49 protein-coding genes and 2 pseudogenes (1 of these 51 cut by a window edge) are annotated in these 57,328 nt (G+C 60.1%); 16 read left to right on the forward strand and 35 right to left on the reverse strand.

The window, feature by feature from the left end; translation table 11 throughout:
* The first annotated feature begins 664 nt into the window (after positions 1-664).
* Positions 665-1,612: an IS481 family transposase gene (locus NKJ13_RS22870; RefSeq protein ID WP_352778368.1), complete on the forward strand. Its 948-nt coding sequence runs from the start codon at positions 665-667 to the stop codon at positions 1,610-1,612.
* An 82-nt stretch (positions 1,613-1,694) separates the two neighbouring features.
* On the opposite strand, the gene NKJ13_RS22875 is transcribed toward NKJ13_RS22870, so the two are convergent.
* From NKJ13_RS22875 to NKJ13_RS22885, 3 genes are all read right to left on the reverse strand, one after another.
* Positions 1,695-3,458 (reverse strand): adenylate/guanylate cyclase domain-containing protein, encoded by a 1,764-nt coding sequence (locus NKJ13_RS22875; RefSeq protein WP_352778370.1) that lies wholly within the window; start codon positions 3,456-3,458, stop codon positions 1,695-1,697.
* A 635-nt stretch (positions 3,459-4,093) separates the two neighbouring features.
* Positions 4,094-4,873 (reverse strand): alpha/beta fold hydrolase, encoded by a 780-nt coding sequence (locus tag NKJ13_RS22880; protein WP_113173661.1) that lies wholly within the window; start codon positions 4,871-4,873, stop codon positions 4,094-4,096.
* A 60-nt stretch (positions 4,874-4,933) separates the two neighbouring features.
* Positions 4,934-5,701: an SDR family NAD(P)-dependent oxidoreductase gene (locus NKJ13_RS22885; protein ID WP_352778372.1), complete on the reverse strand. Its 768-nt coding sequence runs from the start codon at positions 5,699-5,701 to the stop codon at positions 4,934-4,936.
* A gap of 132 nt (positions 5,702-5,833) precedes the next feature.
* Here NKJ13_RS22885 and NKJ13_RS22890 point away from each other — a divergent pair, with 132 nt between their 5' ends.
* A complete protein-coding gene (locus tag NKJ13_RS22890) occupies positions 5,834-6,721 on the forward strand; it encodes an AraC family transcriptional regulator (RefSeq protein WP_352778374.1) in 888 nt (295 codons plus the stop codon).
* A gap of 587 nt (positions 6,722-7,308) precedes the next feature.
* Positions 7,309-7,776 (forward strand): recombinase family protein, encoded by a 468-nt coding sequence (locus NKJ13_RS22895; protein WP_502901936.1) that lies wholly within the window; start codon positions 7,309-7,311, stop codon positions 7,774-7,776.
* Positions 7,777-8,070: 294 nt separating this feature from the next.
* On the opposite strand, the gene NKJ13_RS22900 is transcribed toward NKJ13_RS22895, so the two are convergent.
* The 10 genes from NKJ13_RS22900 to NKJ13_RS22945 all read right to left on the reverse strand — a co-directional run bounded on the left by NKJ13_RS22900 (position 8,071) and on the right by NKJ13_RS22945 (position 20,293).
* Positions 8,071-10,305, reverse strand: coding sequence for an adenylate/guanylate cyclase domain-containing protein (locus NKJ13_RS22900; RefSeq protein ID WP_352778376.1), 2,235 nt, complete (start codon positions 10,303-10,305; stop codon positions 8,071-8,073).
* Positions 10,306-11,105: 800 nt separating this feature from the next.
* Positions 11,106-11,333 (reverse strand): hypothetical protein, encoded by a 228-nt coding sequence (locus NKJ13_RS22905; RefSeq protein ID WP_352778378.1) that lies wholly within the window; start codon positions 11,331-11,333, stop codon positions 11,106-11,108.
* Positions 11,334-11,497: 164 nt separating this feature from the next.
* The gene (locus NKJ13_RS22910) at positions 11,498-12,577 is read right to left on the reverse strand and encodes an ABC transporter ATP-binding protein (RefSeq protein ID WP_352778380.1); all 1,080 of its coding nucleotides are present in this window, start codon (positions 12,575-12,577) and stop codon (positions 11,498-11,500) included.
* Positions 12,574-13,374: an ABC transporter permease gene (locus tag NKJ13_RS22915; protein ID WP_352778382.1), complete on the reverse strand. Its 801-nt coding sequence runs from the start codon at positions 13,372-13,374 to the stop codon at positions 12,574-12,576. The genes NKJ13_RS22910 and NKJ13_RS22915 overlap by 4 nt, the downstream gene beginning before the upstream one ends.
* A 1-nt stretch (position 13,375) precedes the next feature.
* Positions 13,376-14,236 (reverse strand): ABC transporter permease, encoded by an 861-nt coding sequence (locus tag NKJ13_RS22920; protein WP_502901934.1) that lies wholly within the window; start codon positions 14,234-14,236, stop codon positions 13,376-13,378.
* A 68-nt stretch (positions 14,237-14,304) separates the two neighbouring features.
* Positions 14,305-15,309, reverse strand: coding sequence for an ABC transporter substrate-binding protein (locus NKJ13_RS22925; protein ID WP_352778384.1), 1,005 nt, complete (start codon positions 15,307-15,309; stop codon positions 14,305-14,307).
* Between the two features lie 65 nt (positions 15,310-15,374).
* Positions 15,375-16,850 (reverse strand): aldehyde dehydrogenase, encoded by a 1,476-nt coding sequence (locus tag NKJ13_RS22930; RefSeq protein WP_352778386.1) that lies wholly within the window; start codon positions 16,848-16,850, stop codon positions 15,375-15,377.
* A complete protein-coding gene (locus tag NKJ13_RS22935; protein ID WP_352778388.1) occupies positions 16,847-17,899 on the reverse strand; it encodes an LLM class flavin-dependent oxidoreductase in 1,053 nt (350 codons plus the stop codon). The genes NKJ13_RS22930 and NKJ13_RS22935 overlap by 4 nt, the downstream gene beginning before the upstream one ends.
* A gap of 5 nt (positions 17,900-17,904) precedes the next feature.
* A complete protein-coding gene (locus tag NKJ13_RS22940) occupies positions 17,905-19,713 on the reverse strand; it encodes an alpha/beta fold hydrolase (RefSeq protein WP_352778390.1) in 1,809 nt (602 codons plus the stop codon).
* Positions 19,706-20,293, reverse strand: coding sequence for an amino acid synthesis family protein (locus tag NKJ13_RS22945; protein WP_352778392.1), 588 nt, complete (start codon positions 20,291-20,293; stop codon positions 19,706-19,708). The genes NKJ13_RS22940 and NKJ13_RS22945 overlap by 8 nt, the downstream gene beginning before the upstream one ends.
* A 139-nt stretch (positions 20,294-20,432) precedes the next feature.
* Between NKJ13_RS22945 and NKJ13_RS22950 the strand changes: the two genes are divergently transcribed.
* Positions 20,433-21,095, forward strand: coding sequence for a GntR family transcriptional regulator (locus NKJ13_RS22950; RefSeq protein WP_352778394.1), 663 nt, complete (start codon positions 20,433-20,435; stop codon positions 21,093-21,095).
* Between the two features lie 288 nt (positions 21,096-21,383).
* Entirely contained in the window at positions 21,384-21,764 is a 381-nt protein-coding gene (locus NKJ13_RS22955; protein WP_352778396.1) for a RidA family protein, read from the forward strand.
* A 966-nt stretch (positions 21,765-22,730) separates the two neighbouring features.
* On the opposite strand, the gene NKJ13_RS22960 is transcribed toward NKJ13_RS22955, so the two are convergent.
* The 8 genes and pseudogenes from NKJ13_RS22960 to NKJ13_RS22995 all read right to left on the reverse strand — a co-directional run bounded on the left by NKJ13_RS22960 (position 22,731) and on the right by NKJ13_RS22995 (position 30,105).
* On the reverse strand, positions 22,731-23,324 hold the full coding sequence (locus NKJ13_RS22960) for a recombinase family protein (protein ID WP_352778398.1): 594 nt from the start codon (positions 23,322-23,324) through the stop codon (positions 22,731-22,733).
* 75 nt (positions 23,325-23,399) lie between these two features.
* The gene (locus NKJ13_RS22965; RefSeq protein WP_352778400.1) at positions 23,400-24,116 is read right to left on the reverse strand and encodes a pentapeptide repeat-containing protein; all 717 of its coding nucleotides are present in this window, start codon (positions 24,114-24,116) and stop codon (positions 23,400-23,402) included.
* A gap of 84 nt (positions 24,117-24,200) precedes the next feature.
* A pseudogene (locus tag NKJ13_RS22970) lies at positions 24,201-24,646 on the reverse strand (alpha/beta fold hydrolase); the annotation flags it as partial.
* 27 nt (positions 24,647-24,673) lie between these two features.
* Positions 24,674-25,522, reverse strand: coding sequence for a sugar phosphate isomerase/epimerase family protein (locus NKJ13_RS22975; RefSeq protein WP_352778403.1), 849 nt, complete (start codon positions 25,520-25,522; stop codon positions 24,674-24,676).
* Between the two features lie 5 nt (positions 25,523-25,527).
* Positions 25,528-26,523, reverse strand: coding sequence for an ABC transporter permease (locus tag NKJ13_RS22980; protein WP_352778405.1), 996 nt, complete (start codon positions 26,521-26,523; stop codon positions 25,528-25,530).
* On the reverse strand, positions 26,520-27,521 hold the full coding sequence (locus NKJ13_RS22985; protein WP_352778407.1) for an ABC transporter permease: 1,002 nt from the start codon (positions 27,519-27,521) through the stop codon (positions 26,520-26,522). Before NKJ13_RS22985 ends, NKJ13_RS22980 begins: the two co-directional genes overlap by 4 nt.
* A complete protein-coding gene (locus NKJ13_RS22990; RefSeq protein ID WP_352778409.1) occupies positions 27,514-29,028 on the reverse strand; it encodes a sugar ABC transporter ATP-binding protein in 1,515 nt (504 codons plus the stop codon). Before NKJ13_RS22990 ends, NKJ13_RS22985 begins: the two co-directional genes overlap by 8 nt.
* 87 nt (positions 29,029-29,115) lie before the next feature.
* The gene (locus NKJ13_RS22995) at positions 29,116-30,105 is read right to left on the reverse strand and encodes an autoinducer 2 ABC transporter substrate-binding protein (protein WP_352479380.1); all 990 of its coding nucleotides are present in this window, start codon (positions 30,103-30,105) and stop codon (positions 29,116-29,118) included.
* Between the two features lie 159 nt (positions 30,106-30,264).
* Between NKJ13_RS22995 and NKJ13_RS23000 the strand changes: the two genes are divergently transcribed.
* A complete protein-coding gene (locus NKJ13_RS23000) occupies positions 30,265-31,323 on the forward strand; it encodes a LacI family DNA-binding transcriptional regulator (protein ID WP_352479381.1) in 1,059 nt (352 codons plus the stop codon).
* Between the two features lie 581 nt (positions 31,324-31,904).
* Here NKJ13_RS23000 and NKJ13_RS23005 read toward each other — a convergent pair.
* The 4 genes from NKJ13_RS23005 to NKJ13_RS23020 form a co-directional block, all read right to left on the reverse strand.
* A complete protein-coding gene (locus tag NKJ13_RS23005) occupies positions 31,905-32,906 on the reverse strand; it encodes a GlxA family transcriptional regulator (RefSeq protein WP_352778411.1) in 1,002 nt (333 codons plus the stop codon).
* A 780-nt stretch (positions 32,907-33,686) separates the two neighbouring features.
* Positions 33,687-33,995, reverse strand: coding sequence for a DUF982 domain-containing protein (locus NKJ13_RS23010; protein WP_352755858.1), 309 nt, complete (start codon positions 33,993-33,995; stop codon positions 33,687-33,689).
* A 459-nt stretch (positions 33,996-34,454) separates the two neighbouring features.
* Complete coding sequence (locus NKJ13_RS23015) at positions 34,455-34,658, reverse strand: hypothetical protein (RefSeq protein WP_352778412.1); 204 nt, start codon at positions 34,656-34,658, stop codon at positions 34,455-34,457.
* Complete coding sequence (locus NKJ13_RS23020; protein ID WP_352691573.1) at positions 34,655-34,855, reverse strand: hypothetical protein; 201 nt, start codon at positions 34,853-34,855, stop codon at positions 34,655-34,657. Before NKJ13_RS23020 ends, NKJ13_RS23015 begins: the two co-directional genes overlap by 4 nt.
* A 510-nt stretch (positions 34,856-35,365) precedes the next feature.
* Here NKJ13_RS23020 and NKJ13_RS23025 point away from each other — a divergent pair.
* Positions 35,366-35,881, forward strand: a complete 516-nt coding sequence (locus tag NKJ13_RS23025; RefSeq protein WP_352479387.1) for a Ros/MucR family transcriptional regulator — start codon at positions 35,366-35,368, stop codon at positions 35,879-35,881.
* Between the two features lie 338 nt (positions 35,882-36,219).
* Here NKJ13_RS23025 and NKJ13_RS23030 read toward each other — a convergent pair whose 3' ends face one another.
* Positions 36,220-36,597 (reverse strand): TfoX/Sxy family protein, encoded by a 378-nt coding sequence (locus NKJ13_RS23030; RefSeq protein ID WP_352648213.1) that lies wholly within the window; start codon positions 36,595-36,597, stop codon positions 36,220-36,222.
* 802 nt (positions 36,598-37,399) lie between these two features.
* Here NKJ13_RS23030 and NKJ13_RS23035 point away from each other — a divergent pair.
* Both NKJ13_RS23035 and NKJ13_RS23040 read left to right on the forward strand, forming a co-directional pair.
* Positions 37,400-37,480, forward strand: a pseudogene (locus NKJ13_RS23035) (cytochrome P460 family protein); the annotation flags it as partial.
* Between the two features lie 116 nt (positions 37,481-37,596).
* Positions 37,597-38,340 (forward strand): zinc-binding dehydrogenase, encoded by a 744-nt coding sequence (locus NKJ13_RS23040; protein WP_352778414.1) that lies wholly within the window; start codon positions 37,597-37,599, stop codon positions 38,338-38,340.
* Between the two features lie 416 nt (positions 38,341-38,756).
* Here the strand turns inward: NKJ13_RS23040 and NKJ13_RS23045 are convergent, their stop codons facing one another.
* Positions 38,757-42,182 (reverse strand): acyl-[ACP]--phospholipid O-acyltransferase, encoded by a 3,426-nt coding sequence (locus tag NKJ13_RS23045; protein ID WP_352751564.1) that lies wholly within the window; start codon positions 42,180-42,182, stop codon positions 38,757-38,759.
* Between the two features lie 756 nt (positions 42,183-42,938).
* Positions 42,939-43,181, reverse strand: a complete 243-nt coding sequence (locus NKJ13_RS23050; RefSeq protein ID WP_352479397.1) for a hypothetical protein — start codon at positions 43,179-43,181, stop codon at positions 42,939-42,941.
* A gap of 227 nt (positions 43,182-43,408) precedes the next feature.
* Between NKJ13_RS23050 and NKJ13_RS23055 the strand changes: the two genes are divergently transcribed.
* Complete coding sequence (locus NKJ13_RS23055; RefSeq protein WP_352479398.1) at positions 43,409-43,627, forward strand: DUF3072 domain-containing protein; 219 nt, start codon at positions 43,409-43,411, stop codon at positions 43,625-43,627.
* A gap of 219 nt (positions 43,628-43,846) precedes the next feature.
* On the opposite strand, the gene NKJ13_RS23060 is transcribed toward NKJ13_RS23055, so the two are convergent.
* From NKJ13_RS23060 to NKJ13_RS23070, 3 genes are all read right to left on the reverse strand, one after another.
* On the reverse strand, positions 43,847-43,972 hold the full coding sequence (locus NKJ13_RS23060; RefSeq protein ID WP_302895698.1) for a hypothetical protein: 126 nt from the start codon (positions 43,970-43,972) through the stop codon (positions 43,847-43,849).
* 403 nt (positions 43,973-44,375) lie between these two features.
* Complete coding sequence (locus tag NKJ13_RS23065) at positions 44,376-44,576, reverse strand: DUF2905 domain-containing protein (RefSeq protein WP_352778416.1); 201 nt, start codon at positions 44,574-44,576, stop codon at positions 44,376-44,378.
* Positions 44,479-44,787, reverse strand: coding sequence for a low affinity iron permease family protein (locus tag NKJ13_RS23070; RefSeq protein WP_352778418.1), 309 nt, complete (start codon positions 44,785-44,787; stop codon positions 44,479-44,481). Before NKJ13_RS23070 ends, NKJ13_RS23065 begins: the two co-directional genes overlap by 98 nt.
* Positions 44,788-45,434: 647 nt before the next feature.
* Here NKJ13_RS23070 and NKJ13_RS23075 point away from each other — a divergent pair.
* From NKJ13_RS23075 to NKJ13_RS23090, 4 genes are all read left to right on the forward strand, one after another.
* On the forward strand, positions 45,435-47,198 hold the full coding sequence (locus NKJ13_RS23075) for an amylo-alpha-1,6-glucosidase (RefSeq protein ID WP_352778420.1): 1,764 nt from the start codon (positions 45,435-45,437) through the stop codon (positions 47,196-47,198).
* Positions 47,096-47,644 carry an MGH1-like glycoside hydrolase domain-containing protein gene (locus NKJ13_RS31625; RefSeq protein ID WP_502901935.1) on the forward strand — a complete coding sequence of 183 codons (549 nt, stop codon included), beginning with the start codon at positions 47,096-47,098 and terminating at the stop codon, positions 47,642-47,644. Before NKJ13_RS23075 ends, NKJ13_RS31625 begins: the two co-directional genes overlap by 103 nt.
* A 606-nt stretch (positions 47,645-48,250) precedes the next feature.
* Positions 48,251-49,135 (forward strand): hypothetical protein, encoded by an 885-nt coding sequence (locus tag NKJ13_RS23085; protein ID WP_352778469.1) that lies wholly within the window; start codon positions 48,251-48,253, stop codon positions 49,133-49,135.
* Between the two features lie 660 nt (positions 49,136-49,795).
* The gene (locus NKJ13_RS23090) at positions 49,796-50,101 is read left to right on the forward strand and encodes a hypothetical protein (RefSeq protein WP_352508045.1); all 306 of its coding nucleotides are present in this window, start codon (positions 49,796-49,798) and stop codon (positions 50,099-50,101) included.
* Positions 50,102-50,565: 464 nt separating this feature from the next.
* Here NKJ13_RS23090 and NKJ13_RS23095 read toward each other — a convergent pair whose 3' ends face one another.
* Positions 50,566-50,742, reverse strand: coding sequence for a hypothetical protein (locus tag NKJ13_RS23095; RefSeq protein ID WP_352479403.1), 177 nt, complete (start codon positions 50,740-50,742; stop codon positions 50,566-50,568).
* A gap of 25 nt (positions 50,743-50,767) precedes the next feature.
* Here NKJ13_RS23095 and NKJ13_RS23100 point away from each other — a divergent pair, with 25 nt between their 5' ends.
* Together NKJ13_RS23100 and NKJ13_RS23105 are read left to right on the forward strand one after the other, a co-directional pair.
* The gene (locus tag NKJ13_RS23100; protein ID WP_352778424.1) at positions 50,768-51,067 is read left to right on the forward strand and encodes a hypothetical protein; all 300 of its coding nucleotides are present in this window, start codon (positions 50,768-50,770) and stop codon (positions 51,065-51,067) included.
* 877 nt (positions 51,068-51,944) lie between these two features.
* Positions 51,945-53,348 (forward strand): recombinase family protein, encoded by a 1,404-nt coding sequence (locus NKJ13_RS23105; protein WP_352778427.1) that lies wholly within the window; start codon positions 51,945-51,947, stop codon positions 53,346-53,348.
* Between the two features lie 379 nt (positions 53,349-53,727).
* Here the strand turns inward: NKJ13_RS23105 and NKJ13_RS23110 are convergent, their stop codons facing one another.
* The 3 genes from NKJ13_RS23110 to tssH form a co-directional block, all read right to left on the reverse strand.
* Positions 53,728-54,108, reverse strand: coding sequence for a hypothetical protein (locus NKJ13_RS23110; RefSeq protein WP_352479406.1), 381 nt, complete (start codon positions 54,106-54,108; stop codon positions 53,728-53,730).
* 528 nt (positions 54,109-54,636) lie between these two features.
* Positions 54,637-54,870, reverse strand: coding sequence for a hypothetical protein (locus tag NKJ13_RS23115; RefSeq protein WP_352479407.1), 234 nt, complete (start codon positions 54,868-54,870; stop codon positions 54,637-54,639).
* 254 nt (positions 54,871-55,124) lie between these two features.
* Positions 55,125-57,328 carry the 3' portion of a type VI secretion system ATPase TssH gene (tssH, locus tag NKJ13_RS23120; RefSeq protein ID WP_352778429.1) on the reverse strand. Its footprint extends 547 nt past the window's final position, so 2,204 of the gene's 2,751 nt are visible here — the last part of the coding sequence; its start codon lies beyond the right edge, outside the window — the gene reads right to left on this strand; the stop codon is at positions 55,125-55,127.

Genomic DNA, 57,328 nt, shown 5'->3' on the forward strand with positions numbered 1-57,328 from the left:
ACCTGGAACAGAGAACCTTGCAGACCATCGACAACCCGTTCGGCACGAGGTTGTCACCCATGTCTTAGGTACATTCTGTTACCCATGTCTCCGGGTCGTACCCAGGAGCCAATGGTGGGCCCGGAGGGCGTATTAAAATCGTTGATTTTATTGACTTTTTCCTGGGCAAAAATCAGAAATCTTCCCGTATCGTTCCGTATGCTCCCGTGACGCCATACAGTCCACCTAGCTAACCTCGTTTGCGAACGTTCGGAGCCATGCTCCAGAATGACCGCATTGGGGCCGGATTGGGAAGGTCGGCTTATGGCGTCCGAAGAAAAATAGCGGACGTTCGGCGCGGTGCGATCCAAGGTCTGAAGCTAACACAATAGCAGCCAAGAGGCGTGATAGACTCCACACCTGAGGGCCCACACAATCCGCACGATTTCCTTCGCTCTAGGGCCTGTTGATATTCATGATTCCCATTCTGGCTTGATCGTGATTCAAGCTTTGGATGGAACGATTCGTGCTGACGGACGCCCAGTGGGCGAAGATGGAACCGCATTGTCTGGGTAAGCCAGCGGATCCTGGGCGAAGCGGCCACGACAATCGCCTGTTCGTCGAAGCGGTGTTTGATCCCGGGCTTTGATGGTGCAGTCTTCTCGCAGGAATGGAGGGATGCGCTATGGGCCAGGTTCTACACGGGAGCGCCACGACGACAGAGGCGATCCGTCGAGCGATACAAAATGGTCAAGAGAGCCTGAGGGCTCTGGCAAAGCGCTACGGGATCAACCAGAAGACCGTTGCCAAGTGGAAGAAGCGCAACTCGGTCGCCGACCTCGCGACCGGGCCGAAAGAGCCGCATTCGTCGGTGCTCTCGCTGGAAGAGGAAGCAATTATCGTCGCCTTCCGCAAGCACACATTGTTGCCGCTCGATAACTGTCTCTATGCGCTTCAGCCGACGATCCCTCACCTGTCGCGGTCTTCATTGCATCGCTGCCTGCAGCGGCACGGCATCAGCCGGCTGCCGGAGATCGAAGGCGACAAGGCGCCCAAGAAGAAGTTCAAAGCCTATCCGATCGGCTTCTTCCACATCGACATTGCCGAGGTGCAAACGGCCGAGGGCAAGCTGCGCCTGTTCGTAGCCATCGAGCGCACATCCAAGTTCGCCTACGCCGAGCTCCACCGGGAGGCAGGCAAATGGTCAGCTCAGTTCCTGCGCAATCTGATCGCGGCGGTCCCCTACCCTATCCACACGGTGCTGACCGACAACGGCATCCAGTTCACCAACCACGCCCGTCACAAATACGCGTTCCACCACATCTTCGATCGCGTCTGCGACGAGAACGGCATCGAGCACAGGCTCACCAAGATCAACCATCCCTGGACAAACGGACAGGTGGAACGGATGAACCGAACCATCAAGGACGCGACCGTCAAGCGCTTCCACTACGACAGCCATGAACAACTGCAGCGCCACCTTCAGGACTTCATCGACGCCTACAATTTCGGCCGCAGGCTAAAGACGCTGAAGGGCCTCACACCGTACGAGTTCATCTGCAAACGATGGACTTCAGACCCGGATCGATTCATCATTGATCCAATCCATCAAATGCCGGGACTGAACACCTAGGTTGCCGCATTGCCAATTCTGTCTCGGCGCGGCCGTATCCCTGCGCCATTTGCAGTGCTTCAAGGCCAGCGCGCGCTTTCACTCATTCTGGCAGGCCTGCCTTGCGCAAGTTCTCGCGAAGGTGTTCGAGATCGCCGGGATTTTTGTAAGGCGTCATTTGGGGGCCGGTTCTCGAAACGATTGTGGCTGATGGATCCATTTGCTTGATCCGCTCCACGGCTTCCCTCGCTTCGATCATATTCCCCAATGCAGCATGACTGGCTGCCAAATAGAGCCAGCGGTACACCGTGTCGATTGTCTTTAGGCTACGCAAAGCCGTGACTGCTTCATGGTATTGTCGGGAGTCGTAATAAATCTGCCCGAGCTGTTGAACGTACCACTCGGGATAGCGAGGATTAAGCCGCAACGCCTTTTGTGCTGCGTCGAGGCCTTCGGTGGTTCTTCCCGCGCAACTCAGGCAGTAGCCATAGTCCATGAGAATGTCTGCATCATTGGGATTGAGATCAAAGGCGCGGTGAAATGCTCCAATGGCAGGTTCGTACTGCCCGCAAAAAAGGCAGTGTCCTGCGAGTGCGTAATGGCCCCACGCATCCGCGTCGTCGCGTTCAATCGCGAGATTGGCGTACCGCAAAGCATCAGCCAACGAGGACTCGGGGTTCTCGCTGAATCCATCGACTACGTCCATCATGTGCGTCCAGGCAACCTTGGCAAAGGCCTTGCCAAATTTGGGATCAAGCTCCCCGGCCTTGAGGAAGAGTTCGCGCGCGTGCTGATTGCCCTCCTTGGTATTACGGTCTATGGCCTCCATACCTCGCACGAAGTAGTCCAGCGCTTGAAAGTTCCGTGTCCCCGCGAGTTCCGGGCGCTCTTGCCACGCCTTTAACAGTCGGCCTCCGTGCGCTGTGGCTAAACTTCCAATTATTCTTTCGGTGACATCGTCCTGCACGGCAAAGATATCATCGATGCCTCGGTCGTAGCGCTCTGCCCAAAGGTGCCGACCAGTCTTGCCGTCAATGAGCTGGGCCGTAACCCGGACACGGTCCTTCGACCTCTGTACGCTGCCCTCCAAGATATAGCGGGCACCCAGCTCCCGGCTGGCATCCTGTATCTTGGTGGCTTTGCCCTTGTAGGCGAACGTCGAATTGCTCGCGATGACGAAAAGATCGCGAAACCGAGACAATCCGGTGATGACGTTCTCTGTAATCCCATCCGCAAAGTAGTCCTGCTGACGGTCGTCGCTCATATTGACGAACGGCAGCAAAGCGATGGAAGGTTTATCAGAAAGCGAGGTCGGCGAAGTGGTGTTCGCTCCGGGACCGTCGAGACGCACCGCATAAGCTCGCACGGGTCGCTCAATGTTTTTAAGTATCTGCTCACCGTTGTCGTCGAATTGCACGTCAAGCCGGTTTCCGAGGTGATCTCGCACTGTGCCCGAAACCATAACACCTCCAACGGGAGCGATGCCTTCGAGCCTCGCCGCCACGTTCACGCCGTCACCGAACAGATCGTCATCCTCGACGATGACGTCGCCGAGGTTGATCCCAATGCGGAATTGTATCTTTCGGTCCTCGGACAAGTCTGCGTTGCGATCCGACATGGCACGCTGCATGGCAACGGCACAAGCCACGGCGTTCACGACACTTGGAAACTCCGCCAGGACACCATCGCCCGTCGTTTTGAAAATGCGGCCTTTGTGCTCGGCGATCTTTGGGTCGATCAACCCGGCCCGGATTTCCTTCAATGCGTCAAGCGTGCCAACCTCATCCCTGCCCATGAGCCGGGTGTATCCCGCCACGTCAGCGGCAAGGATGGCCGCGAGGCGGCGTTGAACGCGTCCTTCGGGCATGTAGTGCATTGCCTTCAAGAACAACAGGACAAGGATTGTACGGACGACCGCCGGCCGAGTCCACGAGCAGGAAACTCGAGTATGGGTCGTCATACGCCGGAATTCAAACTAGGACGCTACCGGCGCGAAGGAGGCTTGGCGCGATGTACCCGAACGTGAACCAAGACCGCGCCTTATTAGCTTTGCCTGCCCGAACCTGGTCAGCGAGCCTGTCCATGAAGACCAACGATGCAATTGCTCGCTACATCGCCTTGCGCCGACTAAGGACATCGTGAAGCCACCACTCAGGCCCTTCACGTTTGGGGCCGTGAAGAGACCAGCAGGTTTCGGAGCGGGAAGGTCAAATAGCAGCGCTTCCTGCAGGCGGCCTGGCCATGGCCGTTGCCGACCCGGAGCCGTCATAAGGTCTTTGGTGGTGGTCTTACCACGGCATCGATGAACGGTGCGTTCTGGGCTAGGTATTCCTCGATGCCGCTCTCGTTTGTCGACTCCAACTCTAGCCGCGCCGCAATTCGTCATCCTTCGCGGCCATCCGGGCCGGCGTTTTTCCGAGTGCCTCGGCGATCTCCCCGTTGGCCTTGCCGGCAGCGATCAGGCTCGGAATATCGGCTCGCGCGGCGTCAGGGGATCCAATGTCATGATTGCCCGGCAGCTTCCAGAATGAGCTTGGTGATCTCATTTGGATGCGAAATGAGCGACAGATGGCTGGATTTGAGTTCGATGGCTTTAGCGCCCATGCGTCTGGCCATGAAACGCTGCAGGTCTGGATTTATCGTCCCATCTTGCGTCGAAACGGCGTAGTAGCTTGGCTTGGAACGCCAAGCAGCGTTTGAGGTTTTGCCGGTGAGCAACGCCTTTTGGAATGGTTGTTGAACGGCATAGAGAACCCTCGCCCTGGCCTCGGGAAGATCGCCCCCGAAGTCGCGCAGGAACGCTTCTTCCGTCAGCCGTCCTTCGTCGCCGTCGAAGACAATGCCCGCGGTTGCGGGTGGTGTCGGGTAGGTTTTTGCCAAAGCTGCATAGTCCTCACCTGCATCCGGTGCTCGGGCAGCGACATAAACCAGTGAAGAGACGTTCGGATGTACGCCTGCTTCGGTGAGGATCATCCCCGAAAAGGAGTGGCCGACAAAGACAGTCGGACCGTCCTGCCGGTCGAGGATGCGCCGGGCGGCCGCCACGGCATCGGGCAGCGTGGTGAGCGGGTTCTGGACCGCCGTGCAGTTTAGGCCCTTCGCTTGCAGCCGGGCGATAACCTCGGCCCAGCATGATCCGTCGGCGAAAAGTCCATGCACGAGAACGACATTGCGCGCCTTTGGAGGCGTGTGTGTGGCGGCCAGGCCGGCATGTGTCGCAACAAATGACGTGGCAGCACCGACGAGCAAAGTTTTCGAAAATGTGCGTCTGTTCATCATCATGACGAATCTCCATCGTTTGCGAAGCGGTAGAATTATTTGAACCCGGTCCGGAGCGGCATCTCAGATTGACATGCCGCCAGAGACCTCGATGCGTTGGGCATTGACCCAGCGGTTGTCCGCAGAGAGCAGCGAGGCAATCATCGGACCGATATCGTCGGGCAGGCCGGCGCGGCCCAGCGCCGTCATTTCGGCGACACGCTGGTTCAGATCCGGATTGTCGCGCACCATACCGCCGCTAAAGTCGGTCTGGATGGCGCCAGGCGCGACGACATTGACGGCGATGCGACGCGGTCCCAGCTCCTTTGCCATGTACCGGGTCAGCACCTCGACCGCTCCCTTCATCGCACCGTAAGGAGCACTGCCAGGAACGATGATGCGAGTCAGGCCGCTCGACAGGTTGACGATCCGGCCCCCGTCATTGATCAGCGGCAAGAGCTTCTGCGTCAAGAAGAAAACGCCTTTGAAGTGCACATTGTAAAGCATGTCCAGTTCATCTTCCGTCGTCGCCTCGATGCTGTTGTGGTGCGAGGTTCCGGCATTGTTGACGAGGTAGTCGAAGCGCTCGGCGCCCAGATCGGCAAGCGCCTGCTTTACGGCGTCGACGAAAGGGTCGAAACCGTGGGCGTCGCCGGTGTCGAGCTTGAGGGCAATGGCTTTGGCGTCGGCTTCAGCAACCAGGGCCACGACCTTTTCGGCTTCCGCCCTGCTGGAATTGTAGGTGAGGATTGAGTCGACACCACGTCTGGCGAGGTTGAGCACGGTGTTGCGGCCCAGCCCGCGGCTGCCGCCGGTGACGATTGCGATTTTGCGTTCGGAATTCTGTGTCATCGCCGTTCTCCTTTGTTGATGACGGTGAACATAAGAGGGCGAAGCACGGGCGAACATGCCGGAACCGGCTTCTTTCTTGCCTGATCCTGCCTCCGGCGTTAGTTTGTAATTCCAGATTTGCGGGGAATCCGATTGAGCACTCTTTCGATGTTGCGTGATGCTGTCGTCGCCGCGTTTGCGGCTCATGGAAACAAGAGCCCCTATTTCACCGCGATCGACGGGCTGGCATTGCTGCGATCCTTCTCCGAGCGGCATCCGAACCACCTGATCCACCGGCCGGCGCTCTGCATCGTGGTGCAGGGCGCGAAATGGACGACGTTCGGCGAACGGAGGCTCCATTATCGCACCAGCCAGGCCATGGTCGTCAGCGTCGAGATGCCGGGTGCAAGCCAGGTGGTGCACGGCGCGCCGGATGCGCCCTATCTCAGCGCCGTCATCGAACTCGACCAGGCAATCCTACGCGAAGTCTATGAAAGCATGGAGGCACCGCCCACTCCGGCCTCCGACGAGCATGCCGCCTTCGTTATGGAGCTCAACGAGGCGATCCTCGGCTGCGCCGCGCGCGCCGTCAGCCTGCTTGGCGAGCCGCAGGCAATCCCGCTGCTCTATCCCGGCGTCAAGCGCGAACTCTGCTACCGCCTGCTGGCCGGGCCACATGGCGCTGTCTTCGCCCGCATGGTCGTCGGCGCGGAGCGAAACCGGCGTCTGGTCGAAGCGATCCACGCATTGCGGGGCAATTTCGACAAGCAGGTGCGCGTCGATGATCTTGCCGCACTCGCCGGCCTGAGCCCGACAGCCTTCCATCGTCAGTTCAAGGCAATGACCGCGATGACACCGGTGCAGTTTCAAAAGCAAATCCGCCTGATGGAGGCGCGCCGGCTGATGCTGTCGCGCGAAATGTCGGCGGAAGCGGTCGCCTTTGAGGTGGGCTATGCCAGCCCCTCACAGTTCAGCCGGGAATATGCCCGGCTGTTCGGGGCTCCGCCACGCCGAGACATCGGAAAGCTTCTGTCGGCCTGACTGCTTCAGCGCGCACGCTGAAACGGCGCACGACCGCTCTTGGCGGATAGTGTTGAAAAAGTCCGCGACTGATCTTTTGGGACGTTTGCGTAGAATAGCGTTCAGTCAAGACGCCGGTCGTGAATCCTGATTCCGGAAAAGTCCTTGCCTTGAAATGGGGTTCTATCGTCGGCACTTGTTTTGCCGCGCTCCGGACTTTCTCAACACTATCGGCGCATTGCTGCCATTCGCAACGCAGATCTCTAACGGGTCAAGATTTTCCGTGGAGCCGTCGCTTGGGAAGGCCTGCAACGGGCCACAGCTGAAGCGCACAGTGCACAAAGGGGGCGGGCCGAAGTTCTCCTCTGGCGAGAAGCGGAAGCGAGTTTCGGGAGCCAATGGCAGGTAGTTTCATCCCTGTAGGCCACTGAGCAAGACAAGCAACGCTGACCGCCGTCGCGCACGTAGCCAGATAGGATATATATAAATGAGCCGAGCAGGAGGGGGATATGCACGTTGCTCGTGTTTATCTGCGGGTCAGTACGCAAGGGTAGGATCTTGATCGCCAGGGATCGATCGTCGCTGAGGCGAGGGATGCCGGATACTACATCGCCGGCGTCTACCGCGAGAAGGCATCCGGCGCTCGCGCCGACCGGCCGGAGCTGCTTCGTCTCATCGCGGATCTTCAGCCGGGGGAGGTTGTCGTTGCGGAGAAGATAGACCGCATCAGTCGGCTGCCTTTGCCTGAAGCTGCAAAGCTGATCGAAACAATTCGCAATAAGGGTGCTCGTCTTGCCGTACCTGGTTTGGTGGATCTTAGCGACATCGCGGCCAGCGCCGACGGCGTTGCCAAGATCGTGCTCGAGTCCATTCAGGAAATGTTGCTGAAGCTCGCCCTGCAAATGGCTCGAGACGACTTCGAGGATCGTCGCGAACGCCAGAGGCAAGGCATCGAATTGGCAAAGGCGGGCGGGAAATATGCCGGACGCCAAGCTGACCTGGTGACACACGAACGCATTATTTCATTATTGTCTTCCGGTCTGGCGGCAACAGTATCAGCAGGACGGCGAAGCTGACCGGCTGCAGCGAAGCGCAGGTGAAGCGCGTCTGGGCTCGACATCAGAAGGAAATCGGGAATCAGGAAATGTTGTCGCAAAAGTTGAGTTCTGCGACTGTGCAAAAGTCAGTTGCAAAGCCGTCGCTTTGATCGGGAGTTTTCGCGACAAGGGAGGGTCGCGAGAGGTGGTCTTCTTCCGTAGCTTCCCTCGAACGGAACGAGAAAGAAGCGCCAATTGTCGACGTTTGCAGTTATGCCAACAACGTCGCGTCTACTCGGCAAGCAGACTTACGGCCTTGCGGCATTTGGGAGCTCACTTGACGACCGAAAACTCGAACTGGTGCCCGCGGTAAACGGCCTTGTATTCGTCGTCGCGCCCCGGCGTCCTGAACACATTGCGATAAATTGCTCCACAGCTTGTCAGCTCTCTGGGAAAGGCATTGCACAGGAAATTGCCTTGCACCCAGGAGGTTCCTGAGCGGCTCCTCTGGCCAACGGTCTCGCTGACGGCGCCGTCGACCGAGGTTGTGCGCTGCATCGGCAGGAACGTGGGCATTACCAATTTTCCGCGCGTTTCGTGGCCGAACATTAGAGACCTTATTTCCGCCCCTGTGAGCCGGTCCTTCGGATTCATGCCTGCCTTTGCCAATGCCGGCAGCTCTGGCACACCTGCCTTGGTCAGCCCGGCCAAAAGGCGTTCGATATCGGCCGTATTCTTGAACACCATGTAATCCTGGGTCATCAACTGGCTCGGCCCCCTGTCCACCCGCCCAACAACCTTCCTAAGCGTTTCCAAAGCCGGCGCGGCCTGGTCTGTGCGCCCAAGATGCCCATAAGCCGAAATAAGGACCTGCAGGGCATAAAATTTCGCCCGTGGATCGGCCGATATAAGGTCCATCTTCTCGATAGAGCGAACCGCGTCCTCAAACTTCTCCTGGCCGAACTCGGCCAGTCCGGCTTGGTAGCGCCTGTAGTCCATCCACGAGTTTGGGTCGACGCGCGCAGCCGCATCGAGATAGCTAAGCACTTCCTTCGGCCTGCCGTTGAAATTCAGAGCATTGGCCAGCGAGAGATAATTCCAAGTATCGCTGGGATCGAGCGCCACCGACTTCAGAAGAACGGTAACTGCGTCGTCCGAGTCGTGCTCGCGGACCATCAACTCGGCGACGAGCTGATAGTAGCCCGGCGAAGGATCCCTGGCCGCCGCTTCCAGGGTTTCATAGATCTTGCCCTGGGCCACGTCGGTCGTAAGCCCCATTACTACGACCCGACCGACATCCGCGTCCCAGTAGGCCCAGGCGAGCTGGGCGTACGCCGCGCCGAAATCGGGGTCGAGTTGCACGGCTTGCTGGAAATACTTCACAGCCTGCGCAAACTCCTCGGGCGTGTTGATACGGTTGTAGATGTCCATCCCCTTGAGATAGGCCTCATAGGCCTCGGGATTACTGGTGCCTCCGGCCCGGGTAGCCGGCGCGCCGCTCACCAGGCGGAGCTGGAGCGCACCCGCGATGCTGCTGACAACGCCGTCCTGCAGCGCGAATACGTCTGCCCACCGGCCGTCGAAACGCTCCGCCCAGAGATGTCTGGAAGTCCCGCCATCGATTAGCTGCGCATTGATGCGCATGTCGTCGCCGACGCGGCGAATCGAGCCTTTCAGCAGGTACCGGACGCCCAATGCCGCCGCTATCTCCTCCGGCTTCGGGTCCTTGTCCTTGTAAGCGGAGGCCGCGTTGGGGGAGAAGACGAAAAGACCCGGCACACGCGCCAGTGCGGTCGTCAGATCCTCAGTGAAGCCGTTGGCGAGATATTCTTGTTCCTTGTCGTCGCTGAGATTGTCGAAGGGCAGGACGACTAGCGAGGGCCGAGCGTCGGCTGTCTCGCTGACGGTTGGAACGGCAGGCTGTGCAGGCCTCTCCCATCGCTGCCACCATGCTGCTGCGAGGCCGAGAGCCAGGACGAGAATTCCCGCCGCGGCCGGAAAACGCCAGGCGCGCGGCTGGCGGTGAGCATGGAGGGCCTTGCCCGCTGCCGCTGGATTGAGCAGTACGCGATAGGTCCGAACTGGTTCGGTGATATTCTTGACCCTCTGTTCGCCCATTGACTCAAACGTGAACGCCAGCTTCCTCTCGACCTCCTTGGCCACTTTTCCCGAGACGCAGATGCCGCCTGGCTCCGCCATCTGCTGAAGTCTGGCCGCGATGTTGACCCCATCGCCATACCGGTCGTCGCCGTCAACGATCACCTCGCCGAGGTTGATACCGATCCGCACCTGAATCTGTTCCGCTTCGGGAAGCGAGGCGTTGCGCTCGGACAGGCCGCGCTGCAGCGACACTGCACATTCGACGGCATCGACGACACTGCCGAATTCGGACAGCATCCCATCGCCCATCAGCTTGAAGATATGGCCGTGGTGGCGAGCAATTTCGGGTTCGAACAGTTCTTTGCGCCCGGCACGAAGGCGTTCGAATGTACCGGCCTCATCGCGCTCCATCAGAGCCGAATAGCCCACTACATCTGCGGCTAAAATCGCGGAAAGCTTGCGATCCATTGTCGGCCTTGCCCCAGCGGATCATAGTATTGGTTGTTCTGAAAGGAAACCGACCTCACCAGCAAATCCCTTCTTCCGCACGTTTGATGGACCGCTGATACGGCGAGGTGTAACCAATGTCGTAGTCACCACATTCGAGACATTAGAGCTTGCCCGCCGGAATGGCTCGTTTGGGTCATGGCGGTGAAGTGACCCGGAGCAAGCGACCTGCCGCTTCGCGTCGATTCCGGCCGCCTGGTTTTCGTAAAAGTCCGGATTAAAGCGACTGTTTTGCGTCTGATGTTTCCACCGTCCCACGATAGGCAGTTTCGCTACCACCACGACCATGGCGGTTGCTGCGGGGTATTTCTGACGCAGCCTATGGGGCTATCCGCTTGCCCTATTCTGAGCCAGAGCGCGTTGAAGTATACCTCAATGCGCTTAACTTGCGGGCCTAGCTCATTAATTGAAAGAGCGACTCTATTTGGCCATGCGCCAAAGGACCACCCATTTGGGCCGGCGTTGTGGAATTTCCGACGCCATGGCCCGGTTAGATCAGGCTGCAGCTCCAAGAATGGTCCCGCTGCCTGAAACTCAACCCCTTTACAGCTACTTACAGCGGCTCTTGCAAGCGTTGAGTCGATTAAGGCTGGCCGTTTCACAATTGCGATACGCCTGGACCGCCTCCCGCTCGCTGTACCCGTGAGCCCGCACCCAGTCAGGGTATAAGAAGTGATTGCAATCGCCATAGTGGGCAAAACTATAATCTGAGCACTGACTTCTGCAGCTTCCAGATGCAGAAGGTGATTATGGGCATGCCATTATCCGCGGAACCGCTCGGTGGTCCAACGGATCTTCCCGTCGACCTTCATCGGCTTGTGGATCACCAGGCGCTTGGGCAGGTGTTCCGGATGCACCTCAAGCAGGGTGATCTTCACCGTGGGCTTGCAGCGGCTGCAGTCGAATTTGAGCTTCAGGGGATCGGCGCCGCCGCGTAAACCATCATCAGATCGGCCGAACGGCAGTAGCGAACGTTGCGACAGCTGCATTCAGCCTTGACGAGCATGTTGTGCCGGGTCGCCTTGCCAAGCGTGTCGATCGGATCGTGCGTGGGGGCCGCAAGCGGACAGGCAGCTTCACGCTGCAGATTTAAAAAGCGGTCCTTTATTCTAGGCCTCAACAAGGCATCGACGTGGTGAGCAGTCGGGGGCCGTCAGGCCGGAAACAGGAATGCCGAAGCGGGATCGAAAAAGATCTGCCGGCTCAAAGCGATACCGGCACGGCACGGTTCCGCACCGTCCGAGGTCGGCCTGACGTCGATCTCATCGCCTGACGCGGTGCGCGCGACGACGCGTCGGCGATCGCCAAAGAAGGCCGCGTCGACGATCTCAACGACAAGTGAGGCGTTCCCTGGTAAGGGGGTCAGCCGGAATGCTTCAGGCCGCACCATCAGCCTGGCCTTCTGGCCGCGATGGAACACATGCGTGGCCTTCACGCCCTTGATGATCGAGCCGTCGGCCAGCCGCACGCTAGCTGTGCCGCTCTCGGTGTCGAGATGCTCGGCCGGCAAGAAATTCGAGTTGCCTATGAAACCGGCGACGAAATCGGTGGCGGGCCTCAGGTAAAGGTCCTCGCCGGTGCCGATCTGTTCGATACGGCCATCCCGGAAGAGCGCGATCCGGTCCGACAGATGCAGCGCTTCCTCCTGGTCATGCGTGACGTAGAGGATTGTGACGCCGGTCTCGCGGTGGATGCGGCGGATCTCGGCCTGTATCTCCTCGCGCAGTTTCTTATCCAGCGCCGACAGCGGTTCGTCCATCAGCAGGATCGGCGGATCATAGGCCAGCGCGCGGGCAAGCGCGACGCGCTGCTGCTGACCGCCCGAAAGTGCCGCGGGCAGACGCCCGGCGAAGCCTTCCAGCCGCACCAGCGAGAGCATGTCGGCGACCTTGCGCTTGACCTCGGCCTCGGGCCGGCGGCGGACGCGGAGCGGGAAGGCGACGTTTTCGGCGACGCTGAGATGCGGGAACAGTGTGTAGCGCTGAAAGACCATGCCGATGTTGCGCTTGTGCGAAGGCACTGAAAGCAGCGACTTGCCCTGCAGCAGCACGTCGCCGGAGGTCGGATCCTGGAAGCCGGCAATGGCATAGAGCGTGGTCGACTTGCCGGAACCGGACGGCCCGAGGAAGGTCAGGAATTCGCCCTTCGGAATCTCCAGCGTCACATCGTGAACGGCGGTGAAGGCGCCGAACGCCTTGCGCAATTTGCGGATCGAGAGAAAGGCTTGGGTCATGTCTGCAGCTTTCGGCGCAAGAGTGCCGTCACGATCATCAGGGCCAGCGTGAGCGCGACCAGCAGGCTGGAGGCGGCGGCGATCACAGGCGTGAGGTCCGAACGGAGGCTCCCCCAGATCTTAACCGGCAATGTCTGCAAAGTGGGGCTCGCCATGAAGATCGCGACGACCACCTCGTCCCAGGACGCTAGAAAGGAAAAGATCGCGGCGGAGAAGATACCGATGCGGATCGACGGCAGAGTGATACGCAGCCTGGCCTGCAGCGGGCTCGCGCCACAAACGATCGCCGCATCCTCGATCGACTTGTCGAAACCTTCGAGCGCGGTGGCGATCGGAATGATGGCGAAGGGCAGCGCCAATACGGTGTGGGCGACGACGAAGCCGATGGTGGTGCCGCCGAGGCCAAGCCGCAGGAAGAAGGCGTAGGTGGCGATGGCGAAAACGACGACGGGCAGGACCATCGGCGTGAGTAGCAGCCCGCGCAGGATTTCTCGGCCGCGGAACTGGCCGTGAACCAGCGCGAAGGAGGCGAGCAGGCCGATGGCGACGGCGAGGATCGCCGTCATCGTGGCGATGCGCGCGCTGGTGAGGGCCGCTTCGATCCAGGACGGGTCGGCGAACAGCTCGTGATACCATTTCAGCGTCCAGCCGGGGGGCGGAAAGGCCAGCCAGCGCGACGAGCCGAAGGAGAGAAGCACGATGAAGACCACAGGCAGCAGCAGGAAGGCTGCGACCAATGCCGTGAGGGCAAGGAGCGCGACCTTCAGCCAGCCGAGGCGGTCATAGTCGAGCAGCATCTCAAGCGCCTCCGGTCGTGCGTCTTGCGCCGACAAGGCGCAGCTGCAGCGCGTAGAGCGCCATGGTGACAACGAGCAGCATAAAGGCGGCAGCGCTACCCAGTCCCCAGTTGAGCAGCGACTGGATCATCTGCGCGATCATTTCGGCGAGCATCATGTTTGACGTGCCGCCAAGCAACGCGGGCGTCACGAAATAGCCGAGCGACATGACAAAGACCATCAGCCCGCCCGCGGCGATGCCGGGCATCGACAGCGGCAACAGGATGCGCCGGAAGGCGGCGAGCGGGCTCGCGCCGCAAAGGGCTGCGGCGCGCAGCGTCATCGGGTCGATCGCCCGCAATGTGCCGACCAGCGGCAGGATCATGAACGGCAGCATAATGTAGACCATGCCGATGGTGACGCCGGTGAGATTGTTGATGAGTGGCAGCGGCTGGTCGATGATGCCGGCGCCGATCAATGCCCTGTTGATGACGCCGGTGCGCTGCAGAAGCACCATCCAGGCATAGGTGCGGGTCAAAAGGTTCGTCCACATCGACAGGATGATGATGCCGAACAGGATCGATGCCAGCGTGGCCGGCATGATCGCCAGCATCCAGGCAACTGGGAAGGCGACAAGCACGGTGACGATGGTGACGACGGCGGCGACGAGGAAGGTGTTGAAGAACACGCGCGCGTAAGTGCCATCGCCGAGAAGGGTCGTGTAATTCTGCAGGCCGAAGGCAGGTTCGGTGACGCTGCGCAGCAACAGCGCCAGCACCGGCACGACGAAGAAAAGGCCGATCAGGATCAGCGCCGGCAGCAGGCCGCCGAAGCCTGCCGGCATGCGCCGCGTTGCGATCCCTTGCTGTGCTTCCACCGACATGGCGGTATCCCGAAGTGCGGATCGGGACGGCCCGGGCCGTCCCGATGCTGATCATGAAAAGGCGGCGCTTACTTTGCCTGCCACGCGTACCAGCGCGTGGCGATCTCGTCGCGGTGCTCGGCCCAGTAGTTCATGTCGAGATTGATCTGGCCGTCAACATGGGCGTCGGGCAAGCCCTTGACCACGTCGGCGGGCATCTCGGCCTTGGCCTTCCTGTTGATCGGCGCGTAGCCGCTCGCCTCGGCGAATTTCGCCTGGCCGGTCGGGCTGCTTGCCGCGGCGAGGAACTTCATCGCCGCGTCCTTGTTCTTGGCGCCCTTCGGTACGACCAGGACGTCGGCGGCGGTCAGGTTCTGGTTCCACGACACGCCAACATCGGCGCCGTCTTTCTCAAGCGCGAAGACGCGGCCGTTCCAGAGCTGGCCGAAGGTCGCCTCACCGGAGGCGATCAACTGCTGGGACTCTGCGCCGCCACCCCACCAGACGATGTCCGACTTGATGGTGTCGAGCTTCTTGAAGGCGCGGTCGAGGTCGAGCGGATAGAGCATGTCGGCCGGCACGCCATCGGCGAGCAGCGCGATCTCGATGACGCCGGGCGCCGACCATTTGTAGAAGGTGCGCTTGCCCGGAAATTTCTTGGTGTTGAACATGTCGGCCCAGCTGGCTGGCTCGCCGGAGACCGCGCCTTTGTTCCAGGCGAGAACGAACGAATAATAGAAGCTGCCGACGGCGTTCTCGTTCGAGAAGCGCGGGTCGAGATCGGCCTTCGGCACGGCGGCGAAGTCGATCGGCTCGAGCAGGCCGTCCTTGGCCGCCTTGATGGCGAAATCCATCTCGACGTCGACGACATCCCAGGTGACGTTCTTGGCGTCGACCATGGCCTTCAGCTTGCCGTAGTCGGTTGGGCCGTCTTGCAAAACCTTGATGCCGGACGAAGCGCTGAAGGGCTCGGCCCAGGACTTGGTCTGGGCTTCCTGGGTCGTCCCGCCCCAACTGGTGAAGACCATTTCATCGGCCTTGGCGGCCGTGGTTGCCATCAACCCGGCAAGCATGCCGGCAAAAATCAGTTTCATGTTGTTGTTCTCCTCTGATTGGTTGGTTCCGTTTCTTGTTCTTCTGGGCCTCTCGCCATGCCGCCTCAGCGCATGACGAAGGGATCGGGGATCGGCTCGTCCGAGGTGCGGATCCACACCGATTTCGAGCGCGTGTAATCGCGTATGGCGTCGAGGCCGCCTTCGCGGCCGAGGCCGGACAGGCCGTAGCCGCCGAAAGGAACCAGTGGCGAGACGACACGATAGGTGTTGATCCAGACGACGCCGGCGTGGATACCGCGCGCCATGCGATGCGCCTTGGCGAGATTCGAGGTGAAGACGCCTGAGGCGAGACCGAAACGGGTGTCATTGGCGAGCGCCAGGCCCTCAGCCTCGCTGTCGAAGGCGACAACGCTCAGCACCGGGCCGAACAGTTCCTCCCGCACGCAGGCGAGATCCTGATCGGGCGCCTCGATGATGGTCGGCGCATAGTAGAAGCCGTCTGTCTTGCCCTGGGGACGTGCGCCGCCGGTGACCAGCCGACCGCCATTGGCGAGGCTTACGGCGAGGATCGCCTCGATGCGCTCGCGCTGGCGAACAGTCGCCAGCGGCCCCATCTCGGTGGCGGGATCCTGCGGATCGCCGATCACAATGGCTTCGGCCTTGCGCTTCAGACGCGCGAGGAATTCCTCCTTCACCGAGCGCTCGACCAGCAGGCGCGAGCCGGCCACGCAGCTCTGGCCTGTCGCGGCGAAAATGCCGGCGACGACGGCGTTGGCGGCGCTGTCGAGATCTGCGTCGGCGAAGACGACGATTGGGCTTTTGCCGCCAAGCTCGAGCGTGGTGTAGGCGAGGTTCTCGGCCGTGTTGGCGACGATCTGACGGGCGGTCGACGGGCCACCGGTGAAAGCGACACGGGCGACGAGCGGGTGGCTGGTCAGGCGATGCCCACAGTTGTGACCGAAGCCGGTCAGGATGTTGACAGCGCCGGCTGGAAAGCCGGCTTCGCTAACCAATTCGGCGAAAGCGAGCAGCGGTGCCGGGCCGTCCTCGGAAGCCTTGAGAACGATGGTGCAGCCGGCAGCCAGCGCCGGGCCGAGCTTGACCGCCGACAGGAAAAGCTGCGAATTCCATGGCACGATCGCGGCGACGACGCCGATCGGCTCAGGCCGGACCGTCACCTCCATGTCGGCCTTGTCGATCGGTATGAAAGCGCCTTCGTGCTTGTCGGCCAGCCCGCCATAGTAGCGGTAATAGTCGCCAACATAGGCGATCTGCGCGCGCGTCTCGCGGATGATCTTGCCGGTGTCGCGTGTCTCCAGCTCGGCCAGCCGCCCGACATTGGCGGCGACGAGGTCACCGAGCCTGACAAGCAGCTTGCCGCGCTGGGTCGCGGTCATCGCGGCCCATGGACCGGAACGCAGCGCGCGATGAGCTGCCTCGACGGCGCGGTCGACATCGGCAATGCTGGCGGCGGGCATTGTCGCCCAAGCCTTGCCCGTCGAAGGATCGATGCTGTCGAAGCTTGCCAAGGCATCGACGAACGCCCCGTCTATGTAGTTCCTGAAGACCGCGTTGCTCATCGCGAGTCTGCCTTCTGGAACGCCGGCATCACCTTGTCGATGAAGAGCTGCAGCGATTTCTTCTTGCGCTCATGCGACAGGCCGCTGTCGATCCAGATGGAGTACTGGTCGTAGCCCTGCGCCTCATAGGTCTTCAGCCTCGCGATCACCGCGTCGGCCTCGCCGATGACGAGGTTTTCGCGGATCTTGTCCGGGCCGTATTGCGGCATGGCCTCGATCTCCTCCTCGGTTAGCGGCTCGAGAATGCCCTGGCGCACCGGCTTCTTGTTCTGAAACCAGGCGCCGAACTGGCAGTAGAACTGTGACAGGTCCTGCGTCAGCCGACCGGCATCGGCCTCGTCCTCGGCGACGAAGGTGTGCATCAGGAGCATGATTTCCGGTCGCGCAATGTCGGGATGAGCCGCGCAGGCGGCGTTGAAGCGTTCCATCAGGCTCGCCACCTCGCCATCGCCGGAGGCAAGCGGCGTCACCTGGACATTGCATTTGTTAGCGACGGCGAAATCATGCGAGTTCGGGTCGCGCGCGGCCACCCAGATTGGCGGATAGGGCTTTTGCACCGGCTTGGGCGAAGAGGTGGTTGGCGGAAACTGCCAGAACTCCCCGGAATGCTCGTAGTCGCCGTCCCAGAGATCGCGGATCGCCGGTATGATCTCGCGCATGCGCTGGCCGGCGCCCCAGGCATCGAGCCCCGGGAAGAGACGCTGGTATTCGTAGCTGTAGGCGCCGCGCGCAATGCCGACATCCAACCTGCCGCCGGAGATGACGTCGGCCATCGCCGCCTCGCCGGCGAGTTTGATCGGGTGCCAGAAGGGCGCGATGATGGTGCCGGTGCCGAGGCGGATGGTTGTCGTCTTGCCTGCGAGATAGGCGATGTTGATGAACGGGTTCGGCGAGATGGTGAATTCCATGCCGTGATGCTCGCCGATCCAGGCCGTCTCGAAGCCCGCTTGCTCCGCGAGCGCGACGAGTTCCCCCAATTCCGCCACAAGTTCGGAATGTGGCTTGCCGAGATCCGTGCGTTCCATGTGGACGAAAAGCGAAAATTTCATCGGTCTCACCGCTGGCCTGAATGGATTGGGCCGGAAGGGATTGGCGCCGACGGCGCCGGCTTTGCGAGCGGCCGGACCTCGCCTTCGACTTCGTTGCCGACATACACGCCGAACGAGTCTTCGGCGCGCTCACGCGCATAGCGGACCAGCATCGAACGCACTGCCGGGTCGGCGACCTTCAATTCGGCGATGCGTTCGATCTCGACAAAGTGGATCTGGCCGTCGGCATAGACGGGGGCGTCCACCGTCCCACGATAATAGACGTGCGTGCGGGCAGTGTCCGTCGCGTCGTCCCACACCGCGTAGAGGAAGCCGAGCTCGGCATCGATGACCTTGGCGGCAAGTTTTCCTCTGAGGCTGCGGGGGTCGTTCGCGGCACCGAGGCCGCGACCGGCCGGCAATTGGTAGGATCCCTCGGCGGTCTCGAAGAAGAGCACGCGGCCTTCGTTCTCAAGGATGGCGCCGACCTCGGTTCCGGGCGGAGCGGTAGCCGCCAGCGCCTCCTGGCTGAGGCCCGGCGTCACATAGGCGCCCCGGCAGTACCCAAGAGGCTGTGCACCGTTGTGGCTAAAATCATGGACGCGACCAATGAGGATCGAATGGTCGCCAGCATCGACCAACTGCTCCATGCAGCAATCGAACACCGCGACCGATCCCCCGATCAGCGGATTGCCGGTCTGTCCAGGTTGCCAAGCAACCGAGGCGAACTTGTCCGCGGCCTTGGAAGCAAAAATGCCGGACGCGGCTTTCTGGGCTTCCGACAGGATGTTGATGGCAAAGCCTCTCGAAGTCGAGAAGGCGTGATGTCCCAGCGCCTTCTTGGCAATGCAGACCAGCACCAGCGGCGGCTCGAGCGAAACGGAAGTAAAGGAATTGGCGGTGAAGCCGCGCGCATCGCCGGCCTCGTCTATCGTGGTGACGATGGTCACTCCCGTCAGGAAGGAGCCCAACGCTCGACGGAACTCCATGGCATCGAATCCCGGCTTGGCTTCGGCGCCTGCGGATGCACTCGACGCCTCGTCGAGAAAGTCCGTTATGCGTTGAGTCACTTTTTGCGGCGAAGCGATTGTCATCATGTGTTTTTCGCCGCTCAGCACGACACATCGCCCAGCCGGAGCGAGCCGCGCCATCGCCGCCGACATGGCGGGAGTCGAGTTGCGATCCTCCGAACCGGTCATGAACAGCGCGGGTGCGGCAAGGTCGGCCAGACGATCGGCGTGCGCGGTGTCGGCGCTGGCAAAGAGGCGATAGGTGCGGGCATAGCCGTCGGCATCGACGCTTTCGAGTGCTGAACGCGCTGTTGCGGCCGCGTCTGAAAGAGCTGGCGGAATCGGATTGCCGAACCAGCGGGCGATCGTGGCGGCGATGGCCGACGGATCGCCGGGTCCGCCAAGCGCGGCCGCCCGTTCGCGCACTGCCTGCGCGAGCTCGGGCGGGCGACGGAAAACGGCGTTGAGACAGACGAGGGCGCCGATGCGAGCGGGCGCGCGGAGCGCGAGTTCCTGTGCCACCAGCGCGCCCATCGAGTGGCCGACAGCGGCCACGTGGTCCAGGCCAAGATGATCAAGCAGGCGGATCGCCTGATCGGCGAAGTCCGACAGCTGGGCATTCTCCGGCGGCAGGGGCGAAGAGCCATGGCCCAGCATGTCGATGGCGATCACGTCGAAGCGGTCCTGCATCGCTGCGAGCTGCGGCTGCCAGATCTCGGCATTCATGCCGACGCCGTGGATGAGCAGGACCGGCGCGCCCGAACCGATCCGAATGAAGCCGGTGCCGTCGGGAGCCTTGCTGCGGATCGTCGCGGCGTCAGCCATGCAGGTCTCCGAGCTCCTTCAGGTCTTGGTAGCGGTCACCGATGCGGTGGTGCGGGCGGCCGCCGATCGATGCGCCGAGCGCCACGACCAGTTCGTCGGGAGCCGGCGCGTCGCCGATCTGGAAATGCACCGTGAGGTAATGCGAGCGGCGGCCTTCGTCGTTCTTGTCCATCAGCGGGATCATGATCGGCGTGTTCGGGCCGCCGCGCAGATTGGTGAAGGCGAGATAGGTCTTGGCGCCGACGGCGCGGCGATAGTGATTGCCGAAATGCAGCGTGTGGATGAGTGCCGAGGCATGCTCGACCTCGCCCGACGTGCCGCAGATCGCGGCCTTGCCGTAGCCTTCGATCGCTTCGCCCGAACCCGCCACGCCGATGATCTCGTTGGTTAGCGCTTGGCCGAGCACCGGCGCGAAGGCGCGGATTTCGGGAGAGAGATCCTCGACGAAGTCGCGGCCTGCCCATGGGTTGGTGAGCACAGCGGCGACGCCGATCAGGCGCAAGGGCCGCGAGGCCGTCTTGCCGCCCTCGATCAGCGTGTTCTCGGTATAGGTTACGATCTTGCGGATGGTCGGCTGCATGAAATCCTCGGGAAGGAGCCGCTCGCGGCTACATCGATTTCCGTATCGTCTTATGGTATACCATGCTATGGAGTGCCGCGCGCCTTGTCAATCGGTCATGGAATCTGTTTTTGTCACGAGGCTTAGGGATTGAGGAAAAATGGCTGACACGCTTCGCATCGACCGCTCCGCCAAGACGTTGAGGACGCTGGCGTTGGAGCGCATGCGCGAGGCGATCATGGATTTTCATTTCCAGCCCGGCGAAAGGCTAGTCGAGCGGCCGTTATGCGATCAGCTCGGGGTCAGCCGGTCGGTCGTGCGCGAGGTGCTGCGGCAACTGGAGGCCGAAGGCCTTGTGCAGATGATACCCGGGCACGGGCCGGCTGTGGCGAAGCCAGATCTCGGCCGAACCGACGAGATCTACGAGCTCAGGGCCTTGCTGGAAGGGATCGCGGCACGCGCCTGCGCACTGTCGGCAACCGAAGCGCAACTGGCGGTATTGGAGCATGCTCTCGGCGAGCTCTTCGAAGCCTGGGCGTCCGGCAAGCCGCCGGCGGTCATGCGCGCAACGACGAAGTTCTACGAAGCGCTGTTTGAGGCCGCGGACAAGCGTGTCGCCTGGGAGATCGTAAGCGGCCTCAACGTGCGCATCAACCAACTGCGTTCGATGACGATCGCCTCGGCGAACCGGCGCGAGGCGGCAATCGCCGAAATGAACGAGATTATGGATGCAATCAGGGCACGCAAGCCTGAGGATGCGGAAGCGGCGGCGCGGCGGCATGTCGAATCCGCTTGGAGGATCGCCCGTGAGAGACTGGCCTGATCCTTAACGGCGCTCCGAAAGCGACATCGTGCAAGCGCAAAATCGAACTGTACGGCCGACATGGGGCGTTGCTGACTGGCAGTTTTGGGGGCCGGTTGCGGACTGTCCGGTTCTGGCTGAGATACTGAGAAAGCTGACGTTCAGCTATCGACCGCATTCTGGTCATTGGCGCTCCGCTCACACGATGGCGGCTCTTGGCCCATCACGGCCATTCGCGCTCTGCTCACGAAGTGGACATTACGGCATTGAACAGTAGCCTTGTCGCTCCAATCGACCCCGGAGGAATACATGTCACCCACGATTATCTCGTCTGAGACCCTGCCCAAAGCATCTCCGTACTTCAGCCACGCTGTGAAGGCTGGCGGCTTGGTATTCGTGTCTGGCACCGCCCCATACTCGCCGGAGACGGGCAAGCTCGTGGGGACGACTATCCAAGAGCAGACCGCCCAAGCACTTCGCAACATTACCGCGATCTTGGAGGCGGCCGGCACCAGCCTGAACAAGGCAGTGAGTGCTACGGTCATCCTCGCTGAGGAGGAGGACTTTGCCGGCATGAATGAGGAATGGCTGAGGTGGTTTCCCGCCAACCCTCCGGCGCGCCAGGGTGCAAAGCTCCCAGTAAAGGTGCCCGGGCTCAAGATTTCGGTCGCGATGATCGCCGAGGGATAAGTCCGCAATGAGGCGCGAAGCGGACACGGAACCACTGTCACTACCAGGCAGGCCGAAGGCATACATTCGAACCGGTTCCTCTACTCCTCCATCAGGCTACGACCAACAAATCCGACAAGGGAGAGTGAACCCGCTGGTCTTGGCGGCTCCCAGGTCGCCCCGACTCCCTCCGCCAAGGTGCGCATTGACCCTGCCCATCACGAAAGCTTGGCCGTCCATTCAGGTGTCATTCGGCTGTCGAATGCTCCATCCCTCGAACACGTCGGTTAAGTGTATCATAAGTAGCCGAGCTCCTCGCGCACGTCCTCCGACCAGGCTAGCTCTGCAGCTTGATCGAATATGCTTGCGAGTCCATCTGCCGAGGGCTTCGAATGGTTCTTGCGCTCTCCATAGCGTTCAACGCGAGCAGGTTATGCCCCGAGCGATAAACGTTGGTCTCTTTGCTCCGAGGTGAGACCCTTGCCATTCTCCGCCCGAATTTTGTGGCCTTGGCCAGTCTGATCCTTTGCTCAGGAGTGAAGCGAGGCATCGATGCAGCTTTCACGGTTAAACGAAGGGGCGCGAAGCATTTCCGGTCCATCTGTAGAGAAGAGCCGGACGTCAGATTCCGACTGACCAGCCCACGGCCCGGCTTACTTTCTGGCCAGCAGCATGCCGAACCGCCCAACACTGACCATGCCAAGACGCCGATGGCGGCGCCATACCACCACGGTGAAAGAATGCCCACGCAGATCACGATCAACACCAACGGTATCAAGGGAAAGTTCATAACCCCCGATGCGAGGTCCAAACAGAGGTTCGCAATTGCCGAGATCACGCCGATCCAGAACACAATCGGCAGCTCGAGGTAATAGCCGAGAAGCCTAGTACCGGGCCAGCCGCGACAAACGGCAGCATGATCGCCGCGACTCCATGTCCCTTGTGGGTGCGGCCACCCGGTGTTGCCAAACGCCGCCTCATCCAACCTCACATTGCTGCCAGATCCATACAGGTGAGAGTAAAACGAAATCCAATTTTTGGATAATATGAAATTCGGAACCGCAACGATGCCCAGGGATGCGGCGATTTCTGACACGGACTTCTGTTGCTGATACCCAACGACTGCTTCACCGGCCTTTGCTCGCGCCGTGGGCTTCCGCCCTTTGTATTTCTTGTCTGCCCTCGCCTTCGCGATGCCTTCTGTCGCTCTTTTATTAGGCCCCGCTCGAACTCCGCGAGAGCAGCGAACATGTTCAGCATCAGCCGACCGTACGCCCCGGTCGTGTCCAGCACCTCCTTGCCGAACTGTAAGACCTTCAGACCTACACCACGTCCATGCAGGCCATCGACAATATCACCAAGGGTCCGCGTATTACGCGCCAAGCGATCGATCTTGGTGACCATCAGCGTATCGCCAGTGCGCAGGAACTTGAGCATACGATCGAGTTCCTGCCGATCCCCAGGGCTGATACCTGCTCTGAAAAGACCTCCTCGCAACCCAGCGGCTTTGAGGTCACGTATTTGGGCCTCCAGTTCCGCGACCTGCTCTTCTGTTGAAGTTCGTGCGTAGCGGACCTGCATCCCGCTCTCCAATGTCCAATAGCCTCTCCGATGAACGAGCGGCGAGTCTCAGGATCATCGCAGGCTTGCCGACAACTATTCCTGCTGGAATTGACAGGGCCAATCTTCAGGCCTCGTCAAGCCAGAAGGCAACTCGGTCCGGGCGTCTCCGCAAGCCATGTTGAGCTGCCACTGGGACAGACCCGCCGAATTGGAAAGATCGACGCCCTCGATACGGGTCAGCAAGAAAAAGGCGCGGTCAAAGTCTATCGGCGCGGTGAACGTCGCTCCTCGGAAGTCCGCCCGTGCGAGATTGGCAAACGAGAAGCGGCTGCCGCTGATATCGGCGTCATGGAACTGCGCACGCCCCAATTCTGCCTTTGTGAAATCAACATTGGTCAGATTGGCGCCCTGGAAATTCGAGCGCTGCATTTCCGCGCTCGCAAACACAGCGCCCTGCGCGTCCATACGGCTGAAGTCGGTCCTGTAGGCCTCGATTCTGTCGAACCGGGCGCCTTTGGCGGTCGAGTCGGCCAGGGAAGCACGCACAAGCGTTGCCTTCTCAAGATTTGCGGCAACGAGATTGCTGTTCCTGAGGTCGGTCGAAGTGAAATCAACACCGAACAGGTTCGCCCCGCTCAGGTCCTGTCCTTCTAGGATGAGAAGCTTTTTGTCACAGTCCTGCCAATTGACGCCAGGCGTCGCGGCTGCGTCGCAATTTTGAGCGGCAGTGGCGTTCTGCCAAGCAAACACAGTGCAAACCGCTAGAACCAAGCCGGATGGGCCGTAAGCTCTGGTTCGTCTCAAAGTCATTGTTGCTGGACCTCTACCACTCGCCGACAATCAACGTTACCACATCTGCTGACACTCGAAAGCGACTGCGTTTTGGCTGAGCGATCAGCTACATCGTACAAACGCGCCAATGCTTTTAAGCAGCGGCTGTTGGCCGCCGACCCAGAACCAATGATCGTTACCGGCGACCTCAATGAACTTCGCGCCTGGGATGTTGGCCGCGAGGAAGCGCCCGGCTTCGATGCGAACGGCGCGGTCGCCGGAACGATGCAGAACCATCGTCCTTACCGAAACTTTGCAAGGAGATGACGGACATCGGCATCACGCAGCGCTTCCAGTAGGCCCGCGACCGCGCCGGGACTGGAGGCTGCCCTCAGCAACCCAGCCCACCAGATCTGGGCCTGGCGGTCTGCGGCCAGGCTCGAGCCGAAAGTTTCGATTTCCGCCGGGCCACCCCAGCTGGCGAGCAGCCGTTGCTTCCACAGATCGTATTGCGCGGCGGTCAGGGCGAACGGATAGTCGGGCCCGCGGCTGCCTTTCGCAAGGCGCCCTCCGCCTCCAGCCCGTCATCCATTGGGTCAGATCAGACCGTATTGGCGAGCCTTGTTGCGCAGGAATGGCAAGCCATTGCCCATCACTTCGGCCTCGTCCTTCGCGACTGGCCGCCAGACCGAGAGGCCGTAGGAGACTTCCGGCGGCATGTTGATGAAGCTTTCCATGGCAAGTCCGCCCTTGAAGCCGATCGCCGCGAGCGTTGCGTAGATCTCGTCCCAGGGGCAGTTGCCGGTGCCCGGGGTGCCGCGATCGCTCTCTGACAAGTGAATATACTTCAGGTGATCGCGAGCGGCCAGAATACCATTGGCGGCCCCTTTCTCCTCGATGTTCATGTGGTAGGTGTCGAGATGAACAAAGATGTTGTCGGCGCCGACTTTCTCGAGCATCCAGACGGCCTGCGCGCCAGTATTTATAAGGTGGTTCTCGTAGCGATTCACCGCCTCGATTCCGAGCTCTATGCCCCGGATCTTGGCGTGCTTGGCGGCGACCGTCAGCACATGCGCGATGTTGTCGTATTCCTTTTCGGTGGGGGGCAGGCCGGTGCGTTCGCCAATACCGCCGAAAATCACGCCGGAAAGCGCCAGCGCGCCCATCTCTGCAGTCTTGTCGATCGCCACTTCGAGATGTTCGATAGCGGCATCCGGCCGCACCGAGGCCCAGGCCCGCTCCGGCAGGCCAAGCGAACAAACAGCTGGAAGATTGTGCTTTTCGAGCAAGGCGCGCGTATGCGCGGCATCGACCGCCGGCGCGTTCAGTAGCGCGATCTCGATAAAGTCCATGCCGTATTTGACAGAAGCGGCGATCGCCTTCGCTGCGCCGGCCCGATCCCAGTTCATCGTCCACATCGAGGTGTGGACCCCAAAACCATGCATCTAACTCACCCTTTGTTTGTGTTCAGGAACTTTAGGCGCCCGGCAAGCCAGCGCAGGATCATCACCGTGATCATCAAAATGCCCCAGACCGCCGTCGCCAGATGCTGGTTGGCGCCCATCAGATTGAGTCCCGAGGACAGTAACTGGAGCACCACGAGCGCGACGAAGACAGGGATCACGCGACCGAAGCCGCCGAATGGATTGACCCCGCCAAGAAAGCAGGCAAGCACAGTGATCAGCAGGTAGGACTCGCCGTGTCCGACACGCACCGAATTGAAGCGGGCCAGCATGATGATGCCGGCGACCGCACACATCGCACCGGACAATGTGTAGACCAGAACCTGCACCTTGCGCGTATTGATGCCGGAGTAGCGCGTGGCCTCGATGTTGGAGCCGATCATATAGGTGTTGAAGCCCAGCTTCATGCGCGTCAGCAGGAGGTGCCAGATCAGCACACACGCGATGAATATGAGCAACGGAACCGGGATCCCAAGAATCGAACCGTAGCCGATCGGCGCCAGGAAGCTGGGAAAGCCGGACACGTCGCCGCCGTGGGTCAGGAACTCACCAAGACCGCGCAGGAAAATCATCATCGACAGCGAGACCAGGATCGGGTGAGCCTTGGTGTAGGCGATGACGAGCCCCATGATCAGTCCACTAAGTGCTCCGACCGCAATGGCAAGGATCGAGCCAAGGACAAAGGCACCGATGCCCGCGTCGACGCCGCCCTGGCTTTGAAGGATCCAAGCGAGCGTCAGCCCGGCGATGTTGGCCGTGAAGGTGATGGCCAGGTTCAGGCCGCCGGTCAGGATCGGGAGCAGCATGGCGAGTGTGAGCAGGCCGAGCTCCGGCAGTTGGTAGGCGACGGAGCCAAAAGTAGCCCGGGAAAGGAAGTTCGGTGCGGCAATGCCGAACACGATCATGACTACCGCAAACGCGGCAAGCGGACCTGCCAATTCGGGGCCGAGCAAGTTGCGGACGCGTTCAATCACAACCGTCATGAAGGCATCCGCCGGCTTTTCAGGAACGGCAGCAGCCGTTCAATGCTGGTGTTCGAAAGGGTAATGGCGGCCAGGATGATGGTGCCGACGATCATCTTGAACGCGAAAGGCGACACGCCCATCAAATTAAGTCCGTTTTGGGTGATCGAGACCAACAGAACGCCAAGGATGCAGCCGAGCACGCTGCCTTTGCCGCCGCCAAGCCGTGCACCGCCAAGGACCACGGCTGCCAGGACGTCGAGTTCGCGCCCATATAGGGCGTTGGGCACCACTTCCTGCGCGTAATGCGCTTGGACGAGACCGGCGATGCCCGCCATCAGGCCAAGCCAGCCGAACGCGATAAATTGCATGGCCCCAACATTGATGCCGAAGCGGCGCGCGCCTTCCGGATTGTCGCCGAAAGCGTAGAGCTGGCGACCAGTGGTCGTGCGCGTGATCAACGCCCAGGTAGCGAATACGCAGATCGCCATAATGAGCACGGGTAGGGTGATCTCCGCCCACGTGCCGTCAGCCATCTCGCGCTCGAACAGGACCACGCGGGCGGTGAGCCAGTCCGGCAGATTGTAGATTGAAACGCCGCCTGTGAAGAACATCAGCAAGCCGAAGAAAATGTTGAAGGTCGAAATCGTGGCGACGATCGAGATGATCCTGAACCTGTGGATCAGGAAAGCATTGATGCAGCCCAACGCGATGCCCAATGCGCCAGCGATGGTGAGGCCGACAATCCAATTCCCGCCGCCTATCCAGCCAAGGACGATTGCCGTCAGATATTGCACGACGGAGGCAGCAACCGCGAAGGAGATGTCAATGCCGCCGGCAATCAGCACGACGAGCAGACCGACGGCGAAGATGATGTTGACCGAGCTTGTGTTCAGGAGGTCAAACGCATTGCCGAGGGTGAAGAACCGGTCTGTCGCAAACGACAGGAAGGCGCAGATGACCGCGATCACGGCGAGCAAAGCCAGCTCCGTTGCGTGAGAGCGGACAAACCTACGCATAGACCGCCGCTTCGATCGCCTGTAGGGACGTGACGCCGGGAACATATTCGCCGACAATGCGCCCCTGAGCCATATGCAGCACACGGTCCGCGTTGAAATAGACTTCAGGGACCTCGTCCGAGATCAGGATAATCGACAGGCCGCTGTCGGCCAGCTTGGAAACGATATCGAATATGCCGGCACGCGCGCCAACATCAACACCGACCGTCGGTCCGTCGAGGATCAGCAGTTTCGGTTCAGTCGCCAGCCATTTTGCAATGGCGACACGTTGCTGATTTCCCCCCGACAGGGTCGAGACCGCGTCTTCCTGCTTTCCGATCCTGACGCCGAGATCCCTTATCCAACTAGTGACTAGGGATCGTTTGCGATCGCTCGAAATGAAACCGCCAGAGAGAATCTTGTCCAGCGAGGCAATGACCAAGTTGTCGGCAATTGCCTGGGGTTGAATGAGACCTAGCGACAGCCGATCTTCCGAAAGATAGGCGACACCGGCGGCGATCGCGTCACGGTTGGAACCGAAGCGGACCGGTTTGCCATCCAGCACAACAGAGCCGGACCTCGGCTTGCGCATGCCGAACAAGGTCAACGCCAGCTCGGTGCGCCCTGCCCCAAGCAGCCCGGTGACGCCGAGCGTCTCGCCGCGCCGGACCGTCAATGACACATCCTCGAATTCGCCTTGCCGCGACAGCCCCTTAACCTCAAGCATAACCGGGCTCGTGCTCAAATCGCGATGCAGGACGGAATAGTCGAAGGTCTTACCGGTCATCAGCTCTGTGATGCGCGATTGGGTCAGACCTTTGGTCGGATAGACACCAACCAAGGCGCCGTCGCGCAGCACCGTCACACGGCTGGAGATTTCGAGAACCTCCGCCAGGCGATGACTGACGAACACTACGGCAACGCCCGACGCCGACAGATTGCGCACAATGTCCAGCAGATAGTCGGTTTCAGATTGAGTGAGCGAGGCCGTCGGCTCATCCATGAAGACAAGCTTCGCTTCACCGACGAGCGCGCGCGCAATAGCCACGATCTGCCGCTGTGCGATGGGAAAATGGTGTAGGGCGAGATCGACATCGAGGGTAATACCAAGACGTTGCAAGGCGTTGGTCGCGACACGGCGCATTTCGGCATAGTTCACCAGCCGCGGCCAGCGGCCGATGACAGTCTGGAACGCGATGTTCTCGGCGACAGTCATCTCGGGAAAAAGGGCGAGGTCCTGCCAGATGACCTGAATCCCGCCGGCCTGCGCCGCTACCGGCGACATTTGGGAGTAGCTCTGGCCGTCATAGTCGATCACGGCGCCCGCCTCGGGCTTGTAAACGCCGGTGATGACCTTGATCAGCGTGCTCTTGCCGGAGCCGTTCTCGCCGGCCAGGCAATGCACCTCGCCCGGCAGCACTTCAAAGCTGACATTCTTCAGCGCCTTCACGCCGCCGAACGTCATGTTGACGTTGCGGAGTGACAGCAACGGCCGTGATGCGGCGCCATCGAGTGCCCGATCAGCCATCGAGTTGAACCCTGGATCCAATCGCGTTGACACATCCTCAGCCGGGCAGGCTCGAGGCCAGCCCGGCTGCCACAGCCTTGGGAGGCTTTACAGACCCATCGCCGCGAGGCCGTCGACAGTGTCCTTGTTGATCGGGACCAGCTGATCGACGATGATGTTATGGTTTTCGAAGTCGGGCTTGACTGTCCCTAGCCCTTCGATCGTATCGCCATCCTTGACTTCTTTGCCCTTCATGAGTTGGTCGGCCAGCGTGACGAAGACCTCACCCGCCTGCTTTGGATTCCACATGAAGCCGCCTGAGATCGCATCGCTCTTGATGAGCTTCTGGCCCTGCCCCGGCGAGAATGGACCGAGCACGAATATCTGGCCCACCTTCCGGCGCTCTTCGATTGCACGGCCAGCGCCAATCGGGCCTTGGCTGCCGAAGGCAAGGAAGCCTTTCAAGCCGGGATTGGCGGAAATCAGGTCAAGTGCAGTGCTGCGGCTCTTGTCCACATCCTCGGCGACGCCATAACGATCGCCGACCAGCTTCATGTCCGGATGGTTCTTCTTCAGATACGCGATTGCCGCATCGGCCCAGGCATTGTGCAGCGGCACTGTCAGTGAACCAACGAAGACTGCATATTCACCTTTGCCGCCCATCTTGTCCGCCAAGAGCTTCGCATGAGCCTCACCGAAGCCGGTCGCGGACGCGAGTTCGAAATCCCAGTCGGCGCCCTTCTGGCCGGGCGATTCATGCGTGATGACGATGATGCCGGCGTCCTTCGCCTTCTGCAGGACAGGTTCAAGCACCTTCGCGTCATTCGGCACGACACCTATGACCTTGACGCCCTGTGCGATCAGATCCTCGATGGCGCGAACTTGCAGTGCCGGATCGGCACTGGTCGGGCCAACCATGAATGCGTCGACGCCGAGCTTCTGGCCGCGCTCCTTGATGCCCGCCTCCATTGCGTTGAACCAGGGAATGCCGCCGATCTTGACGACGACGCCGACCTTGCCGGCCTGCTGAGCCATGGCAGCGATTGAGCCGCCAAGCACAAGGGTCGCGGCGAGCGCCGCGATCATCAACTTTTTCATCTGAACTCCTCCCATAACGTTCCCCTTGGGAACATACCTCCGCCACCGATTTGCGCTTGCACAATCGATGGTGCAAAGACTATCTTGCATCAGGGTGCGCTCGTCAAGGGAGATATTGCTCCAACCGAATATTGCTCTAAAGAGACCTCCGGAGGCCAGATGGATCAGCAGGTCAAGAAGAAGGCGACGATCTATGATCTGTCCGTGCTATCGGGCAGTTCGCCGTCGACCGTGAGCGCAGTGCTGAATGGCACTTGGCGCAAGCGCCGCATTAAGGAAAGTACGGCGGAAACAATTCTCAGCCTCGCCGAACGCCACCAGTACACCACCAATCTGCAGGCGCGAGGCTTGCGACGGTCGCGATCTGGCCTCGTCGGCCTGATGCTGCCCATCCACGACAATCGCTACTTCTCCTCAATGGCGCAGACATTTGAGGGACATGTGCGCAGCCGCGGTCAATGCCCGGTCGTGGTCAGTGCCAGCCGCGACCCGGAAGAGGAACGCCGGACCGCGGAGACGCTGATTTCCTACTCAATCGACCAGCTCTTCATCGTCGGCGCCACCGATCCCGACGGCGTGCACGAGGTCTGCGAGGCGGCGGGACTGAGGCATGTCAACATCGACCTGCCGGGAGCAAAGGCGCATTCGGTGATCAGCGACAACTATGAGGGTGCGCGGATGCTGACGGAGGCAATCATCCGCCAGTTCGGCAATGATGACCCCCTGCGACCGGACGAGCTGTTTCTGTTTGGTGGCCGCAACGACCACGCAAGCCGCGAGCGCATCGCCGCCTTCCATGCGACCAAAAAGGCACTGTTGGGCGCCGACCCTGATGACGGAGTACAGTCTTCCGGCTATTCGCCCGACATAACATTGCGTGCCTTCGAGGCATTTTGCCAACGCCATGGCAAGTTGCCCCGCGCATTGTTCATCAATTCGTCGATCAATATGGAGGGTCTGCTGCGTTTCATGGCGGGCCGGCCGGCGGAGATGTTTAGCGAGCTTGTCGTCGGTTGCTACGACTATGACCCCTTCGCCTCTTTCCTGCCTTTCCCCGTAATCATGGTGCGGCAGAATTTTGAGGCGATGATTGCGAAGGCGTTCGAACTGATCAATGAACCTCCCACGGCCCCGCAGATTTTCCTGATTGCGCCGGAGTTGATCCAGCCCAGGTCTGCCCTGAAAGGGCCGCTGGACACGTTGAAGGATATGGCGTGAAGCGCCCCAAGAACCGGTCTTTGCACAGCTCTCTTCATCCAGGCATCAACGCCTGGCACATGTAGCGTCTTTATGGAAGTCAGCGGCGGCAGCGGAACAGTGGCGCGCAGGGAAGTTCGGCGCTCGCAGCAAACCTTTCCATTGCTGCTGGATCAGTTGCTCCGATCGGCTCGCGTCCTTGCTCTGGATACGCAAGCTCGCCGGACTCGTTATCTGTTGAGTAGCCTCAGGAGAAAGTTGAGAATGAAACCTGGCGTCGTCTCGGCGCCCTTCGGTTGCGCGCGGCCGGGCGGTGAAGGCCGGCGACGTGCTGCTGTCGAAGCGATGATGCCAAAAGCGACGGCACCATAGCCGAGGTGCTGGCCGGCGACTGGCTCGATGCCACGGATCCGCTGATCGCATTCGGGTGAATGGCAACTCGACCAAAGGGCCCGTTTTATTGCCGCGACTTGCGGACGTCGTGCGGTGTGCAATGGAGGCGGCAACGAAAACATGCGGGCCCATCGCAAGACTGAGTGCGGCCACGCCGTCGAAGCCCTTTTGGTCGAACCGGATGCGGATGTGGCAATGCCGGTGACTTTTTAGACAGCGACGGGATGTTTCCTGTTCAGTCGTTCCTGCTGCGGCGTCTGGGCGTAGAGTTCCCGGTAGCATTTGGAAAAATGCGACGCCGAAACGAAGCCGCACGCGATGGCCACTTCGACTATGGGCAAGGCTGACTGGATCAGCAAATGCCGCGCGCGCTCAAGGCGGATATCCAAATAATAGCGGGCCGGGGAGCGACCCATTTCGAGATGGAACAGACGCTCGATCTGCCGTCGCGAGAGCCCGACATGGTCGGCAATATCACCAATCGATATCGGTTCGGACGGATTGGCGTCCATGAGTTCTATGATCGTCAGCACCTTGGAGTTCTGAACGCCAAGCCGTGCTCGCAGAGGAAGTCGCTGGCGATCGCTCGGGCTGCGTACTCGATCGGTCAGCACCTGCTCACATACGTGCCTGACCAGAGTGTCGTCGAAATCATCGCCGATCAGCTTCAACATCATGTCGAGAGCAGCAGTCCCGCCGGCGCATGTATAGATGTTCTGGTCGACCTCAAAAAGGTCGGCAAAAACGTTGGCGTTCGGAAACGCCTCGGCGAAGCCAGGCAGGTTTTCCCAATGGATGGCGCAGCGTTTGCCAGAGAGCAACCCGGCAGCCGCGAGCACATGCGCACCGGTGCAGAGCCCGCCGATCGCAACACCGCGATTATGTTCCTCGCGCAACCAGGCAAAGGCCGACTTGTTTGAATAGCGATCGATGTTGATGCCGGTGCAGACGATGACCATCGATGCCCTATCTGGGCCAGCCATCTTACGCCGCTCGTCCTCCAACGACGTGTTCACCGAGCACAACACGTTGTTCGAAGCGGGTACAGGCTGCCCGTCGATACTGGCGAGCCGCCATTTGTAGGCTTCGTAACCGAGCATCCGGTTGGCGATGCGGATAGGCTCCAGCGCCGTCGCAAAAGCGACCATGGTGAAATCCGGCACAAGGAAGAAGACGAGGGAACGCTTGATGCGATGTTCGGCTATATTCATTGGGCTAACGTTGGTGTTGCGAACAGGATGTCGCGATTGCGTTGTCTACGCCAGACGCGGCAACAACGGTACTTCATTCCACATGGTGATGAGATTCCGTCGCAGCATGCAATTTATCATATTTTCCTTCCCAAGAGCATGAGAACGGTGGGGCGGCCAGGCAGGTTCCTGGGGCCAAAATGACGTTGCGGCTCATGCGCATGGGCTCGCCTGCGGCCCGCGAGCACCTGGCAGCCCGGCCACCCGAGTCCCCCTTGTGCAACAGCGCCTGACCGGCCCCCCGCCAATTCGCGCGGCGGAGGCTGGGAAAGTTCGGCGCACGCAACAAACCCGTCCCCTCATAGTTTTGCTGCCAGATCGGATAGCTTCGATCGGCCTGCGTCGTTCTTTTTTCGCCGGCGACGCGGGCTCGGCGTCCTGGCTATGGGTTAAGCAGCCACAGAACAAACGAGACACCACGCTAAGCAGAATCCGGTGCCGATCGGATCGTAGAACGTGAAGTTCTTACGTTCGATCACCATCACCAGGCAATCTGCCCAGACCGACCCTCGACAACCAGGGCGACAAAGGCCTCGTGCAAGTATGATCAAATCAACGACAATCGGCGTTCGCGACATAGCGACCGAAACGGATCGGGGAATTCTCGATTGTTCTTTCAGCGCAGGAGCGAGCCGCTACCTGAACGTTTGGACCGCCTGCTATGTTCATTTTTCCGGGCGATAGCGCTCCCATTTGGGACACGCGACGTTGTGGGAGCTGAGATCGGCGAGCAAATCAAGCCTATCCAGAGGAGCGGAGCATCCCCTCCTCTCTGGCAGCGGCCTCGAAGGCCATGCGGACCTCCTGAGGCGACACCCTGCCCTCAAACCCATCTATGCAGGACTGCAGCGCCAGCTTCCATTTAGGTCCCCTCTTAGGCCATTTCATGAGTTCCTCGGCAGCACCCTCGACGTGATTGACGCCGTAGGTGACCCCGGGTCGGTCGGTCTTCACAAATACTGGAGGGTTGAACCAATGAAGTGCCATAAGTCGGAATATAGCGCGGCTACCGCGTTGGCGGGAACTGACGGGAGTTCTCGGAATGTCCATCGAGGGTGTCGGCAGTTTCAGCAGCAATCAATATGCAAGATCTGAAGGTAAGTGTCGCCCTGGCCGTCTGGCTGGTGGTCGGTTTCGTCGTGGTGGCGATAAGGTTGATTGCTCAGCCGGAAGGTCTGCGGCAGCGGATGGTCATTCGCCCTGGGCGATGTTGTTCATGTGGGGGCGCAGGCGCCATGAGGCGGAGGTTGAGGACGAACAAGCGGGCACGCTCTGAGCTTTAACAGGCGCGGCGTAGCATCCCTCCTTCCTAGGCAGCAGCCATTTAGAGGGCAAAAAGTCCGTTCGCGCCCACGCAAAGCAGTGGGCACATATCAGCCAGAAAAAATTGGCCCGATCTCGCGTAGCAGTGCAACGCGGGCGAACTGCCCCTCCTGTATCAACAGGAGGATTTCGTATCGAGCGAAATGCTCGCTAGAATTTCCTGGAGATCGGCGGTCATGTTCAGGCTCATCTCGGCAGGGAGCGGGCAACAAGCCGAAGGCGCTCATAAAGAACGGCCTCGTCGAACTCGCCGTCCGAGAAGAGTTCCATTGCGCTCACGCTCAGGCGCTCCGTCTCCATGCTACCAACGGAGATACCTGCCTCGGCGCAGACACGATCAAAGACCTGCTTTAACAAAGCCAGATCACCAGGATACGCAATGCCACTCATTGAGACAGGCCCATCGCAGCAGATACTTCGAAAATCGCCTCGGTTAGCTCTTCATCGGATGCGGCCAAATAAGGCGCAGCCCGCCTAATTTCCTTCACTGCCGCTTTGATCGAAACGGTGCCGTCATACTCGGCCCTGTTTAGAAGTGCAGCGATTGCTTGTTCTAGAACTGGAGTTACCCTTTGCACACTGCTCATCCAACCCTCCCCAACGATACGCCCCAGCGGAATAATAATCTATTCTTGGTTGGCTTCAATTGGACGTAAGAAACGTACGGTTGGTCATCGTTGCTTTGCCCTCAGTTCGGAATATTTCGCGCAAGAATATTGCGCATGCTCGTCTTGATGCGTCCCGCCGCGGTGTGGCTTAGAAGGGCTCTCGGATCTGCCCAGGGATTTGCACGTCGACGCGCCGGCCGAAGTGCCGAAGTCAAGGTGGACGTCCCCTCACTGACCATTCAGCATGCCGGTCGCGCTGATGATTCGTCGCTCGCGGGCCAGCGCCCCAGCCATGCTGGGCGTGCCAGCTTGTCAGCCGCTCGCTATCGAGATCGAGCGCGTCCCAGGCTGAGTCGATGGAAGCGAAGCTTGCCGGCTTGATATTTTCAACGAATGAGGTTTGTTGGCGGAATAACGAATTGTTTGCGTGATTTGGCAATAAACAGCCCATCCGTTTCAACGCGCGACATTAGACAAGAGGAAAACTCGATGACCGTTTCTCCAGACCAAAGCGACCAGGCTGATCTCGTATCAATTACCGCCGACATCGTTTCCGCCTACGTGTCGAACAATCCCCTGCCGGTCGGCGAGTTGTCGAAGCTGATCGGGGATACCTATGTTGCTTTGCAAGGGATCGGCACACCTGTGGCTCCAGCCGCAGTCAAGCTCGAGCCCGCGGTGTCCATCAAGAAATCAGTGACACCGGATTTCATCATCTGCCTGGAAGACGGGAAGAAATTCAAATCCCTGAAGCGTCATATCGGGACGCATTACAATCTGAGCCCTGACCAATACCGCCAAAAATGGAACCTTCCCTCAGATTATCCGATGGTGGCGCCAAACTACGCGGCCACCCGCTCGGCCCTGGCAAAATCAATAGGGCTGGGGCGCAAGACGGCAGCACCGGCAACAACTGCGGCGGAAAAACCAAAACGAGCTGCTCGCCCCGCGACGGCTGTTAAGTCGCCGGTAAAGAAGGCGCGCAAGGCACTCGTCAAAGCGTAGCGTGCTGCACGAAAAAGGAGGTCCTTGCGGTGTCGTACTTGAAAATGGCGAAGCCTACTGTTCCAGCATCGTTGAGCTTGATGGCCTGGACTTCAATGTCCGCCGCCCTGCTTCAGGGAGGCGTCGACCGGGATCAGAAAGTTTTCGCCGCCGAGCTGGAAACGGTGGCCGGAGAGTAGACGACGGCCAGCTCTGCCCCGTTCGCGGGCAAGATGGCTGCGGGACTGCGGGTGGTCTCGCCCGAGTAGACCCAAGTCGCCGCGCCGCACATGCAATGTCCAATCGCTCCCTTCCGGGCCATGTGTTCCGGCGCGTGCGGAAGGTGGCGGGCCAGCGGCCTAAGCCCGCTTCGTCGCGATCTTGGCAGATTTGATCTTCGGCGGCAAAGTTTCGACGAATGCCAGCGCAAGGTCGAGCCAGCCACGGAGATCCGCCTCGGTGGCCGTGCCCTCCGGCGCAACATGGACATAACCTTCCATCGAACGTCCGCCCATTTCCATCGGCCGCGCGTGCGGGCGGGCGGCAGCCGCCGCGTGCCCTTCCTTGCCGACGCGCACCAGGAGCCCGCGCTTCGAGGTGCCGATCAGCATGTTGCCGTTGAGCATAAAGCAGGTGCCGCCGAACATCTTTTGTTCGGTGACTTGGCGCGGGCCAAGGGCGGCGCGCAGACGCTCGACCATGGGGTCGGGTGCGATGCTGGTGACTGACTTTGCCATGCTCACCGCCCTCTGCGATTTGCGGGAGACAGGCAAGCACGGAAGCGGGTGGAGATTCAAGTGGAGTGGCGCGGCGTCCCCTTCCCCCAGCGGGGCGAAGTTGTTTCGCCTGACGGAAAAAGGGGGCGCTATCCCCTCTCCCCTGCAAGGAGAAAATCGGTCTCCGCGTCCTTCCTTCGCGCCGGCCTCGCCCGCGCTTCGTGCAGGATCGCCGCAGATCCGCTAGCATATCATGCGTCGCCCTTTCGGCTTCGCCTCGAGCGGGTGACCCCCTCCGATTTGTCTCCTTGCCCTCCGGGTCGCTACGTCCCGCCAATCAATCGACGGCAATTGAGAGCGACAACCGGCCGAGCTTTACAGAAAAAGGGAAGTCGGCGGCCCATCTTTTCAATGAGCATTGCCTGAACCCGCCGACCTGCGGATTGCCAGTGGCCCCGCGATTCGCAGCTTTGCCGGAACGGAAGCGTGCCGTCTAGGCGTGTATCCGTGATACCTGCGCCCTGCAGATACCCGTTGCATACCCCATTTTTTGGCCAAGTAGATTACTTCATGCCTGCGTTAAGCACCGCTGAGACGTGCGGATGCCTATGTATCGGCGCTCGCGGGCGCCGCTGGGCCCCCGAACACGATCACCCGCTAGCCGGCTCGCACCCGCTTGCTCGACGGCGGCCGCTTCGACCTCGACCGCCCGTGGAGTGTTCGCCCGGTTGCCTCCCGGCCGCAAGAATCAGCTCTTCGCCCGATTGCGCGCTGCTGCCCTGTTTGGGCAATGCAAGCTCAGTCCTGTGGTTCCGTGGCTGTCGCGCAGCACGAGACATGCTTCGCCTGCCACGAGACGCGTGTCCAGGGACACGACTACGTCTTTACCCGCTACGCGCCGTAACTCGGTTCCCGCGCAGAGAAACGCAGGGCGAACACGAGGGCGAGTTTGCGGCATCCCCGCCCCTCACCTGCGCTCGACGCGGTGAAGACCGCACCCCACAACGAAAGGATGTTCCAATGAAAAACTTGCTCGCAGGCCTCGCAATTATCGCGGCCACGTTCGGTAACGCACAAGCGCAGCCCGACAAGCCCACCATCGTTCTGGTTCACGGCGCCTTCGCTGACTCTTCGAGTTGGAACGGTGTCGTTGAGATTCTTGAAAAGGACGGCCTTTCCGTCGTAGCGGCAGCCAATCCGCTGCGAGGCGTCAGAAGCGACGGAGACTATGTCGCCGGCGTGCTTTCCTCGATAGAAAGCCTGGTCGTTCTCGTCGGCCCATCCTATGGCGGGTCGGTGATCGGCCGCGTCTCGTCCGCTGACAAGATCGCCGTGGCAAGAGAGGCCGGAGCAGACCATGTGATCGTAGACACCGAGGGGCGATTCGCCGAGGAAGTCGTTCGCCTGTCCGGTGAAGGCGTCCACGTCGTCTACGACGGTTCCGGCCCGAAGACCTTTCAGGCTTCGCTCGACTCCCTGCGCCGCTCCGGCACCTTCTGCTGGTACGGCCCGGTGCTGGGCGGTCCCGGACCGCTCAACATCGTGACCCTGCCGAAAAGCATCAAGATCGGCTACGCAAGGTTCTTCGATCATATCCACACGCCGGCACTGCTTCGCGCCCGCACCGGACAACTATTCGACTGGACCGCCAGCGGCGACCTGAAGATCCGGATCGGCGGCGTCTACCCGCTCGCCGAAGCAGCATGCGCACATGCCGATATGGAAAGCCGTGGCACGACGGGAAAGCTTCTGCTCGTCCCCTGAGCCATCCGGCCTTTCTCACAATACGGTTCTCGGGAGGCGTCAATAAGCAAAGTTTCCGAGATCACTCCGCCCATTGCCGCTCCTCGATTGCCTTCTCCGTCAAGCTGCCTCCGCTGCCCTGGCGCGAGAGCGGAGCAGAGATCGTCGAAATCGCTGATCATTCTGGCACTGGGTCTGGCTTTTGAGATCGGTCTCCAGGTCCGCGATAAAGTACTGATCGATCCAGAACTGCTCCTGCGGAGTTTGGCGATCCGTGATAGTCATATATGTAAATTCCAAAAGGTCCGACAGACCGGCGGCCGCGCAACCTGTGATTTCGGCGACCTGGTGAAGTACCGGCGTTACTTGCCGGGGCGGCAATCGCATGGGACTGCGCGGGAGAGCGGGCCGGCTTGGTTCGTCGGCCATTGACGGGCTCAAGCGGCGTTAATCTTCATCTCTGCGCCGCGGACCATTTTTGTTACGGCGGCGAAGTCGAGCTTCCCTGAGCCCAGGACCGGCACTTTCGCAACGACGCGCACTTCGGCGGGCACCATCAGGTCCATGCCGCCATTAGCCTTGGCGAACATTAGGAAATCGGTGCGTGTGGCGTTAGCGGCCTCGGTGATGAGGATCAGCTTTTCACCCTTGCGTGCATCCGGCATGGTGGCGACCGCCGAAAGCGAGCCTTTCCACAATTCGCCCGCAAGCGCCTCGACTGCGGCCAGCGAGATCATTTCGCCGCCGATCTTTGCGAAGCGCTTGGCGCGGCCAAGAATGGTGATGAAGCCGACGTCGTCGATGCCGACGACGTCGCCCGTATCATGCCAGCCGTCTTCGAGCGGCTCGATCACGCCCGGGTTCTCGGCGCGCAGATAGCCTGCCATGACGTTAGGCCCGCGCACGAAAAGCCGTCCGCCATCCTCGACGCCGGGGACCGGATCCAGGCGATATTCCATACCCGGCATGATTTTGCCGACGCTGCCGGAGCGGTTGTACATCGGGGTGTTGATGGAGATCACCGGCGCGGTCTCGGTCACGCCGTAGCCTTCGAGGATGCGCAGGCCAAACTTTTCCATATACGTCGCGCGCGTCGAAGCCTTGACCGGTTCCGCGCCGGCAAAGCAGTAGCGCACTGAGCGGAAGTCGTAAGGGTGCGCGGTGCGGGCATAGCCGGCAAGGAACGTATCGGTGCCGAAGATGATCGTTGCGTTTGAGGCGTAAACAAGCTCCGGCACGATCCGGTAGTGCAACGGCGAGGGATAGAAATAGATCGGCACGCCCGAGATGAGCGGCAGCACCGTGCCCGCCGTCATGCCGAAAGAATGGAAGATCGGCAGCACATTGAAGACCTTGTCGCCCGAATGGAAGTCGATCCGCGAAGCAGCTTGCGCGGCATTGGCCAGGATGTTGCGGTGGGTGAGCACCACGCCCTTGGGCGTGCCTTCGGACCCCGAGGTGAAGAGGATCACCGCTGGGTCTTCGGGCTTGCGGGCCACCCGGGGGGTATTCTTGCGCAAAAGGCCGAGCAGCTTGTCCTTGAGGCCAATTGTGGCCCGCAGATCATCGAGCCAGACGATGTCGACCGAGCGGCCGAGCTCCTCGACCACGGCGCCGAGTTTTGCTTGTTCCACAAAGGTGCGGGAGGTCAGCACGGTGCGCACCTCGGCGGCCTTGCAAGCGGAGAGGATGTTGGCCGCACCGGCAGTGAAGTTCATCATCGCCGGAACCTTGCCCGCCGACATGACGCCGAGCAGCGTCGCACAGGCGCCGTTGGCGTTGGGCAGCATAATGCCGAGCGTCTGCTGGCCGGCATAGAGGTGCTTGAATTTCTCGCCAAGCACGGCGGCGGCTGTCAGCAGCTTGCCGTAACTCAGCGAACCGGTGACCGGGTCCTGCACGGCGAGCTGCTTCATGCCGCGTTCGTTCGCCGTCTGAATGATCTTCTCCAGCACGGTCTTGTCAATGTCCTGGGTGCGGAAGACGAGATCCGACATGACCTGGTAAAGGGCAGCGCCCGCCGCGGCGCGCCGCTTGCGGCCCTTCAGATCCAGCGGTACTTCAAGCTTGACCGGCTCCAGAATGGTCACCTTGACCTTCGGGAACAGCTGGCGATGCACATGCAGCGAGGTCAGCCGCGAAAAATAGCTCTTCTCCAGCCCCTCGATGCGTACCGGCACGACCATCGAGCCGGTCTTGTCGGCCACCATGGCGGCACCGTCATAGACCTTCATGAGGCCGCCCGTCACTGTGATGCGGCCTTCCGGGAAGATGACGAGTGGATCGCCGCCTTGCACGATCTTGATAAGCGTGCGGGTCGACATCGGCTTGGCCGGATTGAGCGGCAGGGCGCGGGCAAGTTTCATAAACGGCTTCATCCACCAGGCTTGGGCGATGGTGTAGTCGATGGCAAACACCGGCTCCTCATCCGTCAGCGTCAGAGCCAGCGGACCGTCGAGGAAGCTGACATGATTGAGCGCCAGGATTGGTGCCGGGCCCGCCGCCTTGAGGTTCTCCAGCCCCTCCACCTCCAGACGATGGAAGGCTCGGAACAGGATGGAAACGAAGTCGCGGAAGGCATTTGTCGGCAGGTATCTCAGCATCAGCCAGGCGGCGACTACGTTGAGTGCGGCGAGGCCGAACAGGATCCCTCCAGTGGAGACGCCGGCTGCCTGAATCGCGGCGACGACTATGCCACCTAACGTCATGAAGCCTGCATTGACGATGCTCACGGCGGCGACGACGCGAGCGCGGCGCGTTTCGGGCGCCCAGGCTTGCACTGCGGCGAAGGTCGGCACCACAAGAAAGGCGCTGGCAATAGCCATTCCCGCAAGGTCGATCGCAACATGGACCGTGTTTGGCCGGGCGAAGAATGTTGCGAGCGTTTCGGCCCTGAGCGAGGGCTGCGTGCTCCAGATGGTCCAGGCCAGGTCCAAGCCGAACAGCGCCATCAACGCCGTGCCAACCGGGGCCGGCAAGAGCACGATGCGGCCCTGCGACATCCATGCGGCTATAGCAGAGCCAATGGCGATCGAGACGGCGAACACCGCGAGATAGGCGGTGACAGCGATCTCTCCGCCACCGAGCGAATCCTTCACCAACGTAGGCAGGATCGAAAGGACGATGGCCCCGATCAGCCAGAACCACGACGTCATCAGTCCGGCGCGCCAGATCCGCTTGTCGGCACGCAGGCCGTTCAGCTGTCGCCACGTCGAGCGAAAGATGTTTTTGTCGATGACTAGGCCGGGAGCCGCAAGACCGGTCGACGGGATGTAGCGGCTGACAAGCCAACAGGCGACGGCAAGGATCATCATGATCGGCCCGAACACCGAGACGCCTATGCCATCGGCCGAGACGACGCCTCCGGCGATAGTGCCGCCGAGGATGGCGGCGAAGGTTGCCGATTCGATCCAGGCATTGGCGCGAGGCAATTCCTTGCGCTCGAGATGATCCGGCAGGATGCCGTACTTGATCGGTCCGAACAGTGCCGAGATGACGCCGAACATGAGCAACGCGATCATCAGCACCGGGATCGACGCCAGCGCGATTCCAACGACAGCGACAGCCGCAGCGGCGATCTCGGCGAATTTCAGCCGACGGGCGATTAGGGCCTTGTCGAACCGGTCGGCGATCTCGCCACCAAGGGCGGACAAGAGCAGGAAGGGAGCCATGAATACCGCTCCCGCCAGCGTGACCAGTGATGCCGCCTTGTCGGCCGCCAGGGTGAACAGAATAAGGAACACCAGCGTGTTTTTGAGGAAATTGTCGTTGAAGGCGGACAGGAACTGCGTCCAGAAGAGAGGCGCAAAGCGCCGTGACCTCATCAAATGACTGTTCGTGTCGTCGTTCGAGGCGATTTCCATTGCGGCGGCTTCCTTTGGGCAAGACCGTTGAAGATCGAGGTCGTATCGATCAGCGGTCTTGCACGGTTTGAGCTTTTGTAGTGGCAACCCGGTTACACTTCGTTACTGCGGCTCCCACCCATCAGCCACTTTGGGTTTGGATCTTCCAGCCGGTTCATGAAGCGGCTTGCCTCTCCCGCGTCTCGCATTCTTGGCGATGGTGATCGAGGTATGCACGAGCCTGGTCGCGGCCATCGGAACCCCTTGGCGACAAAGCTTGCTCCATGAAATTGATGCCGCCCTCATTATCGGAGCGGCGATAGGGAAATTGGCATGGTGAATGTCTGCAGGCGCTTGGACCCTTGGGAGGCATAGCTGTTGGATGTCATGGATATTGTCTTTTGGTTTCAGGGTGAGGTTGCGCCGGCGTTGGTCTGTTTCCAGCCCGGATACCCGCCACCCTCTCCGAGCGGATCGCAGAACGGCGCCGCCAATCTGAGCACTGCCATATCCGCCTAATTTTCCACTGCCGAATGGACGATGAAACGCGCAAGCGAGTTTCCGGATCGGAAGGCATGCGTTGGGTTGCCCACACGATGCAGAGGCGCTGCTATGTTGGCGCGACACGCTCGACGGCAGGTGCGGACGGCACAAGAATTTTCGAGAGGCCCGTGGTGACTGGAGATTGCGCTGGTCAGTATCAGGGGCGCCGGCAGCACCTGCAAGGGCAACGTCATACCGGAGAATGGAGGTTGCGCTGGGAGGCTGTTGCTTCGGCTACCAACTCAAGGTGATTGTCTGCGAGAGTTCGGCGATGTCGCCATAGATCATCGAACCTGGGACGAGAAAACATTTATCACCGAGGACTTCGAAGACTGAGCTCGACGCGGTGCAAACCGGCAGGTTCTTCGAATTGGCGTACGTGCCCAGGGTCGCGGTTTCGACCTTACGGTCCTTGGCTTCGGCACAGCCGACACTGTTCGCGAGGATTGCGATGGCAATGAGAGTCCTCTTGCTCATATTTTGCCCCTGGAGCCAGCACTTGTCGGGTAAGTCGCGCGATGCATCAAAGTAGCACCGGCCCACGATCGGCTTCATCCATCGATTGGAGGAAGCGGGCTCATCCATACTTAGCGATATCTTGAGTGAGGCGCCGAGCGGCCTAGCTGTGCGATTGGCCCACGCCGCACGGTGGCGGAACAAATCATGATCATTCTCATTGTGGTGATCATCAAGGGAGATTGAGCATGGTCGACCGGCACAACCCAAAAATCGAGGCGTCGGCAAATGTCGAAAAGGACCCGGAAGATTGGGTCAGCGGAGACGATCCAATGACCCCCGCACAAGCGTCCTATTTGAAAACTCTGGCCGAACAGGCCGACGAGCCTGACGCCTATGCTGACGGCCTTAGCAAGGCGGAAGCTTCTAAACGCATTGATGCGCTGCGGGAGAAGTTGGGCCTGTAGCGTCCTCTCGTGGCTTTTCCTCTCCAGAGAAGGACAGCCGATCGGCTCGGATTGGGACAGTTTTGCTGCAGTTGTGACCCGCGCAATTGATATTTCTGAATTCCGCGCGTTGCTGCTGGACTCGGGATCGAGACGACAAACGGCGGATGGGAGCGGCTTCTAGCCTAGCAGCCCGGCAAGACCTCGCGCCCACCGGTCCAATCCTGCTGTCGAAACAGATCAGGACGTCCCGATGAGGGCGATGGTCACCAGAGACACAAAAAGGACAAGGGCGATTGCAGCGCCCCAGAAGAGAACTTTTTCGGTGCCGCGTTGCTCTTCCTCGCGAGATATGTCTTTCGCCATTGCTTGCGTCCTTTGCGAAGGTCAACGACTTAGCAACGTGCCGCGCCAAGGCTGAGTTCCGGCAACTATCTTGCCCCTGAGGAAAGTTCTCGGAATCAAGCGTCGTATTGTCCAACCGTCGGTTGGTGGACGTATTGCAGCCGATTAATCTAAAATCCCTGTGATCCGCGCGCACAGGGCGTGCCCGACCCCGAGCCCCCGCCCGGTGCAATAGCGCTTGATCGGCCCCGCCGCATCAAACTGTGCGGCGGGCTTTTTTACTCATGCGATGGAACACCGGCGCGCAGGGAAAGGTCTGCCCTGGCAGCAAACTCTTTCCCTTATATTTTTTGCTGCCGGATCGGATAGCTTCGATCGGCCCGCGTCGTTCTTTTCCTCCGGCGACGCGGGCTCGCCGTCCTCGCTACCGGTAGAGCAGCCACAGAACAAACGAAAGCACGATGCTGATAAGAATCCCGGTGCCGATCGGAGCATAAAACGTGAAGTTCTCACGTTGGATCACGACGTCACCGGGCAATCTGCCCAGACCGACCCGCGACAACCAGGGCCACAACAGGCCTATGGCAACTACGATCGAACCAACGACAATGAGAGTTCTGGACATGAGGGATCCGGCCGGGAATATAGTGAGTCCCTTGGCTGGGCTCATTTTCATTGCTGTTTTGCTGTCGTTGCGCCTCAATTTCTTTTGGTTTTTTATTGTCAATCTTCGCCGTCTCATTGTCGGCATCGACGACTGCGCGAAGCAATTCGTCCATCTTGGCGTGCACAGCCTGAGTATCGCGGTGCTCGGCGAGCTGGATGAACAGCGTCATAGCCCAGATCGCCAGTGTGGCAACACCATGCCAGTCAAAGCCATTTTGGCCTGGGCACGGCCTGCACTGCTTCAGATGCTCAGAGGCGTCTGTGTATCATCACCAATGCGTCCAAATGCCGTTCTCCTCGTTGACAGTCGCCGAGAATACACCAGTTTGATCTGAAGGCACGTCGCAGGTTGGCGCCCGCAAGCACCTGAAGCCGGCGATTATTTTGATGAAAGACGGTCGAGGACAACTCCGGATGGACGCGTGCCGTCGCAGCGACCAAATTGCAGTGTCGCCGGACCTCGCCAGAACGTGTCCATCTTTCTCCGGCTCGCGCGTTAGAGGATGCCAGATCGCCGGCTCTATCCTGGTGGCGAGCAGCAGACGTGCGCAATGGCCGGGGGCTCACAGTTTCACCCAGCTGCTGGTGATGAATGAGGTGAGGCCCGCCGCGCCTCGTTGTGGGTCGGCTGGAGGATGTGCTCGCCAGAGCAGGCTTGACAGTTCTGCTGGAGGGGGCGGGTTTGTCCGCCTCTGTTCACGGGTATGTGCTCGAAGGTCAGATTGTTCGAGCTCGTCGATGACCGGGTCGTTGTTCGCCTGCCTGCATGATTTCGGGACAATCTGGGGGCAGGCGTTCAAGGCAGACGTGAGTTCTCGTGGCCGAAGATGGCGGCGGCGGCCGACATTGGCTGTTCAATCTGTTCCGATGGATGCAAATCGGTCGGGTGACGGTTGAACCAATGACGCTGGAGATCACAGTCGGACCGCCGCGTCTGGCGATTAACCAGGGACGCAGCTTCCTTGTCACCGAACCGGATGGCCAGATCGCCTGGCCCACTTATAACGGCTTATATGCGTCTGACACACGCCTGATATCCAGCTGGCAGATCTTTGCCAATGGGCAAGCATGGAACCTCCTCAATTCCGGAAACATCGCCTACTTCGCCGCCAAGATCTATCTGGTCAATCAGGAGTTCGCGACCGAAACGAACCATGTGCCAGCAGGCAGCCTGGGGCTGGTAATCGGCCGCGCCTTGGATGGGGGGCTGCATGAGGACTTTGAACTCGTAAACCACGGGCAAATGCCAGTGCGCTTCAATTTGGAAGTTGCCATGCGCAGCGACTTTGCCGATCTTTTCGAAGTCAAGGCCGACGCAATCATTCGCCGCGGACGTATTACCACGGAATGGCTGTCCAGAGCGGCGAGCCTTCGTACCTCCTACGTGAATCGAGACTTCAAGCGAGACGTCATTGTCAAGGTCCGCCGAATGGCCTCAAAGCCCGTCTATGCCAATGGCCGGATCAGCTTCGATATCAAGCTCGAACCGGGCGCGAAATGGCATGCTTGCCTTCTCTATGACTTTGGCAATGGCGAGACAATCTATCGCGCGCCCCGAGTCTGCATTGACAAATGCCTCGAGTCGAAAACTGCAAAACGCCTCGCCGGATGGCAACGCAGCGCCTTGAAGTTCAACTGTTCCAATGGCGAATTTCACCGCTTCTACCATCAGGCGGTCGAAGACATGGCCGCGCTGCGGCTGCCGATCGAAGGAACGGACGAACTGGAATACGTGCCAGCCGCCGGACTGCCCTGGTTCATAAGCCTGTTCGGTCGCGACAGCCTGATAGTCTCTCTGCAGAATGGCTTGATCTACCCAGATTTTTCGCGCGGCGCCTTGGACGTTTTGGGGCGATTTCAGGCCACCGAACGCGACGACTACCGCGATGCGGAACCGGGAAAGATAATGCATGAGCTTCGCACCGGCGAACTCGCCCATTTCAATTTGATCCCCCATACGCCGTATTACGGCACGGCCGATGCTACGCCTCTGTATCTTATCGTGCTCCACAACGCTTGGCGTTGCACCGGCGACCCGAGCCTGCTCGAACGACACATCGCAACGGCCGAGAAGTGCCTGGATTGGATTGACCAGTATGGGGACCGTGACGGCGACGGTTTCCAGGAATACGAAACCCGCTCGGCTGCGGGGTACGAGAACCAGAGCTGGAAAGACGCCGGTGACGCTTTGGTTTATCCCGATGGCACCCTGGTGAAGGGACCCAAGGCGCTGTGCGAATTGCAAGGCTATGTCTATGATGCTTGGCAGCGCATGGCTGAAATCTTCGATGCCAGAGGCGATGGCGATCGTGCCGGGCAGCTTCGCCTCAAAGCTAAGAGCTTGTTCGATCGATTCAACCAGGTCTTCTGGGACGAGGCATCCGGCTTCTATGCATTCGCGTTGGATGGCGACAAGAAGCCGGTGCTCAGCGTCGCTTCCAACCCCGGTCACTGTCTTTGGTCGGGAATTGTCGGGATATGTGGAGCGGTTGGGGAATACGGACACTTTCGGCCGATCACCCGGCCTACAATCCACATTCCTATCAACGCGGCTCCGTCTGGCCGCATGACAACGGGCTGATCGCGCTCGGCTTCCGGAGCTATGGCTTTTTTGCGGAAGCATGTCGCCTTTCTCGCGACGTGAGCAGCGCCGCAATCTACTTCATGCAACATCGCATGCCAGAGCTGTTCGCCGGGTTGCCGCGAACGCCTACGACCTTCCCCGTGCAATATAAGGGAGCGAACGTTCCGCAGGCATGGGCGGCCGGATCCTGTTTTTCGCTTCTGCAGGCGATCATCGGCTTTCAGCCCGACGCTCCAAATGGTAAGCTGTACATCGATCCCAGGCTGCCCGACTGGATAGACGAACTCACCTTGAACGACTTGCGCCTGGGCAAGAATCGCCTCGAACTCCATTTCTGGCGCGTCGGTGCCGAGACCCGATGGCAAGTGAGCGACGGCGATCCTTCACTGTTGGAAGCGCGAAATTGTGCCACCGGCCCGAACTTGCGCTTGGCCTGCGTATGACGTTTGCCGAACCATCTGCCTACTTTCAGGTCCTACGTGTAGAGGGCCGCGCGTCTGCTCAAGACGAGCAACATGAACCCGGGCCAGATCGCTGCCACGCCGTTTTGCGTTGAAGGTTGCGATGGTGATCATTCGGCACCCAAGCCGATCCGCTCGATTTTGCAACTCCGCCGTTCCCGTGACAAAGCTCCCTTCGCCCGGCTTGGAAGTGCTTAGCTGTCATCCTTATAGGACTTGGCGGCTTCATCGATCTTACGCCAATCGTTTCCGTGGCGCCGTACAAGCTCTCTCGCCTGGGCTGGCGACACACTTTGCGTTTCAACGATGTGGTTAACTTCCGTCTCCTCGCCTTTCAGGGGACGCGAACGAGGGCTCGTTGGCCGTCTGGCCGTTGGGTTTTTTGCATCTCGTCTGGGCATGAGTGGACCTCTCCTGGAGCAGAGTAAACGGTTCGGCGCGGCGAAGGTTTCCCACGCCAGCGCGTTGAGCAGTTTCGCCGATCGCCTCCTTGCTTCCCCTTGCATCTCTGACCGTACGTCGCAGTGCTTTCGGACCTAAATGACCTGCACCGCGTTCTTTGGGAGCAGTGTTGTGCTTCGCAATCTGATGGAAAAATCCGACGTCCCTGCTTCACCGCAGACAGCTCCTGGTGCCGAAGCGCGCTTTCCGTACGATCGCGCGGCGGTTGAGCGGTTTCGACAGACATTCCCGCGCGCCAGGTGGAGTGACGAGCGCAAAAGCTGGTTCGTGCCGGGAAAGACTGCAGCGCGGCGGATCCAGCGCTGGCTTGCGCAAGAGGCGGACCTACGAGCAGCACATGATGACAGCAAGGGACGGGATGCCTTCGCCTTCGATCCCCTGTCGAGCCGGTATCTGGAAGTCGCGGACGACCTGCGCATCCGCACGCCATATTCGCGGACGGTTCTCGAGGAACTGCAAGCCGTTCCATGGGCGAGCTGGGACGACGAACTGCGGGCCTGGAGGGTGCCTTTCCGTTCTTACGAGGAATTGAGGCGCCATTGGCCAAGCATCGAAAAGGCCGCAGGCCGCGCAGAACCGGAGGAGAGGAAACGGCGACGGGAAGCGTCCAAAGACTCCGGGGAATATAAAGCCGCCAGATTGCGGTATGCCGAACGCAGGCGACGTCGCTATCCATTGCCTGCTGACGATTTACCCCGGCTTGGCCTTACCGTGGCGACGGAGCAATACGGCATCGTCGTCTTCGCCGAGATTTCGGGTGAACTCGTCGACGCCTCGGAGCTGGCAGCGTTCTACCCGCAGTTGATCGAGGCGAACGTCGACCATGTCTGGGGTAGATGGCGTCCGGCGACGTTGGCTGAATTGATTAGAACATGGCCCGCTCGGCGTTCTGCTGAGTTAGCAGAACGGCAACGAGGCTGGTGGCAGCCAACGCTGCCCGAGCTCAGGATCGCTCGCCAAAAAGCTCGAAGCCTGGCGCGAAGAAGGGCAAAGCTTGTGTCATCGTTCTAGCCTTTCAGGCTCGGCGCTTCCAGCGTCTGTCCGGTTGCCATTGTGATTGAAATGTCCCCCGATCGGAGCTTCCCATGTGCAACGATAGCGAACAACATATGGCCTGGCTGAATATTACCGGATGAGAGCGCCGCTGGCCTTGATATCCCGAGCTGAAAACGAATTTGACTCGCGCTTAGGCGCAAGACACCCGCATTGACGGGCCGGCTCCAATAGCCAGGGTGGCAGGTAAAGCCGTCGAGCGGCTTTTATGTCGTTTGGAAGCCGGACCTAACGGTGGGCCGGTGTTCAACTTCCGCTCCGAGGGAGCCGTCACTTTGGGAACAGCAGGCGATACCTGTTTCTGGCGTCGGCGTTCCTCGAACTTGCCGGAGCCACGTGCCTGAACGCGAACCAGCCATTTTATGGCCATCGCCGGACCGAGAGGAAGTCCGTCGCTTCGCTAACACGTGGTTGGGCGGGCGCGCCAAGGTCATCGCTGAAATGTTAAAACCATTTCTGTAGAATTGACGCACACAAGGCCGATCCGAGGCCAACTGGGAGTGCATACCCCAGCTGGAATTGTGCGGAACCGTACGAAGTCGATTGCAAGCAACCAACCTGGTTGGCCGGGCATTAATTTAGCAAAGCGTGAATTAGGAAAGCATCGGGAGGAACACCATGCTGCACGTTAACATGCCCCGTGAATTTGAGGTCGGCGATGAGGTTGCGCTAGCAGGTATCGTCATCGCGATTCTCCCCAGCGGGCGCGCCAGGGTGAGCATTCCTTCGTATGACCATCCTTATACGATTGATCCGCCACCCAAAGTCCGCGCCGGCGACCGAGTGGTTCTTGTTGGGGACGTCACCCGCATCGATTGCGGAGGGAACAAACTCACTGTGCGCATTGACTGCGGCGGGGTGATTACTGTCGACAAGTCGGCGATCACTCGGCTGAGAAAGCATGGCCGGACTTCAACGGGTTAACGCTCCGGCGAGACAACAGCCGGTGTCGGCGCGGGGCATCCCGCTCGACGGGAACTTTCTCTGCAGCGAGCGGTTGGTCGCCGGTCAGACGCGATGGGCGCGCCGGCTCGTATCCATTATGGAGATCACATGTTCGTCCCGCCACCGATGCCCGCAAAAAGTCTGCTTCGGTGCGTCGCGACGGAACTGGACGACATGGTTGCGGTGGAGTAAGCGCCCTCCCCTGGGTTAACAACCGGTCGGTGACGGCGCCACGGCCACATCGACAACAACCACAACGGCAATAAAGTCGTCGCTGAAAGCCTGCAAGGTGTCTGTCACGACCCAGCGTGCCGGCAAAGCTACGCCCTCGCGACAGGGATTCGTTGTAAGCTGACCAGTCGGCAACGCCGGCAGATGAGCGAGAACTTACGCTTGATATTGGTCTCGATCAGGCTCGACGTTAGGTCCTCGAAAACCGCCGACTACGAGTCGAGGTCGTAGGGCTGATGGCCCAGCTCGTTGTGATGAAGCGCCTCTGCCATACACCTGATGTCGAACGCCTGGCCGCACGCCGGGCAGACGACGAAATACTCCTCCTCCCGAAGTGGCAATGCGTCGTGGTCTTGAGGGATGACGATGTCATTGTATTCGTCGGGCATTGGGTCCTCCGGAAACCCGCCCGCTATGCTGGAACGCCTGCCAGCAGGATTTGTTTCAAAGTTATTGCGCCTAATGAAAGGCCGGATGTCCGGTTTCGGCAGCGATGCTCACCCGCAACGACGACGCAATGCCGCTCAGGATCAGCTCACGTCAAGAGCGACCGGAGGGGTCTCCAAGCAGGGAGCGACGCTAGGCAATTCCGGCAATAGGATGCGAGAAGGTCTGGAACTCGAAAAGCCGGAGGTGCCGACAAGCACCACGGCGGCGGTAGTGGGTCAGTTTGAAATTCCGGTTAGGATGGGTGACCGAAAACAATCAAAATAAGCGCCATCACACCGAAGGTGCCGATAAAGACGATAGCGCCATATGCTATTGTACGACGCGCCATCTGGAAGCGGGGTGACCAAAATTGAGCATGAAGCCTGGGATCCCGGTTTCCCGTTCACTCGCTTCAAGGAAGGTTGTGTTCATCAATTGAACCATAGAAACCTGTTCGCAGAATTATGCTTGCGAGTGAGATGAACATAGCTGCGAAGCTCAGCGCCAATACAACGACGCAGGCTGTTACTGGTATAAACAGGTGAGGATTGTCCGCCCATTCGTACTTCAATTTTCCTCGCTCCGCCTTTTCTAGTGACCGCAAACCATCGGCTTCTCTGCCTGCCATGAAGCCATTGATCGTGATATGCTCACATGACGCAGAATTCTATCTGATCCTCAGCCATATCCTTGCGGTGGACGGCTTTACCAGTGCGCTGGCGAGCAACGTCGATGAAATCCTCCACATGACTACTGAAACGCCGGTCCACGCACTGGTGCTGGACTGCCGGCCGGACAACGACATGGTGCAGAGCTGTAGCCGGCTCACGCAGGATGCCCGCACCCCCCGTGGTCGCTTTGATCGCGCCCGGTGCCGAGACCCAGCATTACGCGCTCCTGAAGTCAGGAATCGACGAAAGTTTTGTCAGGCCGCTGGCGCTGGCAAAGCTACTTGCCTACCTGCATTCAAGGCTGGGGACCGGCCGGCAATCCGGATTGCGACCGCAAGACACTAGGTCGCTAACTTGCGCTGTCCAATCATCCATTTGCTAGGAGATCTGGGCGCCCAATTTCGTGGCCGCCGAATAGGGTTTTACCGAATGCGACAGAGTTCTGAAAGACATTTGGTGTCTCTGGGCTTGTTCAAGCCCAAGGAGAACCCATGGCTTTCGAGTTGCAGACAGCGCGCCCTATTCGTGCGGCACAGTACCTTCGCATGTCCACTGAACATCAACGCTATTCGCTGGAGAACCAGGCGATGGCCATTACGGAGTACGCGGCGCGGCGCGGATACACTATCGTCCAAACCTACGAAGACGCTGGGAAAAGCGGCCTGAGCATAAGAGGTCGCGACGGACTGAAGCAGTTACTGGCCGATGTCGTGACTGGCCAAAAGACTTTCTCGGCAATCCTCGTCCTTGACGTCAGCCGCTGGGGCCGCTTTCCGGATACGGACCAATCCGCTCATTACGAGTTTCTCTGTCGTGATGCAGGCGTCGCGGTGGAATATTGCGGCGAACAATTCGAGAACGACGGCAGCATGGTGTCTGCGATCCTCAAGAATATGAAACGGGTGATGGCAAGCGAATACAGCCGCGAGCTATCCTCAAAGGTCTCCAGAGCGCACCTGCAGCAGGCTCGTCTCGGATTCAGCCAGGGCGGACCTGTGCCCTACGGCGTCAGGCGACTGTTGCTGGATAAAGATGGCGAGCCCAGAGGCCTTCTCGGCCCTGGAGAACAGAAGGGGCTCGCTGGCGACCGCGTTCTCCTTGTGCCCGGCCCGCCAAACGAAATCGAGCTTGTGAGGCGCATCTTCAATATGTTTGTTGCTGAAGGGCAGAGCATGGCCGGCATATCGGTTCGTCTGAACAAGGAAGGAGTGCCCTCCACATACGGGCATCTGTGGACGACCGGGCGCGTCGCATCTCTTCTCAAAAGCGAGTTGATGATAGGTTACTATGTCTACAACCGAACGTCGCATAGTATGAGCAGCCAATCAAAGCCAAACACTCCCGATAAATGGGTCCGAATCCGGGTCATGGAGCCCATTGTAGCGGTTCAAATATTCCGGAGGGCGCAACTCGCAAGGGGAAAGCGCGGATACACCTATACAAAGCCCAAAATGCTCAAGAATCTGAAGCGGCTATTGAAAGAGAAGAAACGACTCAGCCTCACCGTGATCAATGCTTGTCCGTATACTGCGTCAGGACAGTGCTATGTCCGGCTTTTCGGCAGCTTGAAGGCGGTCTATGCGGCGGTCGGCTACGTACCGGATCGGCGGGGAGCTCTGCGAAAGTACTCGAACGAAGAGCTTCTAGACGGATTTCGGCGGCTGCGCGCCGCTCACGGGCACCTCACATTGTCGCTGATTAATGCGGACTCCGCTCTGCCCATATACCGTGTGTTCAAAAAGCGGTTTGGCTCGATGGCCGCGGCCTATACGCTGGCTGGTTTTCCAGGGCTTGAGTCGGAGCTAAAGCTGAGCGCGCTAGCGCGTATACGGCCCAGTGGCCCGGAAAGGCTCCGACGCGACGTCTCAAATGCTCAGGGCAAAAAAGGCGCATGACAAGAACAGACCGAAGCTGCGGCTCTTCAATGAGGAGCCCCGACTCTGTTTGTCACGGAGCTGTCCCGCCGCTCCCACCTGATCTCGTCTAGCAGGCTTCTCTGGTTGGGGTCATCGAGGTCAAGCTCCTCCTGATAATCGACCGGACCATGTCGCCCCGCGGGTCACGCGCTTCTCTTCACGGTCGACGTTAGCCCGCCGCATGATGGGGTCAGTAGAGCGAGGCGTCTCAGTTCGTTGAACGTAAGCGCGAATTTCCCTGCACCTGTTGAGTGCTCTGATGCATGAGGTGTCCACCAAAATAGGTGGACACCTTGTGATGGAAGAAGATGAGCAGAAACTGCGGGTGAGGCTTGTCGGTCCGGACGGGCGACGCCAGTCAGCGGTCCGTCCACGAACTGCTGGCGCGAGCGGCATCGAAGCACACTTTGCTGCGGTGATCACTTTTCAGGCCGGCTTCCAACGCGGCAAAGCCACGCTTATAATCGCGGGTATTTATATATTTATCGTCTTGGGCCATAAATTTTCCGAAAGCGTCTTCGTTGTAAACTGTTTGAGAACAATTCAAATACGCGGCTTTCTGATACCCAGTTTCGTAAGCGATCGAACCGGCGTGGACAGTGGTTGAAACGAATGAGGTGATACAAATCGCCATTGCTGCAACGGACACGCTGCCCACGCAAAATGATTTCATGGTTGTTGCCCTCTCCCAAAACGCGAAGAACTTGCCAAAAATCTTGCCCTGAAACAAGACACCCATGGAATCGCCCTCAACGCAGTTCGCACGCGGTAGCCGCGTAGCCTTGGAATCGTCCCAACAGAGCCCGCCGTGCCGAAAGGTGCGGCGGGCTTTTGTTCGCTCCTAGCGGTACGCTCTCTCGGTCTGATTTTGAGCTATGAATGCACGCTCGGCGACGAACCGGTTGGTTGACGAGATCAGCGACAGGGCTTCGTGAAACGGGCGATCTCGCGAAGGAAATTGCGCGAGGGAAGTGATCCGCGCCCTTCCGGAGCGGGATCCTGATACAATACCCCATGGCCGTCCGAATAGCGGTTGTCCTCGCGCTTCTTTTCGCCTTCGCCTACGGTTTCGCAAAACTCGTGAAACACTATGGCGGCGTTCGCGACCAGCCCTCTCCGTGTGAAAACTTGCCGCATCCTGATTGTCCTGATCCCAGCGCACCTCCTCAGAAAGAAACCAAGCTTTGAGCTGGTGCGTGCGTGGAGCTGCAGCATTGGAACGGCTAGGCCTGACACTGTCGAATGCATCACTCCGTCGCTTTTTCGTTTAGGGGCCGCTCATCGACTGGCAAATTAGCGAAACCAAGCGATCGAGCGCATCCTTGTGGAGCGCACCTGTAGGGCGCCACGCAAGGAAATCATCCACGCTCTGCCAGTGCACCGGATTTGACCCAGCGTTCGGCCGGCTGAATTCCACATAGAGATGCAGATCGTCAGGCACAAAGACGATTCTCCACGTTCCCTGTGCGTCGGCGGCGAGGCTGTAAGCGAGGACGGTCATGGCGGGCACTCCTTCGCCCCGAAGCCTGCCTATCCCCGCCGCGCAAATCCATCGCAAGAAGTTGGTATTGACAGCGGTTTTTTGCGTTTTGTCGGACGTGATTGACCTGCACTCCTGATCATGAGCGGAATGAGGACATTCAGTCGGGGGCATGGGTCGGGAAATGACATTTCAGGCAGCCGCATTGATGGTAACATTGGTTGCCGCAACGCTTGCCACAGCCGAGGAAAGGAGCCGCCATAATATTCGCGCTCCTATTCGAAGGAATAGGTAAACCCTTGGCCTGAAGCGCCAACAGTGACCTTTGTCATCTTTTCACCAGCGAGCGACCGGTTCAGCACACCGCGGCTCAACTCCGGGAGGAGCGTGTTGGTCAGAATTGCGTCGATCATCCTGCCGCCCGATTCAATTTCCGTGCAGCGGGTCTTGACCAGATCCATGACACCGTCGCCGATTACCAATTCCGCGTCGTTGGTTGCACGCAGCCGGCGAGCAATCTTAGCAAATTGATGACGTGTGATCGCTTCGATCATCAAATCGGAAAGCGGAAAGTAAGGGATGGTCACCACCCGGCCGAGAAAGGCCGCTGGGAAGACCTTCAGCAACGGGCTGCGTAATGCGGTGTCCAGTTCATCGAGCCCTGCCCGTACCGCGCCATTCCTTGTGCGGTCCATGATGACTTCGGAGCCGACATTCGACGTGAGAAGGATCAGCGTGTTCTTGAAATCGATCCGTCTGCCTTCACTGTCGTCCATCATCCCTTTATCAAACACCTGGAAGAAGATTTCGTGCACGTCCGGATGCGCCTTCTCGACTTCGTCGAGAAGGATCACCGAATAGGGCTTGCGCCGCACCGCCTCGGTGAGAATTCCGCCCTTGCCGTAGCCGACATAGCCGGGGGGCGCGCCCTTCAAGGTAGAGACCGTATGCGCCTCCTGGAATTCGGACATGTTGATCGAGATCAGGTTCTGCTCTCCGCCGTAGAGCGTTTCGGCCAGTGCCAAAGCGGTTTCGGTCTTGCCGACGCCCGAGGGGCCGCAAAGCAGGAATACACCCACTGGCTTTTCCGGAGCGCCGAGACCGGCGCGGCTGGTCTGCACGCGCTTGGCGATCATCTCCATCGCATGATCCTGTCCGACAACGCGCTCGGACAGAGTGACCGCGAGCCGCAGCGCCTTCTCCGTCTGACTCGACAGCATCCGGCCCGTCGGGATGCCCGTCCAGTCCTGAACCACGGCCGCCACGGCGTTGCGGTCGACCGATGGCAGGATCAGCGGTGTTTCGCCTTGCGCCTCGGCCAGTTCGCTCATCAGTTCGCGCAGCCGAGCGAGATCGGCAGCCGGATCGGGAGGCGCAGGACCACCTGCCGCCGGAACCTTCGCCTCGGCATTGGACAGTTCGGTCTCAGGCACCTCCCCGCTCTTGGTCTCCGTGGCGGCCTCGTGCCCTTCCACGGCATCGAGCGGCACGCCGTCGCCGCGCAGCCTTGCACGCAATTCGAGTATCTCGGCCACCAGCGCCTTTTCGCGCTCCCAGCGCTGCTGCGCGGCTGCGAGCGTGCGTTCGGTCTCGGCAAGCCCAGCCTCGACCCGTGCCTGCCGCTCGGCCACTTCGATGCCGATTGCAGCCTCGCGGCCGATAATGCCGCGCTCGACCTCCAGCGCCTGGCGGCGGCGCATGATGTCCTCGACCTCGGCTGGCGTGGCGTGCTGCGATACCGCAACACGGGCGCAGGCGGTGTCGAGAAGGCTGACCGCCTTGTCCGGCAGCTGCCGCGCCGGGATGTAGCGATGTGACAGGCCGACCGCCGCGTCGATCGCCTCATCCAATATCTGAACCTTGTGGTGCTGTTCGAGGACGCCGGCCACGCCGCGCAACATGAGGATGGCCACCGATTCCGAAGGCTCGTCAATCTTTACCACCTGGAAGCGGCGGGTCAGTGCCGGGTCTTTCTCGATGTGCTGCTTGTATTCCGCCCAGGTCGTGGCCGCTATCGTGCGAAGCTCGCCGCGTGCCAGCGCCGGCTTGAGCAGATTGGCAGCGTCGCCGGTTCCGGCAGCACCACCGGCGCCGATCAGTGTGTGGGCTTCATCAATGAAGAGGATGACCGGCGATTCAGAGGATTGAACTTCGTCGATTACGGCCTTCAGCCGTTTTTCGAATTCACCCTTTACGCTAGCGCCTGCCTGCATCAATCCGACGTCGAGCATGCGCACGCTCACTCCCTGAAGTGGGGGCGGTACATCGCCTTTGGCGATGCGCAGAGCAAAACCCTCCACGACTGCAGTCTTGCCGACGCCCGCCTCGCCGGTCAGGATCGGATTGTTCTGCCGGCGTCGCATCAATATGTCGACAATCTGCCTGATCTCAGGATCGCGACCGACGACCGGGTCGATCTTTCCATCGCGGGCGCGCTGGGTCAGGTCGGTGGCGTATTTGGCCAATGCCGAATCCCCGC

The organism is Mesorhizobium sp. M0174 (assembly GCF_040322275.1).
GTDB lineage: Bacteria > Pseudomonadota > Alphaproteobacteria > Rhizobiales > Rhizobiaceae > Mesorhizobium.

Coding starts and splice junctions, on each gene's coding strand:
- NKJ13_RS23020 (WP_352691573.1), bottom strand. CDS start 34,855: ATGAGCAGTGTGCAAAGGGTAACTCCAGTTCTAGAACAAGCAATCGCT.
- NKJ13_RS23090 (WP_352508045.1), top strand. CDS start 49,796: ATGCTGCACGTTAACATGCCCCGTGAATTTGAGGTCGGCGATGAGGTT.
- NKJ13_RS23050 (WP_352479397.1), bottom strand. CDS start 43,181: ATGAGCAAGAGGACTCTCATTGCCATCGCAATCCTCGCGAACAGTGTC.
- NKJ13_RS23025 (WP_352479387.1), top strand. CDS start 35,366: ATGACCGTTTCTCCAGACCAAAGCGACCAGGCTGATCTCGTATCAATT.
- NKJ13_RS22875 (WP_352778370.1), bottom strand. CDS start 3,458: ATGCCCGAAGGACGCGTTCAACGCCGCCTCGCGGCCATCCTTGCCGCT.
- NKJ13_RS23045 (WP_352751564.1), bottom strand. CDS start 42,182: ATGGAAATCGCCTCGAACGACGACACGAACAGTCATTTGATGAGGTCA.
- NKJ13_RS22925 (WP_352778384.1), bottom strand. CDS start 15,309: ATGAAACTGATTTTTGCCGGCATGCTTGCCGGGTTGATGGCAACCACG.
- NKJ13_RS22930 (WP_352778386.1), bottom strand. CDS start 16,850: ATGAGCAACGCGGTCTTCAGGAACTACATAGACGGGGCGTTCGTCGAT.
- NKJ13_RS22900 (WP_352778376.1), bottom strand. CDS start 10,305: ATGGATCGCAAGCTTTCCGCGATTTTAGCCGCAGATGTAGTGGGCTAT.
- NKJ13_RS22870 (WP_352778368.1), top strand. CDS start 665: ATGGGCCAGGTTCTACACGGGAGCGCCACGACGACAGAGGCGATCCGT.
- NKJ13_RS22920 (WP_502901934.1), bottom strand. CDS start 14,236: ATGTCGGTGGAAGCACAGCAAGGGATCGCAACGCGGCGCATGCCGGCA.
- NKJ13_RS31625 (WP_502901935.1), top strand. CDS start 47,096: ATGTGGAGCGGTTGGGGAATACGGACACTTTCGGCCGATCACCCGGCC.
- NKJ13_RS23015 (WP_352778412.1), bottom strand. CDS start 34,658: ATGAGTGGCATTGCGTATCCTGGTGATCTGGCTTTGTTAAAGCAGGTC.
- NKJ13_RS22885 (WP_352778372.1), bottom strand. CDS start 5,701: ATGACACAGAATTCCGAACGCAAAATCGCAATCGTCACCGGCGGCAGC.
- NKJ13_RS23070 (WP_352778418.1), bottom strand. CDS start 44,787: ATGACGCTGTTCATCCAGCTCGCCGAGCACCGCGATACTCAGGCTGTG.
- NKJ13_RS22935 (WP_352778388.1), bottom strand. CDS start 17,899: ATGAAATTTTCGCTTTTCGTCCACATGGAACGCACGGATCTCGGCAAG.
- NKJ13_RS22960 (WP_352778398.1), bottom strand. CDS start 23,324: ATGCAGGTCCGCTACGCACGAACTTCAACAGAAGAGCAGGTCGCGGAA.
- NKJ13_RS22980 (WP_352778405.1), bottom strand. CDS start 26,523: ATGACGGTTGTGATTGAACGCGTCCGCAACTTGCTCGGCCCCGAATTG.
- NKJ13_RS23005 (WP_352778411.1), bottom strand. CDS start 32,906: ATGAATATAGCCGAACATCGCATCAAGCGTTCCCTCGTCTTCTTCCTT.
- NKJ13_RS23060 (WP_302895698.1), bottom strand. CDS start 43,972: ATGGCGAAAGACATATCTCGCGAGGAAGAGCAACGCGGCACCGAAAAA.
- NKJ13_RS22905 (WP_352778378.1), bottom strand. CDS start 11,333: ATGCAGCTGTCGCAACGTTCGCTACTGCCGTTCGGCCGATCTGATGAT.
- NKJ13_RS22880 (WP_113173661.1), bottom strand. CDS start 4,873: ATGATGATGAACAGACGCACATTTTCGAAAACTTTGCTCGTCGGTGCT.
- NKJ13_RS23030 (WP_352648213.1), bottom strand. CDS start 36,597: ATGGCAAAGTCAGTCACCAGCATCGCACCCGACCCCATGGTCGAGCGT.
- NKJ13_RS22940 (WP_352778390.1), bottom strand. CDS start 19,713: ATGGCTGACGCCGCGACGATCCGCAGCAAGGCTCCCGACGGCACCGGC.
- NKJ13_RS23100 (WP_352778424.1), top strand. CDS start 50,768: ATGCTGGAACGCCTGCCAGCAGGATTTGTTTCAAAGTTATTGCGCCTA.
- NKJ13_RS23085 (WP_352778469.1), top strand. CDS start 48,251: ATGGAAAAATCCGACGTCCCTGCTTCACCGCAGACAGCTCCTGGTGCC.
- NKJ13_RS22915 (WP_352778382.1), bottom strand. CDS start 13,374: ATGCTGCTCGACTATGACCGCCTCGGCTGGCTGAAGGTCGCGCTCCTT.
- NKJ13_RS23010 (WP_352755858.1), bottom strand. CDS start 33,995: ATGGACATTCCGAGAACTCCCGTCAGTTCCCGCCAACGCGGTAGCCGC.
- NKJ13_RS23055 (WP_352479398.1), top strand. CDS start 43,409: ATGGTCGACCGGCACAACCCAAAAATCGAGGCGTCGGCAAATGTCGAA.
- NKJ13_RS22945 (WP_352778392.1), bottom strand. CDS start 20,293: ATGCAGCCGACCATCCGCAAGATCGTAACCTATACCGAGAACACGCTG.
- NKJ13_RS23115 (WP_352479407.1), bottom strand. CDS start 54,870: ATGACCGTCCTCGCTTACAGCCTCGCCGCCGACGCACAGGGAACGTGG.
- NKJ13_RS22975 (WP_352778403.1), bottom strand. CDS start 25,522: ATGCATGGTTTTGGGGTCCACACCTCGATGTGGACGATGAACTGGGAT.
- NKJ13_RS22985 (WP_352778407.1), bottom strand. CDS start 27,521: ATGCGTAGGTTTGTCCGCTCTCACGCAACGGAGCTGGCTTTGCTCGCC.
- NKJ13_RS23000 (WP_352479381.1), top strand. CDS start 30,265: ATGGATCAGCAGGTCAAGAAGAAGGCGACGATCTATGATCTGTCCGTG.
- NKJ13_RS22965 (WP_352778400.1), bottom strand. CDS start 24,116: ATGACTTTGAGACGAACCAGAGCTTACGGCCCATCCGGCTTGGTTCTA.
- NKJ13_RS22995 (WP_352479380.1), bottom strand. CDS start 30,105: ATGAAAAAGTTGATGATCGCGGCGCTCGCCGCGACCCTTGTGCTTGGC.
- NKJ13_RS23065 (WP_352778416.1), bottom strand. CDS start 44,576: ATGTCCAGAACTCTCATTGTCGTTGGTTCGATCGTAGTTGCCATAGGC.
- NKJ13_RS22990 (WP_352778409.1), bottom strand. CDS start 29,028: ATGGCTGATCGGGCACTCGATGGCGCCGCATCACGGCCGTTGCTGTCA.
- NKJ13_RS23105 (WP_352778427.1), top strand. CDS start 51,945: ATGGCTTTCGAGTTGCAGACAGCGCGCCCTATTCGTGCGGCACAGTAC.
- NKJ13_RS22910 (WP_352778380.1), bottom strand. CDS start 12,577: ATGACCCAAGCCTTTCTCTCGATCCGCAAATTGCGCAAGGCGTTCGGC.
- NKJ13_RS22955 (WP_352778396.1), top strand. CDS start 21,384: ATGTCACCCACGATTATCTCGTCTGAGACCCTGCCCAAAGCATCTCCG.
- NKJ13_RS23040 (WP_352778414.1), top strand. CDS start 37,597: ATGAAAAACTTGCTCGCAGGCCTCGCAATTATCGCGGCCACGTTCGGT.
- NKJ13_RS23110 (WP_352479406.1), bottom strand. CDS start 54,108: ATGGGTGTCTTGTTTCAGGGCAAGATTTTTGGCAAGTTCTTCGCGTTT.
- NKJ13_RS22950 (WP_352778394.1), top strand. CDS start 20,433: ATGGCTGACACGCTTCGCATCGACCGCTCCGCCAAGACGTTGAGGACG.
- NKJ13_RS23095 (WP_352479403.1), bottom strand. CDS start 50,742: ATGCCCGACGAATACAATGACATCGTCATCCCTCAAGACCACGACGCA.